Below are 47,609 nucleotides of genomic sequence, written 5' to 3' on the forward strand. Positions count from 1 at the left end.
GGGCCCTCGTACTGGATGTACTTGGGTCGGGGCCCGGTGCGGCGAGAGTGCGTGCATGCCGTCGCGCGGCAGACGGGAGTTTGACGACAGGGCCTAGACGCTGAGTGAGATCGCAGCGCCCACACCACCCAGGCCCAGGGCGACGGCGGCCTCCGCCCAGCCGCCCCTGCCCCAGCGGAAGAAGCGGTCAGCGGCCAGCCGGCCGGGGCCGATGGCAGCGACGGCCAGGGCGGCGACAGCGATCGCCACGTTGTACTCCACACCTCCGTCCGTGTCCCATGGGCCGTGGGCGGCGGTGACCGTCACCATCGCGTTGATCATGACGCCGATCAGGGCGGCAGCCGCGAGCGGCGTCAGCAGCCCCAGGGCCAGACCGAGACCGCCGAGCAGCTCCGACAAGCCCCCGATCACCGCGAACAGCTTTCCCGGGCGATAGCCCAGAGCCTCGAAGGCCTTGCCGGTCGCGGTCAGACCACCACCTCCGAAGAGGCCGAAGACTTTCTGAGCGCCGTGAGCGGCCATGAACAGGCCAAAGGCCAGCCGGAGGAGGAGCAGGCCACAGTCGGCTGCGGTCACCATCGGCCCGGCGGCTGCCGCGGTGGGCGCCGTGGCGGTGGAGTGCGCTGCCGATCGCGTGGAACGAGGAGAACGGTTCAGGATGCGTTTGATCAACATGACAATGATCCGGTTGGAGCGCCGAAACGGGCGTTTCCCCCAGCTCGGTCCGCTGCCGAGCAACCGATGACGGGTGGGTGCGCGCGCCGCACGGCATCACAGCGCACGCACGCCTCACAAGCGATCCTTGTGGTGCGGGCCGCGTTGTGCATCCGGGAGGCCCGGCGCTGGGGTGGGTACGGCGAGACGTTCCGGTGGGTTGAGAGTGCGGGGTGTGCCCGTACGACGGCGCGCCCGGCCTCCGAGCAGGACTCCTCGTGCCGTCTCGTGCCCGGTGGTGATCACAGCGCGGTCGACGCCACCGGTCGAACGGCTACCGCCGACGTCTGAAGAGGTCGTGGCGCTCGTGGCGGGTCAAGCCCGGCCGAGCGTGGCCTCTTCTTCAGCCTGGAGACTGCCGCTGCGCTGGTAGAAAAAGGCCCCCTGTCCGAGGACCAGCAGAACGTTCGCGCAGGCCAGGGCGAGCCACAGGGCGGTCAGGCCGCCGAGGGTCGAGACAGGGACGGCGGCCAGGGCCAGCAGGCCGTAGCAGACGGCGAAGACGGCCAGGCTGGGCACGGTGTTCCTGATCGCGATGAGCCCGAAGCCGAACACCGCCTGCAACGCGTCTGTGACCGTCACCAAGAGCAGCAGGGGCAGCAGCGGCAGTACCTGATGCCGGGCCACGGGATCACGCGTGAAGAGGGAGAGCACCGGTCCGCGCAGCACCGTTACGACGCATCCGAGCAGGAGCACCGCACAGAGGGCTGCGACGACCGCGGCGCGCATTCCGGCGCGCAGGCCGCGTACGTCTCCTGCCTTCAGGTAGGGCGCCATCAGGGGGATGGTCGCCTGGCCGATGGCGACGGCCGCCGTGAACATGAGGTTGACCAGGGACACGGCGATGCTGTGGGCGGCGGCGCTCACGGTGCCCACCCGCGCCGCAGCCACGGACAGCACACCGAGGACGGCGAACTTGATCAGTACGGTAGCGGCGAGCGGTACGCCGACACCGGCCAGCTTCAGCACTGCGCGGGCGCTCGGGCGGCTGAGGGCGAGCCGTCGGCCGGCCAGGACGGTGGACCGGCGCAACCCCCGGTGCGCGCGACCACCGCGCTGATCAGGCTGGAGACGAGCATGGCGACTCCCGCGCCCGGCAGCCCCAGCCCGGGGAGCGGGCCGACGCCGTTGACCAGGGTCACGGACAGCAGCACGGCTGCCGCGGTTCCGGTCATGCCGGCCCGCATCACCAGCCGGGAACGGCCGAGGCCGACAAGCGTGGACGTGGCGGAGTTGCCGACGGCTGCCACCAGGGCACTCGCCGCCAGCAGAAGGGGGAACTCGCCGAGCGCCGACAGCGTGGCCTGCGGGACGCCGAAGACTAGGCCGATCAGCGGTACGGCGCAGACGATCGCCGCGCCCAGCAGCCCGGTGACGATGCCGAGCCACATGCCGTCGCGCACCACCGGCAGGAGGCCGTCGGGATCGTCGTCGTGGGCGGCCACGAAGGGCATCACCCCGCGCATGGCGCCGGCGACGGTCGCGGTGACCGGGGTGTACACGGCCATGGTGAGGGCGAATGCGGCCAGGGACGCGGTGGCGTGCCGACCGAGTACGGCCGTGTCCACCAGGCCGCCCGCGGAGGAAGCGATCATGGTCAGGTAGAGAGGCAGGGCCGCAGTGGCGGTACGCCGGACCAACTCCCGGGCGGCAGCGCGGGGGCGCGAGGCGGTCTCCTGGGTCACGCCCATGCCGCCCCCTGCCGTACGGTCCCCGGCCCGGCCGCACGTCCTGGCCCGGCGGTCACCTCTCGCTCTTCGAGCAGCGCGAGCCGGGCGCCCCGGGAACTCTCGACGTGCAGCTTGCCGTGCCTCACGGAAAGCAGCGTGGTGCCTGCCGAGGTCGGGCCGGTCCATGGGGACACCGGTTCACGACCTCCCAGCGGATCGTTTTCGGTTCTCGCGCGGCTCGCCCCGGTGCCTGCGGATTTTGGCCTGCCGGCCGCGGCGGCCGAGGAACGCCACGTCCCCCCAGGGCAGCAGTCGCGTCCGGTACCCGCTGCGGTACTGCCGCCCTCCGTCGGCCGACACGGCGGAGTGTGCCTGGGTGGAACCCTGGTCGTCCAGGTGGTCAGTCGCTGCGCACGGCACGCACAAGCCCCGCGGCGAATCTTTCGCGCCCCCCGCAGGCGCCGGCCCCAGTGTCTCCTCGGCCGCTAGCTCACCCACGCCCTTGACCCCTGGCCTCCCGAGGCGGGAACGGATCGCGCTGCGGGGTTGCTCGAGGAACGCGACGCCGATCAGGGTGATCAGGCCGCCGAAGAGCTGAGCGGTCTCCGGCTCTTCACCGAGCCACACATAGGCCACGATCAAAGCGGTCACCGGCACGAGGTACAGCGCCGCCGTGGCAGCGGTGACGGTGAGCCGCGCCACGGCATAGCCCCAGACGACGAATCCGGCGGCCGACGGCAGAAGGCCGAGGTAGACAGCGGCCAGGGTGGCGTCGGCCGGCGCCTCGAGGAGGGCATGTACGGTGGAGGGAGCCAGCGGGAGCAGCAGCGCCGTGCCTACCCACATCGCGTAGAGGGTGACCTCCAAGCCACTGTAGCGGCGCAGCAGAGGCTTGATGGCGAAGTGGTACACGGCCTGGGCCACCGCGGCCGCGAGCACCGTCCAGGCCGCTGCCGTGTAACTGGCCTCACCGGTGCTTGTCGCGATGACGGCCGTTCCGGCGAGCGCGACGAGTGAGCCGACGATCCCGGCCGGGGTCAGCCGCTCGCCGAGAAGGACCGCGGCCAGCAGTGCGCTGATCGCGGGCACGGCCGCGACGATCAGCGCCGCGGTACCAGCCGGCACGTGCAACTCGCCCCAATTGAGCAGCAACTGATAGGCACTCATTCCAGACGCGCCCACTGCGAGTATCCGAGGGAGGTCCCGACGGGCGGGAGGGCGCACTTTCACCCAGGGAAGCAGGGCTGCGAGCGCGGCGGAGGCCACCACCAGACGCAGCAAGGAGAGCTGAGTCGGCCCATAGCCCTCCAGGGCAACCCGTATGGCGGGGAAGGCGCTGGCCCACAACCCCACAGTCGCGGCGAGGGCGGACAAGGTTCGATTGAGCTGCACCCAGCCGACTCTGCCGCCTAACATTCAGAAGGTCCAGTTATGGTTTCTTTCCTGAAGCGGTAGGTAGCCTTCTTGTTGGATGTACGCCGCCTCCGGCTGCTCGCCGAGTTCGCCGCACACGGCACCGTCGCGGGCGCCGCGAACGCTTTGCACCTCACGGGTCCAGCTGTGTCACAGCAGTTGGCGGTTTTGGAAAAGGAGGCCGGTGTCCAGCTGCTGGTCAAGCGCGGCCGCAGACTTGAGCTCACCACCGCGGGGCGGCGACTCCTCGACCACGCGCATGTCGTCCTGGGCAACCTCGCTGCGGCCGAGTCCGACCTCGCCGCCCTGCGGCGAGGTGAGCGCACCAAGGTGCGTATCGCGGCTTTCTCCACTGCGGCGCGCGTCCTCCTCCCCCGGCTCTGGCCCGATCCGCACCTGGCTTCGGCCTACGACGCGCCCCTTGTCCACCTCGTCGAGCACGAACCGCATGCTGCCGAGAAGGCCCTGCGCCGGCACGAGGTCGACATCGCCGTCACCCACACGTACAGCCTGTTGCCCCGTCCACTGCCGCCGGGCTGTGAACAACGCCCTTTGTTCGAAGAGCCCGTTCACCTTCTCCTGCACGCAGCGGACGCGGCCCGCCACGGCCTGGATGCGGGAGCGCCCGTCGATCCAAGACTCCTCGCCGAAGACCGGTGGTTGCTGCCGGGGCCCGAGACCGCCTGTCACGAGATGACGCAACGCATCTGCGGGGCGGCCGGCTTCGTCCCCCAGGCGGTTGCCGTGGCGAACGACTTCTCCGTACTGACCGCTCTGGTGGCGCGGCGTGCGGGCGTCGCCCTCATCCCCTGGCTGGCCCTGCCGTCCCCCTCCTCGGACCTCAGCGTTCACCCGCTGACGCCCTCGGTCCATCGCCGCGTCCAGGCTGTCCACCACCTGGGAACGGGCCGACGGCCCGAGATCAGCTACGTGCTGGACGCCTTGTGCGTCGCTGCTGCCGGAATGGGTGTCACGTCAGCGGGTGCGGCAACTAAGCCTTCTGCTGGACCAGTTACTCAGTACTGACCCGGCACTTGAGGCTGGAGCGGGGGGCTCGGCTGGGCCCTGGGCTGGCTATGCTGTCGATCATGACCAGGGGTGTGACCACTGAACTCGCCGTCCTTGACGCCTCGGAGCTGACTGACGATCCAGAGTTGGAGGTTCGGTTTGCGGCATCGGCCCACCAGATCATGGCGGATCTGGTCAGTGGAGGTGCCGCGCTGGGCTGGGTCGAACCACCCTCGCGGGATGAGGTGGGGGACCTTCTCGGCCAGGTCGTCTCCGCGGTGCGGGCCGGAGATGCGGCCCTGCGTGCCGCTTATCTCGACGGTCAGCTGGTCGGGTGGGGCTACTGGCTGCGCTACGCCCGACCGACTCATCGGCCACATGCCGATCTGGAGAAGATCGCGGTGGATGCGGCTGTTCATGGTCGTGGTGTCGGACGGGCACTGGCCACGGCCTTGATCGCTGACGCCCGGGAGGCGGGTATCGAGGTCCTTACCCTGGACGCCCGCGGCGACAACATCAACGCCCTGTACCTTTACCGGTCGCTGGGCTTCACCGAATACGGCCGTCTGCCCGACTTCGTCGCCGTCGGCGAACGCCGCTACGACAAGGTCTTCTACATGCTGGACTTCCGCCGGCAAGGCTGACCAGTGCCACGCACGAAGCCCGGCGGCAACCTGCCGGCGCTTCGCGATCTTTCACTTTCACAGCCCGGATCTCGCCCGCACCGCACGCGGCGACGGCCTCGGCCGGGTTATGGACGGTCGACTCCGACGCGCCGAAGCACGGTGGCAGGGCCCGCCAAGCGCAGCCGCTGACCAGCAGATAGATGATCGCGGCGGACACCGCCTCGTCATCGATGTCCGCGACCCCGCCGCCCTGCGGTCACAGCCGCGCAGGCGGCGGGCGGCAGGCCGGCTCGGCGCCGGCACCGGCGCTTCAGGTTCCGGGGTTCGGGGCGTCCGGGGTCCCGGAGGCGGCGCGGCGTTCGGCTTCCGTGCGGCCGCCCCACACGCCGTACCGCTGGTCGGACGCCGCGGCGAAGCCGGCGCACGGAACGCGCACCGGGCAGTACCGGCAGATCTCCCGTGCTCTCTGCTCGCGCCGGCGCCGCGCGGAACCCCGCTCACCGGGCGGTGAGAAGAACACCGAGCTGTCCATGCCCCGGCAGGCGGCCTCGGCCTGCCATTCCCACGTCCGCAGAAGCGGCTTGAGCTGCGTCGTCATCGGCTGGTCCTTCCTTTCGGCTGCGGTCTCATGCGGGGGGGGTCGTGTGGGCGGATGCGTGCGGGGTCAGCTCACCGCGTGGACGGCGTCGCGGATGAGCCGGGTCACAGCCGTGGGCTGCGAGAGAGTGACGGCGTGCGAGGCGCCGTCGATCTCGACCACCCGTGCCCCGGCCCGCGCGGCACCGAAGCGCTCCACATCCGGAGCGATCACCCGGTCCGCGCCGGCCACCAGGGCCCACGAGGGCTTGGTCCGCCACGCGGCGGCAGTGGCCTTCTCCTCGAAGGCCGCCAGGGCCAGCGCTGGTTGACAGGAAGCGAGCACCTCGGCGACCGGGGCGGAGACATCGGCGGCGAACACCGTGGCGAACGCCTCCACGCCGAGGGTGACCTCGACGCCCTCACCGCCACCGGGGACGGGGTAGCTCCACCGCTGGAGGCCGCCCGCCGGTTCGGTGGCCGGGAAACGTCCCTGCAGTTCGCCGAGGCTCTCCCCCTCCTCCAGCACATAGGCGGCGACGTACACCAACGCGACGACGTTGTCGGCGGTGCCCGCCACGGTGATCACTGCGCCGCCGTAGGAATGCCCGACCAGAACGACAGGGCCGTCGATCTGAGCGGCCACCGACGCGATGTGCGCGGCGTCGGCGGCGAGGCCGCGCAGCGGATTCGGCGGAGCGACGACCGGGATGCCGTGGCTGTGCAGCTCGGCGACGACGCCGAACCAGATCGCCGTGTCGGCGAACGCTCCGTGGACCAGGACGACGGTGGGGGTGGGGGGCATGGCGGGGTTCCTTCCCGGTTCACGGGTGTGTCGGCGAGGGGGGCGGGCGCTGGTGTGCCCGGCGGCCTCGACGGCTTCGCATGGGTGGCCTCATGGGCAGTGGTGGGATTCGGGGCTTCGGCGGCGGGAGAGTCCGGCCGGGGGCGTCTGGCGGTGGCAGGTGGGCGGCTCAGGCGTCGGAGGCCGCGGTGGCCTGCCACTCCTTGGGGGTGATGCCGTAGGTCTGCCGGAAGAGGCGGCTGAAGTGGGAGGGGCTGGCGAAGCCCCAGCTGTGGGCCACGGCGGCCACGGTGCGGCGCCGTGCGCGCAGTTCGGCGCGGCAGGCGTCGAGTCTGCGCTGCCGTATCCAGGCGCTCACGGTGGTGCCGCCGGACTGGAAGAGCTTGTGCAGGTAGCGCACCGAGATGTGGTGTGCCCGGGCGATGGACTCGGGCGCGAGGTCCGGGTCCATGAGGTTGTCCTGGATGTGCTGCTGGATCCGCGTCAGCATCTCGTGGGCCCCGGGGGCGGAGCGCCGTCCGCGCGTCTGGAGGACGTCCCCGACGAGGAGGGCCACGAGGTCGGCCGTGTTCAGGGCGAGGCGCCGGCCGCCGGTCAGGCGCTGGTGGAGCGGCGTTCTGGCGAGTGCGGTCAGGAACTGCGAGACCAGCGACGTCAGGCCGCTCCGCCCGCTGAGGTGGGTGTGCGAGACCTCGTACAGGTCGGCCGCCGACGCGTCCAGCAGGCACAAGGGAATACGGAAGAGGGCCAGGTTCTCGCCACGGGAAAGGAGGTCGGGGCAAAAGGCGGCGCCGATGACGATGTCACCGGGCTCCAACCGCAGAAGGGAATCGTGCGGGAAAAGCACCGGTTCGTCGGAGACGTTGACGGCCAGATACAGGTGGTCGTCGTCGCCGGCGGTCGGCCAGGGCAGGTTGATGAAAGGGCCTGAATCATCTCCCGGGGCCGTACCGGACGGCTCGTGTTCGGGGGTTTCGGGCATGGCAGGGGTGATCGACCGGGTCACATCGGGCTCCCGTCGGTTTCTTTTCATGTTCAGTTCTTCAAAGAGGAAGCCGGAAGCCGGATTCAGGCGTTCACGTCGGTGTGATCCACTGGATCCGGCTGCTCGGAGAGGAATGCGCCGACGACGTCGTTGAAGGCCGGCGGATTCTCCAGGAAGGGAAAATGCGAGTTGGCCACCGTGGTCGGGAAGACATGGAGCCGCGCGCCCGGGATCCGCTGGGCGACGAACTGCTGTGACCGCGGGTGGACATGACTGCCGTCGCATCCGATGACCAGCGTCGGCACATCGATGCGGGGCAGCACGTCCCGCCAGTCCTGGGCACAGTGGTCGAAGAGCAGCGGCACCCCCGCGTGCGCCGGGGTGGCTCTGATCTGCTCGGCCACGAAGGAGAGAATCCCGGGGTCGGGGTCGCCGGAGAACATGCCGCGGACGAACTCGTATCGCGCCTGTTCACCGCCCGGACCGGCAAGCTCCGCGCCGAGCGCGACCAGACCGGCCACATCGAAGATGGCACCCGACCGCTGTTGCTCCTCGACCGACATCCACGGCACCGCGGCGACGGCCGCGGGCTGGTCCACGGCGACGAATCGCCGGATACGACCGGTGCCGTACTGGTCGACAAAGCTCCACCACACCGAGGCCCCCATCGACCAGCCCAGGGCGTCGAACCGGTCCAGACCCAAGTGGTCGGCGAGGTCCAGCACATCGGCCGCGAAACGAGCGATGCGATAACCGTGGTACGGCTTGTCGGACACCCCGTGTCCCCGGAAATCCAGGGTGATGACGCGGCGCTCGGGGGAAAGTCCCCGCACCTGGTGACGGAACATCTCCTGCGTCTGTCCCCAGCCGTGCAGCATGACCAGAGGGAATCCCTCTCCCCCGGTGTCCTGGTACGCCAGGCGTACTCCGTCGCTGGTCGTCAGCTGGTCCACGGCCCCCACGTCAGCTCCTCCTCGCACTCCGCCGCCACGACGTGCTCCGCGGCTCCGGGTTACGGCTTTGTTTCACGGGGCCGGCCTCAGGACGGCCCCGCATACGGAAATTCTGTGCCACCCGACACCTCGCGCACCACCGCGCTCCGTAGTGATCGACCGGCGAAATCTTCGTCATTCTGTAGGGGGCTGGTACCGCACCCCGGCGCCGCGTAGTAATCGGCCGGCGCGCATTTCGTCACTCTGTAGGGCGGGCCCGGTTCCGCCCGGCACCGGTGCCGTCCCGCGCTCTCGTGCACGGGGAGGCAGCCCCGTCATACGGCGGGCTGGACGTCGGTCTCCGCCTGCAGCAGCTCAAGGGTGCGCAGGCCCAGGTGCAGAACCAGCCGGTCACCGCCGCTGTCGAGGTCGAGGCCGGTGATCTCCTGGATCTGGCGCAGCCGGTAGTAGAGCGAGGTGCGGTGGATCTGCAGGGCTTCGGCCGTGCGCGGGATGGACCCGGCGTGTTCGAGGAAGCACCGCAGCGTCTCCTCCAGGCGCTGGCCGCCGGGGCTGTCCAGCAGCAGGCGCAGCGGCGTGGGCAGCAGTGACGGGGTCAGGGCGTGCTCGGGTACCTGGAGGAGTACGGCGAGTTCGCCCAGCGATTCCCACGCGCCGACGCCCTTGAGGTGGGGCAGGCGGCGTGCGGCGCGGGCCGCGACCTGGGCCTGGGCGTGCGAGGTCCAGGCGTCGGCCAGACCGTCGTGGGTGCCGCCGATACCGAGTACGGGGGCGGCCGAGGCGTCGAGATAGGTGGTGAGGGCCTCCCGGACTGCTGTGGCCTGGTCCGCCAGTTCCTGTGCGCTCAACGGCCGGGCCGAGACCTGGAGAAGGACCGCGCCGTCCGGGGTGGCGGCCATGACGCCGTCCGCCGAGCGGGTGCGCACGAACCCCTCCAGGGACGCGCGCAGCGCGATCTCCACCTGCCCCGGCGGCTCCACCGAGCGGGAGACCTGGACGACGCTCACCACCGCGTGCGGGGCGTCGGGCAGAACACCTCCGTCCAGGATCTGCCGACGGGCCGCGGCGCGGGCCGCCTCACCGGTGCCGAGGAGGGAGTGCAGTGTCTCGTGGAGATCCAACTCGCTGGCGCTGGCGGCGAGTTGGTCCGCGCGGAGCTGGGAGGTGATCGCCGGCACCGCCGCCGCGACCGTGTCGGTCTCCTCGCGGGTGAGCGTTCCCTCCGGTGCGACGACCATCAGCAGGCCGAGCAGTTCTCCGCGCTCGCGCAGCGGAACGCAGTAGCGGGTGCGCAGCCCCAGATCGTCGCGGCCCTCGATGAAGCCGGGTTTCGGCCAGCCGGCCACACCCTGGTCGAGGACGTAGCGAATGGCGACGTCGTCGGCCCGGCCGCGCAGCAGGCTGCGTATGCGGACCGGGTCCTCGTCGCCGAAGTGCTGGCTGGAGCAGATCAGCCGTACCAGGGGGTCGTCGACGACCACGGACCGTTCCAGCCGTTCCGCGAGTCGCTCGATCAGTTCCTGCAGCGCGTCGCTGCCCACCCGGACTCGCAGTCGCCGCTCGGCCATGGCGTCTCCCTTCCTCCGACTCGGCATTTCTACAAGCCGTGAAAGGGGTGGTTCAAATGTTCAACAGGATGCGGACGGCCTTGCCGGAGGCCTCGGGACCTGCCAGGTCGAGGCGGTACGCCGGAGGTACGGACGCGTCGGCGGCACGCTGAGGCGGGAAGACGCCGGGCGATTTCCTCACAGCGCACCGCCCCTGGTCCCCGAGTGCACAGAAGGGCTGCCGTGCTTGCTGTGAGACGTCCGCCGGCACCCGCCCAAGAGTGCACTCACAGCACAATGCCGGTGCACTCGGAGAACATCGGGACGCGCGCGTCGACGACCCACCGCGCACTGCCGCCCGGAGACGACGCGGACCGGGGACGGCCCGGAACGAACGGGGCGGCCCCGGTCGGCGGTGGGAGTGACGCGCCAGGGGTCAGCAGGTGCGGCCCACGTAGTGGGCGCCCTGGATCTTGGCGGCGGAACCCAGCCAGGTCCTGCCCGGCGCCACGCACCGCTCGTAGTCGGGTGCCAAGGCCACCTCGACCTTGATCACCACGTGGGAGCCGTCGGAGGTGCAGTGGTTGTAGTAGGCGTCGGAGCCGGTCTCGTAGAAGCCGCAGGGATCGGCGGCGGCGGGGGTCGCGGTGGCGGTGCCGGCGCCCAGGAAGGCGAACGCGAGGGCGAGGGAACCGAGGGCACTGGTCAGCTGACGACGGACACGCACGACGAACTCCTCGTGGGGGGTGCGGGAGGGAAGAAGCTGTGCCGCCGGGGCGGCGGGGCCGCCCGGTCGGGCACGCGCCCATGTTCACGGATCCAGGCGGCCCGATGCTCCAGCTGCCTCCCGGTTTCACCCGCCGAATCATTTCCTCGGTAGGCCATCCGGGTCACGCGTCCGGACGCACGCCCGGAACCGCCGTAGGCCGACAGAAGAAGCGACAACTGCCCTCACGCCGCGGGTCGCCGGCCGATCGGGTCCAGTGCCGCCGTCACCGTCTTCTTCAGCGCCTGGGCGTCGGCGCCCGCGCGGGAGCGCAGGTTCACGCCGTAGGCGAGCAGGGTCAGCAGGTCGGCCGCTGCTGCCGGATCGGCCCCTGCGGCGAGCTGCCCCTGGGCCTCGGCCGTGACGAGCGCGGCGTACATCGCGTCCCGCAGCTCCTGGTGGTGCTGGTCGAGGAGGGCGCGGACGCCGGGATCGCCGTTCTCGGCGCCGGCGTGCGCGTTGGAGACCATGCAGCCCCAGCGGGCGTACTCGCCCGAACACCGGGCCTCGATCAGGCCGTCGAAGAAGTCGACCACGGCGGGCAGTCCACGGTCGTCCTGCGCGAGCCGACGGAACATGGGCCGGGAACGCCGCTCGACATAGCGGCGGAGTGCGGCGAGAAACAGCTCCTGCTTGCCGCCGAAGGTGGCGTACAGGCTGGAGCGGTTGAGGCCGGTCGCGGTCACGATGTCCTGGATCCCGGTCGTGGCCGCGCCCTGCTTCCAGAACAGCCGCACCACGGTGTCCAGGGCCGTGTCCGGGTCGAAGTGCTTGATGTCCGCCATGTGCCGCCCCGCCGTCTTGAAGTGACGCTTCGTGGAGTGACACTATCTTGGAACGAGCGTTTCAAGAAACGTGACCGCGCGTCATCCTGCGGCCCGCCATCAGCATCAAGCCGTTCCCGGGAGCAAGGACACATCATGAGCAGCCTCAACACCGAACTACGCGCCTTCTACCAGGCCCGCCGGCAGCAGATCCCCGCCGAGATACGGGAGGTCATGCGGCGGGCCGGCCAGGAGCTGGCCGACTCCGGGCAGGCCGACCGCGCCCTCACCGTCGGCGACCGGGCCCCACGCTTCCGCCTGCCCTCCGCGACCGGGCGGACGGTGGCCCTGGACGACCTGCTCGCCACGGGCCCGGTGGTCCTGACCTTCTACCGCGGCGCCTGGTGCCCGTACTGCAACATCGCCCTCCGCGCCCTGCAGCAGCACCACGCCGAGATCACCGCGCGGGGCGCCCGGCTCGTCGCCGTCTCCCCGCAGATCCCCGACGAGTCCCTCAGCCTCACCGAGAAGCACGGCCTCGCCTTCGACGTCCTCAGCGACATCGGCTCCGACACCGCGAAGCAGTACGGTCTCGCCTTTGACCTCCCCGACGACCTCGCCGCCGTCTACGACAGGCTCGGCTTCGACCTCCAGCGCGTCAACGACGGCCACCCGCGCACCCTGCCGCTGCCGGCGACGTACGTGATCGACCGGGCGGGCACCATCCGCTGGGCCTTCGTGAACAGCGACTACACCAGCCGCGCCGAGCCGGCCGACATCATCGCGGCCCTCGACGCGCTGGACTGACGACCGATGGTGACCACGGGGCGCGAATGGCCGGTCACCGCTTCAGCGCCTAGAAGCGCTGCCGCTTACAAGGGCTTAACTCGCGGGCCAGTAAGGGACTTTCTTGCCGTCACCTCTTGACGGGTCTGGTCCAGACCTTTAGGTTCACCGGCCAACAGCATCTACGCATACGACCAGCATGCACGTACATGAACACCTTCGTTCATGCCCGGCCCTTCCCGGGCCCGGCCGAGAAGGGAGCATCGGATGCAACAGGTGAGATCCGGCGCGGCGCGCGTCCCCATGTGGCTGGCCTTTCTCCTCGCGGCGCTGGTCAGCCTGACAGCGCAGCCACCCGCCCACGCCGCGGCAGCCGCGGAGCCGTTCCGCGTCCTGGCGCTGTACAACGGCACATGGGATGCCGCACACATCAGCTTCGTCCGCGAAGCCAACCAGTGGTTTCCCCAGCAGGCAGCCGCGAACGGCTTCACCTACACCGCCAGCAACAACTGGGATCTCCTCGCGAACGGAGGTGTCAACAACTACCAGGTGGTCCTCTTCCTCGACGACCTGCCGCAGTCCTCCGCCCAACGAGCGGGCTTCGAGAAGTACATGCGCAATGGCGGCGCCTGGATGGGCTTCCACGTCTCGGCCTTCACCACCGACGCGCAGAGCTGGCCGTGGTACCACAACCAGTTCCTGGGCAGCGGGAACTTCCGCTCGAACACCTGGGGGCCGACCACGGCCGTCCTACGCGTGGAGGACCGTACGCACCCCTCGACGCGGAACCTGCCCGCCACCTTCACCTCGTCCGTGAGCGAGTGGTACAGCTGGTCCAACGACCTGCGCCAGAATCCCGACATCAAGATCCTCGCCTCCGTCGACCCCAGCAGCTTCCCGCTCGGCACCGACCCCGACCAGACCTGGTACAGCGGCTACTACCCGATCCTGTGGACGAACACCAAGTACAAGATGCTGTACGCGAACTTCGGCCACAACGCGATGAACTACGACACCAACACGGCCCTGTCGTCCACCTTCGCCAGCGCCACGCAGAACCAGTTCATCCTGGACGGGCTGAAGTGGCTGGGCGGAGCGGCATCGTCCCAGCCGCCCACGGACGGCATCTCCGAGACCGCCTGGTACACGCTGCGCAACGCCGGGAACGGGACGTGTGCCGACGCCCGTGCCGCCGGCACGGCCAACGGGACCGTCATTCAGCAGTACACCTGCAACTCCACCACCGCACAGCAGTTCCAGTTCCGGTCCACCGACAGCGGCTACACACGGATCGCCGCACGCGGCAACCCGCAGCAGGTCATCGACGTCGTCGACCGTTCCACAGCCGACAACGCGCCCTTGCAGCTGTGGTCCTACAGCGGCGGCACCAACCAGCAGTGGCTGCCGGTGAAGGAGGCCACCGGGCGGTACCACTTCACCGCCCGGCACAGCGGAAAGTGCCTGACCGCGTCCGGCACGGCCGCCGACAGCGTCCAGCTCACCCAGCGGACATGTGACGGCTCCGGCGCCCAGAGCTTCCAACTGGCCCCCCAGCCCTGATCACTTGGCCACCCAGCGCCGCCGCCCCGATGCCAGGTCCGCCACCCAGCCCGCGGACACACATCGGGGCGGCAAGGGCATCCGCGCGGCAGCCGACGACGCGGCGTCAGGCTCCCGTCGCCGGCATCGGAGTGGACGCGGTCCGGGACGCGGCCTGTGACATGCCTCGCCACGGCGATGGCGGGCAGTGACCCGGCGAGCAGAGCGGCGCCCGCGCTGAGGTCGGCGTAACCGAGTCGCCCTGGGCCGGCGGACGCGGTGCGGGTCGACACGGCGGACGGCAGCCGGGCGCTGGTCCCGGCGGCCGTCGGCATGGAGCCGCGCCACGCAGAGCGCCGGGACGCGGCGTCGCGGAGCCGTTCCGCGGCCTCGCGCTGTAGATCGGCGCATGGGATGCCTCAGCGTCAGCGAACGCGCCGGCCTCGCCGCCGTCACGGCGGCCCTTCGCCCGCCTGTTCCAGCGGGGCACCCGCCCGAGCTTCTGGCAGTGCCGGCAACGTGCCTGCGTCCCGCGCTCCTTGCGGCACCTGGCCGCGGGCATGCGCATGCCGGTCACGCGGATCGCGACCCCGCTGGGCTACGACAACCCCGCCGCGTACACGGCCGTCTTCGAGAAGCTCCTCGGCCGGCCGCCGACGGCGTTCAGAACACCGGCGTCACGGGTGCCTGATGACTCGCTCACAGCGCCTGACGGATGGCGTGTGCCAAGTCGGCCGCGCTGGTGAGGGCGATACGGGGCTCGTCGACGAGAGCGGTGTCGATGACCGCGGCCAGTCGGCGTGGCAGCGTGGGCAGCCGGTCGCGCACGGGCACGGCCGGCTCGCGCAGGACGACGGCGACGGGATCGGCACCGGGCGGGAAGTCGCGCGGGGGTGAACCGGTGAGCATCCAGTACAGACAGGCCGTCACAGCCCACAGATCGACCTCGGGCAGCGCGTACTTGAAGTCGATGACCTGGCCGCGCGGCATGAAGGCCAGGCTGCCGCCCATCGCACCGGTGAGGGTGTGGCCGGACAGGCCGGCGCTGTCGAACGCCTTGGACAGGCCGAAGTCGGCGACTTTGACGGTCGCGTGGTCCCTGGCCCCGGTGAGCAGGAGGTTCTGCGGTTTGATGTCACGGTGCACCAGTCCCCGGTGCGTCGCCGAGGTCCCGTCGGCAAGCCGTACCGGCACCTCCGCCGCATGCGCGTAGTGCAGTCCGCGGAGCGCCTGAAGGGTCACGCCCACCGCCTGGTCGACGCGCAGTCTGCCACCGGCCCGGGCCACGAGGTCGGCGACACTGCCCAGACGGCAGAACTCGCAGGTGAAGTAGAAGGTGCTGCCGTGCACGCCACCGCCGTGGAAGGCGACGACGTGGGGGTGGCGCAGGGCGCGCGTACAGGCGAACTCGCGCAGGAAGCCGTCGCGGGCGGAGGGGTCGACGGCGCGGTGGGCCAACAGGGTCTTGAGGGCGAGGAGTTCGCCGGTCTCCTCGTTCCGGGCGAGGTGGACGACGCCCTGGCCGCCGCGGCCGAGTTCCTGGAGCAGCCGGTAGCCGCGGATGCCGGTGAGTTCCGGCTCTCCGGCCTCGGCCGCGTCGAGCAGCGTGTGCGTCGCGTCGACGGGGTCCCTCGCGTCAGCGTGCTCGGTCGAGGGCTCCTCCGCCTGGACGGAGACGCGCAGTACCGCGCCGCCGACGCGGATCTCGTCGCCGTCGGCCAGGTCCCGCCCGGCCGGTCCTGGCGCCAGCCGTTCGCCGTTGACGTAGGTGCCGTTGCGGCTGCCGAGGTCCCGCACCCGCAGGTGCGGCGGATTGACGTCGAGCAGGCAGTGGTGGCGGGAGGCTTTCGTCTCGGTGCGGGCCAGCCGGATCCGGCACTCGCTCGCCCGGCCGACCAGGCAGGTGGTGCGGTGGGTGAAGACGTACGCCGCGGCCTCGGGCGCGCCGCGAGGGGTCACGGTGACGGAGGACGGCATGTCACCAGCTGTAGTCCCAGTCGAGTTCCCAGCAGCGCACCGAGTCGACCCCGGCTGCCAGCAGGCGGCGGCCGTCGGCGCTGAGGGCCAGGCCGTGGACCTGGCCCTGGTGTCCTGCCAGGACGCGCAGCCGCCGCCCCTGGTCCAGGTCCCACACGTGTACCTCCTGGTGTGCGAGGCCGGTCAGGGCGAACCGGCCGTCGGAGGTGAGCGTGAGGGTGAAGATCAGGCCGGGGTCGCGGATGTCCTGGAGCACGCGGCCCGTGACCGGGTCGAGGACGACCAGGGTGTTGAATCCGGCGATCACCGCGCGCCGGCCGTCCGCGGAGGTCACCAGCGCGTTGATGCCGTAGTGGCCGTCCACCGTGTGGATCCGGCGCCCGGTCGCGGCGTCGTAGGAGTGCACGCTGGAGTGGCCGTACTCCAGCAGGGTCCGGCCGTCCGGGGTGAAACGCAGGCCGGCTCGGTCCGGGCGCCCGGTGTGCCGCCACAGACGCTTCCCCGAGGCCAGGTCCCACCCGCAGAGTTCGTCCTGGTCGTAGCGGCGCTCCCGGTCCTCTTCGGCGCCGGCGCATGCGTTCGACGCCCCGTACCGGCCGTCGGGGCTGATCGCGACCGAACCCACCGGCGCCTGGTGGGCGCGGAATCCGAAGGAGGGCTTCGCGTGGTCGTGGCGTCTCGCCACGTCCTCGATGTCCCAGCGGCACAGATGTCCGCTGTCGTCGCCGGTCAGCAGCCATGCGCTGTCACCGGCCAATGCCACGGCCACGATCCCGTCGTGCGGCAGCGTGACGGTCCTGTCGTCCCGCAGGTCGAGCAGGGCGGCCTCCCCCAGGCCGTGGACGACGGCTCGGGTGCCGTCGCCGGTCATCAGAAGGGCCGTTCCGGCTGTGGCCGTTGAGGCGATCACGCGGTACTGCCGTGCATGGGCGGCGTCGCACAGCAGGTACCTGTCCCCGTGCAGCGCGGCGAGGAACAGACTCGTGTCCCCGACGAACGCCAATGCCGAAGGGTGGGCGACGCGCCCGGTGAAGTCGAACGTCTGCCAGGCACCGAGCAGTCCCGTACGGCGTCCGTGCCGGCCCAGCGCGTTCCACGCGTGCAGCAGGTCGGGATGCCGTGCGTGGCCGGGCACCGCCCGCGCGGTGCGCAGACACGCGGCCGACTCCGCGTGGCGGCCTTCGACCGCGAGCCGTTCGGCCTCGCGCATCGCCGCCCGGAACCGCCCTGCGTGATCGGACAGTTCACCGGCGGCCCGGGGCCGGGCGTAAGCCCACGGTGCACGGTAGCCCGGGACCGGAAGGGGTTGCACCCTGATCTGCCCGCTGCCTCTCAGCGGCAGTACGGCGTAGCGGCCGTCGGCGCTCACCGCCAGCTGGTGCACGTACCGTGCTCCGCCGTCGTCGAGCGTGCGCAGGCAGCGACCGGTCGCCGTCTGCACCACCCGGAGCGGGCTGTCGCCCCCGACGACGGCCTGGGAGCCGTCGGGCGTGAGGGCGAGCGCCGTGACATCGGTCAGGGTGTGGGGCACCTGGGCCGCGATCCGGCCCGTCCGCACGTCCCACAGCACCATCGGCCCGCCCCACACCTGCACGGCGTACCGCGCACCCGGGGCCACGGCGGCTCTTCTCACGAAGCCGCCCCAGGCCGAGTGGAGGGGATTGGTCCGCGTCTCGGTGAGGACTGCCCCGCACACGCCTGTGGTGACGTCCCACAGGCGGATCTTGTCGTCCCGCAGGTCGCCGGCCGTCAGCGCGACGGCGCCGTCGTCGCTGAGCTCCAGCACGGTCATCCGCTCCACCTGGCTCCGGACCGGCCCCAGGAGTCCCCCCGTGCGCAGGTGCCAGAACCAGAGGGCGCCGTCCGTGTGAACGGTGGCGCCGACCGACCCGTCACCGCTGAGCGCGACCGCCGTGACGCCCGGGGCGACGGGGCCCTGCGGCAGGGGGAGCCGCTCACCGTGAGCGAGGTCCCACGCCTCCGGCGGGCCCTGCTCGCGGCCGACCAGGCCGATGTGTCCCTCGGCGTCCATGGCGGTCGCCACGACGCCCGGACCCTCGGACGTCAGCTCCCGCACGCAGCGGCCGCTCGCCGTGTCCCACAGCCGCAGGCTGCCTTGGTGGTCGCCGGACAGCACCAGGCCCCCGTCGGCCGTCACCGCCACGGCGCGCACGCCGGCCTCGTGGCCGGCGAGGACCACCGGGCGCCTGCCCGGATCGCGTGTCAACTCCGCCAGCGCACCCGCGGTCTCGGCCGGATCCGTTTCCCCCGGGGCTGCCGGGCGGAGCAGTTCGGCTGCGCGCTCACGGTCGTCGCGCTCAAGGTGGACCGAACCGATCAGCCGCGTGCCCAGAGCGTCGTCCCCACCGGTCTCACGGGCGGATTCCAGCTCGGCGATGAGGTCGAGATCGGTCTTCTGCGCGGTACGCCACCGGTGCAGGCCGAAGTTGTAGGTCGCGATCAGATGGTGGGGTTCCGCCGTCATCGCCTCCCGCCACCGTGCCTCGGCCTCCTCGGTGCGCCCGAGGTCGAGCAGGGACAGCGCCTGGTTGGAGAGCCCGTCCGCCAGCAGGGCCGCCGCCTCCGGAGCTCGTCGCGGGAACGGTGTGCCGGTGAGGTCGCCGTACACGTCGCACAGGACGCCGGCGGCTTCGTCCAGCCGAGCCGGCCGAGCCGTCGCGTCGGTCATGAAGCACTGGCGCAGCAGTCCCACGACCGCCGGCGGCATGGGTGGCACGCGGGGGTCGGACGGGCCGGCGTCCAGCAGCGCTTCGAGTACCTCGGCGGCGGCTTGGCCGTACCGGGTGGGACGGCGGCCGGTGAACATCTCCAGCACGGTCAGCGCCCATGACCACACGTCTGTCGCGGGGGTCAGCCGGATCTCCCGGTGTCCGGCCGCGGCGAGCGCCTGCTCGGGGGAGCAGTAGGCCGGTGTCATGCCTCCGAAGGTGACGGCGGACGCGGCGGCGGGCGCCCCGTCGGTGTCCGCCGGGCGGGCTCCGGCCAGCCCGAAGTCGGTGACCTTGGCGGTTCCGTCGGGTTCGAGCATGATGTTGGCGGGCTTGACGTCCTGGTGGACCAGGCCGGTGTCGTGGGCGTGTTGAAGGCCCCACGCAGTCTGGACGGCGACGTCCAGCACTCGCGCGAGGGCAGCCTGCGGGCCGCCCTCGTAGAGGCTGCGGCCGGTGACCGCCTCGGCGAGGCTGCCGCCGTCGACCCACTCGGCGAACACACGGGGCAGACCGTCGACCGTGCGGACGTACGCGCAGTTGACGGTGTGCGGGTGCAGGCCCAGGCCCACCCAGGTGCCGGCTTCGGCCTCGAACCGGCGCCGGCCCGCCTCGGAGGCGACCAGCTCCGGGCGGGGCGTCTTGACCGCGAGGTCCACGTTCCAGCCGCGGTGCCGGACGCGGTGGACCACCCCCATGCCGCCGCCGCGCACGTCGTCGAGTACCTCGTACAGACCGAGGACCACCTCGCCGGGCCGCCAGGTACCGAGGGCCATCGTCGTGCCGTCAGTCGGCCAGGGCCACGTACAGGGGGCTGCCGAGCAGGACCCGCATGCCGGGACGGGCGTCGAGTTCGGGGTAGGGGCTGGGGCCGGCCAGCAGCCGCCGGGCGACGAACTCCACGTGCTGCCGGGGGCCACGCAGCAGCCGCCCGGCGGTGTGCACCCAGGCCAGGGACGACTGCTCGGCAGGCATCTCGACGCTGTCGGCGGCGAACGCCGAGGCCAGACCGGCCAGGAGCGCCGGCACCGAGGACGGTGCGAACTCCTGGGCCTGCGGGGCGCTCGCGCCGAGCACATGGCTGCTGGCGCCGCCGAGGCCGAGGACCGTCTGCTCGGTCCGGCCGCCGAAGTACACCAGCGACCCGCCGTTCTCGCCGTGCAGCGGCCCCCACTGCATGGGCAGGCTGCCGCGGAAGTACGGTCCCGGGTCGTCCACCGATCCGGTCTGCCCGGTCTCCTCCAGGTGGCGCAGGACACGCTCCAGCTTGGCCGTCCGGTCCGGCGCGGGTGCTTCGACGCTGCGCCTGACGTTGAACAGCTTGACGCTCACGCCGGCTTCGGTGGTGCTCCTGCGGCCGAAAGCGGGGTCGATCTGGGAGAGCAGCATGTCGACCTTGGAGTCGCTGATGTACAGGTAGTACCGCACCGTCACCCCCCGAGGCTATCGCGCCTCCGCCTTCCGGGTCCCGGGTTTCCGCCCAGGAGGCCCAGGAGTCGACATGGGTGTCGCCGGACGCCTCGGAGAAAAGGCACTCTCCGAAGGGCAGCAACCCGTGTGTTCTGCGTGGTTCATGGCGGCGTCGGACGGCGTCGTCCAGCCCGACGCCACCGTGGGCGAGATCCCCGGCGTGCTCCGGTCGCCGGCTTCGGTGCCGATGACGCGCCGCCGGTGCTGATGGGGCGCGGCGGCGGCACGCTGGGCACGGCGGACGGCCGCGTACCGCGCATACCGGGCGAGGATGGCTGGTGCGCCGGGAAGCCCGGTCGTCGTCCGCTACGACGCCCACCTGTCGGAACGCGCCGTACCGGAGTGGCGGGGCGGCCCTGGACGCCCTCCGGGGGCTCCCGGAGATCGGTGCCGAGGGGCCGGTCGGCCACTTCGGGCGGAACATGGGCACCGCGGCCGGGATCCCGTCGACGGCGATCGAGCCGAGGACCACCGCCGTGGTCTTCGGTCGGCACTGGTCCGACCGCTTGGCTGTTTCGACAGACCACCGTTCCGGCCGAGTTCGTGCTGCGGTGGGACGACGAGCACCGCGGCCGTGGCGCGTGGTCAGGTCGGCGGCGGGCTCGGCGCGACGCGTGACCGTGTCTCCCGTCCGCTCCAACTCCCGTTCCCGGCACGGCGCGAGGCACGTCCAGCCCGCGAGTAGGATGATCGAACACATGGCCTGAACCGCTCACCCGCGCAACGGAGCTGCTATGACGACCGACTCCCCGCCGGCCCTGGAGATCGACACCAGCAAGGCGCATCCCGCGCGGGTCTACGACTGGCTGCTGGGCGGCAAGGACAACTATCCGGTCGACGAGGCCGTGGGAGAGCGGCTGCCGGCCGAGGCGCGAGACGCGGCGCGGCAGAACCGTCAGTTCATGCGCCGAGCGGCCGCCTGGCTCGCCGGGCAGGGAATCGACCAGTTCCTGGACATCGGTACGGGCATCCCCACCCAGCCCAATCTCCACCAGATCGTCCAGGAGATCGTGCCGGCGGCGAAGGTCGTCTACACCGACAACGACCCGATCGTCCTGCGCCACGCCGAGGCGCTGCTGATCAGCAGCGACGAAGGTGTCACCGACTACATCCAGGCCGATGTGCGGGAGCCGGACTCCATCGTCCGGCACGCCCGCCGGGTCCTGGACTTCGACCGGCCGATCGCGCTGTCGCTGATCGCGCTGATGCACTTCGTCACCGACGAGCAGGACGCCCACGGAATCGTCCGCAACCTGGTCGCCACGCTGCCTTCGGGCAGTTACCTGGTGCTGTCGCACGCCGCGTCCGACCTCTATCCGGAACTCGCCGCGCAGGTCACCGCCGAGTACGCCAAGGGCGGCATCCGGCTCGGTTTCCGGTCGCGTCCGGAGGTGGAGCGCTTCTTCGACGGCCTGGATCTCGTGCCGCCGGGCCTGGTGACCGCCACCGAATGGGGCGTGTCGGGTACGGACACGGTGCCGGAGGGGAGCGGGATCTACGCGGCGGTGGCCCGCATTCCGTAACTCCGGTTCACGTCCGGCGGCGGTGCGCCACCCCACCGCGTCGATTTGCCTTCGAGTGGGCTCCAGCCCCCACACTGATCGCGACGAGAAGGCCGGCATCCGTGCCACGGCAGAACGGCGGCAGCAGATGGCAACGACGAGCGGGGCGGGGCATCCCCTGCCCTACGACACCTATCGTGAGGCGATCGAGCGGGAGACCCGTCGGTTCGCCGAGGCGGTGCGGGGTGCCGACCCGTCGAGCGCCGTGCCCTGCTGCCCCGACTGGACGCTGGCCGACCTCACCCGGCACGTGGGGACGTTGCAGCGCTGGTTCGGCACGCTGTTGACCCAGCGCGTGCAGGAGCCTCCGCGCAGCCGTGACATGGAACTGGGGCTGCCGGACGACCCGCACGCGTATGCCGACTGGGTGGCGGCCGGGGTGCCCGAGGTGGCGGCCGTACTGCGGGACACCGATCCGGACGCGGCGATGTGGGCGTGGGGGGAGGACCAGCACGCGCGGTTCTGGGCGCGCCGGATGCTCTGCGAGACGCTGGTGCACCGGGTGGACGCGGAGCGCGCCGTCGGCCGGGAGCCGGACCTCGACCCCGTACTGGCGGCGGACGGCGTGGACGAGTTCCTCGTCAACCTGCCCTACGCGGGGCTCTTCGCCCCCGGTGTGACGAAGCTGCGCGGCGACGGCGAGATCCTCGCATTCCGGTGCGCCGGCCCCGGTGGCGCGGCGGGCGAGGAGTGGCGGGTGCGGCTGGACGCGGACGGCTTCCGGCTGTCGCCGCCGGCCGGCGGCGGCGCCGGGCCCGAGCCGGAGACGGTGGCGGTGCGCGGGGAGGCGGCGGATCTCCTGCTGCTGCTCTACGGTCGGCGGTCGTACCAGGAACCCGTCTTCGACGTCTCGGGAGACGTCACGGTCCTCGATCGCTGGTTCGCGCACACGGCCTTCTGATCCGGTGGCGGCCCGGGGCGCCGCGTGCCGTGCTCATCCGGGCGGTGGCGTAGGCGGTACGGCCGGTTCGTCGGCCGGGAGGCGGACGGCGAGCGCCGCGATGTCGTCCTGCAGACGGTCGCCGCTGTAGGCCAGCAGGTCGTGGTGGAGCCGTTCCAGCAGCTCCCGGGGCGGCAGCGAGCACCAGGAACGCAGGCGCTGGAGCAGGGGGTAGAAGGAGCCGGCCGCGTCCCGCGTCTCCGTGATGCCGTCCGTGTACAGCAGGAGCTGGTCACCGGGCCGGAAGGAGTAGGCGTCGACGTGGTACGGCTCCCCCAGCAGCACCCCGAGGTTCAGCGGCGGCGCCGACCGTCCCCTGTCGAGTTCGCACACCTCGCCGGAGCGGATGCGGATCGGTGGTGGATGGCCGCAGTTGACGACGCGGACCAGCGGCTCCCCGAGGGGGATCTCGGCGAAGACGGCGGTGACGAAGCGTTCGCCCACCTCGCTGCCGCCCAGCAGCACAGCCCTGCGGTTCATGCTCGTCTCCACCCGGTCGGCCAGGGCGGGCAGGGCGGGCTCGTCGTGTGCCGCCTCGCGGAACGCGCCGAGCAGGGCCGCGGCGGTCTCCACCGCGAGCAGCCCCTTGCCCCGGACGTCGCCGATGAGCAGCCGGACGCCGTACCGGGTGGGGACGGCCTCGTACAGGTCGCCGCCGACGCGTGCCTCCGCGGCGGCGGACCGGTAGAGGCTGTCCAGGTGCAGGCTGCCGATCCGGTGCGGAACCGGTCGGAGCAGGACCCGCTGGGCGATGTCGGCCACGAAGCGTACGTCGGCCAGCGTGCGCTCACGGCGGACGCGGTGCGCGGCCAGGATCATGCCGAGGACGCCGACCAGGCCGGTGCAGATGTAGGCGGCCACGTAGTGGCGGTCCCACAGGTAGCCGACCTCGCGGCCCGCGCAGCACGGGGTACCGGCCAGCACCCCTTCCAGGACGACGGCGAACACGGTGGCGGCGCCGACGACGACCGGGCCGTGGGCGAAGGCGGCCACGAGCGGCAGAGCGATCAGCACGAAGCTGACCGGCCACTCCACGGGCGTCGCGGGTTCCAGCAGCAGAAGGACGGCGACGTACAGGACCGGTAGCCATCGCATCCATGCGGGAGGGTCCGGCAACCGCGTCCGCGCACCTGCTCCGCCCTCCGACTCCCGACCGGTATGTCCAGGCTTCGGCATACGTGGTCTTCGCACACGGACTCCTGTCACAGGAACTCGACAAGACTTCCAGCCTCGTGTGCGGCGCCACGGCGCGCCGGTGATTGCTCCACTCAACGGCATGTTCCGTCCCCACTCACCGCAGGACCACGGTGCCGCCGGCGGCCCGGGGCGGAAGCACTGCCAGGCGAGACGATCGCCGACGTACCGGACCGCGCCGGCGGGTCGGGGCCGTGCGGGCCTGCGGTGCGTGCGGGTGACGGTGACCAGCCGCCGGAGGCGGACACTCGCCCTCGGCCGCACCGACCCGGACGGTTCCGTCGCCGTGCTGCGACAGCGGGCGGGCGGACGCGCCCGGCCCCTCGATCCCCCTCACCCATCGGCGGCCACACCGGTCGCCGATCGCGCAGGCGCAGTGCTAGAAAAGGGAGATGAGCGGACGTTCCCGCTGGCCATGGGCGAGCGCGGCGCCGCCGCCCGGCGCACGGGGGTCATCCGAGCCGTCCCGTGGCCGCAGGCTCTGGCCGCCGCGCAGACGGCGTCTTTCGCCGTCCCTGAGCGTTCGCACGCTCGCCGCGCAGGTCTTTCTGCTGCAGGCGCTGATCATGCTGATGCTGGTCGCGGCGGGTGCCGCCGCCCTGTTGGTGCAGGGCCGGTACGACGCCCAGCGCACCGCCGAGGACCGTTCCCTGGCCGTGGCGGAGGCGTTCGCGCACGCGCCCGGAACGGCGCTCGCGCTGAGGTCGCCGGATCCGGCGGCCCGGTTGCAGGCGGCGACGGAGCAGGTACAGAAGGGTTCCCGCGTCGACTTCGTCAGCGTCCTCGACCGGCACGGGATCCGGATCACCGACTCCGACCCCACCCTGATCGGCACGAACGCCCAGGGGGTCGGCCGGGCCGCCATGGGCGAGACGTTCACCGAGACGTTCCACGGCTCGCCGTCCGACGCCGTGCGGGCGGTCGTACCGGTGACGGACCCCAGCAGGCGCGTGGTCGGCATCGTCACCGCCGGGATCCAGTACGGCAACGTGGGCCAGGTGCTGAACCAGCAGCTGCCGATGCTGCTCGGCATGGCGGCGGGGACGCTGCTGCTGGCGACCGGGGGCGCGGCGCTGGTCAGCCGCCGGCTGCTGCGGCAGACCCACGGTCTCGGGCCGGCCGAGATGACCCGGATGTACGAGCACCACGACGCCGTGCTGCACGCGGTGCGCGAGGGGGTCCTGATCGTCGGCGGCGACGGGTGCGTCGTGCTCGCCAACGACGAGGCGTGCCGGCTGCTGGACCTGCCCGGGGACACCGACCAGCGGCATGTGCGGGAACTGGGGCTGGGACCGGGTCTGGCAGGGTTGCTGCTGTCGGGTGAGACCGCGTCCGACGAGGTCGTACCGGCCGGGGACCGGCTGCTGGCGGTGAACACCCGGCCCACCGCGCCGTACGGCGGCGCTCAGGGGCTGGTCGCCACGTTCCGTGACACCACGGAGCTGAGGGCGCTGTCCGGGCAGGCCGAGGTGGCGCGGAGCCGCCTGTCGTTCCTGTACGAGGCGGGCGTGCGGATCGGCACCACACTCGACGTACGGCGTACGGCGGAGGAGCTGTCCGAGGTGGCGGTTCCCCGCATGGCCGACTTCGTCACCGTGGAACTCCTCGACTCGGTGCTGCGCGGCGAGGAGCCCACGAGCGCGGTCCGCGAGATGCGCCGTACCGCGCTGCGGGCCTCGCAGGGCGGACATCCCTTGCAGGCGGTGGGCGAGGTGATCCGGTTCCTGGTGGCCGACACGCCGATGGCGGCGGCGCTGCGGCGGGGCAAGGCCGTCCTGGTCCAGGATCTGCGCTCCGCCGCGGACTGGCGGGCGCAGGACCCCGAGGGGGCGCGTCGGGCGCTGGACTACGGCATCCACTCGCTGATCACGGTGCCGCTCCGGGCGCGCGGGGTGGTCCTCGGCATGGTCAACTTCTGGCGTGGTGCGGGCTCCCCCCGGTTCGAGGAGGAGGACGTCGCCGTGGCCGAGGAACTGGTCGCCCGGGCCGCCGTCGCGATCGACAACGCGCGCCGGTACTCCCGCGAGCACGCGCTGGCCGTGACGCTGCAGCGCAATCTGCTGCCGCTGGGCCTGCCGGACCAGGGCGCGCTGGAGGTCGCCTCACGCTATCTGCCGGCGGAGTCCGGCGTGGGCGGCGACTGGTTCGACGTCATCCCGCTGCCCGGTTTCCGGGTGGCGCTGGTCGTCGGGGACATCGTGGGACACGGGCTCCAGGCAGCGGTCACCATGGGACGGCTGCGCACGGCCGTGCTGAACTTCTCCTCGCTGGACCTGGCCCCGGACGAACTGCTCGGGCACCTCGACGAGATGGTCACCCGGCTGGACACCCAGACCGCGACCGCCGCCGACGACGACCGGGTACCGCTCACCGGTGCCACCTGCCTCTACGCCATCTACGACCCGGTCGGCGGACACTGCACGCTCTCCCGCGCCGGGCACCTCGCGCCCGCCGTGGTGGATCCGCAGGGCAGGGTGTCCTTCCCCGACCTTCCGCTGTCGCCGCCTCTGGGGGTGGGCGGTCATCCCTTCGAGGCCGGCGAGCTGGAGCTGCCCGAGGGCAGCCGTCTCGTCCTGTTCACCGACGGGCTGATCGAGAACCGCGGACGGGACATCGACGAGGGCCTGGCGCTGCTGGCCTCGGCCATCGCCGACGCGGACCGGACGCCGGAGGAGACCTGCCGCGCCCTCGTGGAGACGATGCTGCCCGGGCATCCCAGTGACGACGTGGCGCTGCTGGTCGCCCGGACCCGGCTGCTCGACCCCGCGTCCGTCGCGACCTGGGACGTCCCGTTCGACGTGGAGGCCGTGCCCCGGGTACGCGGCGAGGTGAGCCGGCGGCTCGCCGACTGGGGGCTGGAGGAGGCGGCGTTCGGCACCGAGCTGATCCTCAGCGAACTCCTGACCAACGCGATCCGCTACGGCGCTCCGCCCGTACGGGTGAGGCTGCTGCTGGGCCGCACCCTGGTGTGCGAGGTGGCGGACGGCAGCAACACCTCACCCCGGCTGCGGCGCGCGGCCACCACCGACGAAGGGGGCCGCGGTCTGTTCCTGGTCTCCCAGTTCGCCGACATGTGGGGTACGCGCTACGCGGCGCGGGGCAAGGTCATCTGGGCGGAGCAGAGGCTGGAGGGCGCCCCGGAACCGGATCCTTCCGCCCTCCTGGACGTCCTGGGCATCTGACGTCACGGCCCGGCACCGGGGCGGGTCAGGACAGCCAGTCCTCGTAGCGGGTGGGGGCCAGCCGGGCGTGCGGGTCGGTGAGCACGTCCCCCTTGACGACGGCGAACATGCCGGCGGTCGGATCGGTGACGACGCTGCGGTGGTCGCCCTTGCGGGACAGGGTCATGCGGCCCAGCTCGTCCAGGGTGAAGATCTCGGGGCCGGCGATGTTGCGCGTGCCGTTCAGCGGGGCGCCCACGGCGACCTCCGCCACCGCGTCGGCCACGTCCTTGGCGGCGATCGGCTGGATCGGCGTGGCGGGCAGCCGGACGGTGTCGCCGTCGGTGGTCCAGGACAGGACGTCGTCCATGAACTCCATGAACTGCGTGGCCCGGACGATCGAGTACGGGACGGGTCCCGCCGCGAGGATGTTCTCCTGGAGCACCTTGGCCCGGTAGTAGTCCAGCTCCGGCACCCGGTCCACGCCGACGATCGAGAGGATGACGATGTGGCCGACGCCACCCTTGCGGGCCGCGGCCAGGAGGTTGTCCATCGAGGTCCGGAAGAACGCCAGGGAGGCCGCGTCGAAGGTCGGGGAGTTCGTCGCGTTGACCACCACATCGGCTCCCGCCACGGCCGCGTCCAGCCCCTGGCCGCTGATGACGTCGACCCCGGTGGAGTGCGAGTGCGGCACCGCCTCGTGCCCCGCGGCGTTCAGATTCTTCACGACCTGCGAGCCGATCAGCCCGGTACCGCCGATGACTGCGACCTTCATGACACACCTTTCGTCGGGCTTACCGGAAATATGGCATATGTACTGCCGTGGGGCGCGGGGTGGGAGAGCGAGCGGGACAGGGGGTGACCGGTGACGACGCCCGCCCGGCAGCCCGTTCGAAACTTTCTGTGTGCCCGCCGGCGCCGGGCCCGTAATATCGGTGATCTCTTGGGGGGGTGGTCATGGGCAAGCGGCGCCCTGGCTCGCCGACGCTGGAGGAGGTGGCCGCTCACGCCGGAGTGGGCCGGGGTACGGTCTCCCGCGTCGTCAACAACGCGGCCGGTGTGAAGGAGTCGACACGCCGGGCCGTGCAGCAGGCCATCGAGGAGCTGGGCTACGTGCCCAATCTCGCGGCCCGTTCACTCGCCGGGCGACGGGCCGACGCCGTCGCGCTCGTCATGACGGAGCCGGACTGGCGGAAGTTCGCGGAGCCCTTCTTCTCCGAGATCGTCCGTTCGCTCGGCGACGCCCTGACCGACACCGGGATGCAGCTGCTGCTGACCCTGGTCCGCTCGGACACCGAGCGGGAGCGCTTCCTGGAGTACGCCCGCGGCGGCCGGGTCGACGGGGTGCTGGTGATGTCCGTGCACGCCGGCGATCCGCTGCCCGACATGCTCGCCGAGGCCCGGCTGCCGACCGTCCTGCTGGGCCGCCGCTCGGCCGACGAGCACGTCAGTTACGTCGACGCGGACAACGTCGGCGGCGCCCGCGGCGCGGTCACCCATCTGCTGGACAAGGGCCGGCGGACGATCGCCACGATCACCGGGCCGCTCGACATGTACGTCACCCGGTGCCGCCTGCGCGGCTACCACGAGGCCCTGGCCCAGGCCGGGCTGGACGCCCCGCCGTCCTGGGTCGCGGAGGGCGATTTCACCGCGGAGAGCGGCCGGCGCGCCATGGCCCGGCTGATCGAGCGGCACCCGGAGATCGACGGCGTGCTCGCCGCCTCGGACACCACGGCCGCCGGCGCCCTTGAGGCGCTGCGCGCGGCGGGACGCCGGGTGCCGGAGGACGTCGCCGTCATCGGGTTCGACGACTTTCCGCTGGCCGAGCGGACCGAGCCGCGGCTGACCACCGTACGGCAGCCGCTGGAGGAGATCGGGCGGGCCATGGTGCGGCTGCTCCTGGAGGAGCTGGAGGAGTCGTCGGTGGCGTGGCGGCATGTGGTGCTCCGTACGGAGCTGGTGGTGCGCGAGTCGGCGTAGCGGTGCGGCGCGGCCGGGCCTGAGTTCGGGAGCGCTCCCAGGCGACGGCAGTCGCACCAACCCGACCGCCTCGACCTGTGGTTTCGAGACGTCTTCGACCCTCACCGCGCACGAAGCCTTGTCAGGGACATGAACTCTCCCTACAGTCCCTGCCCAACGGAGGGAATGGGAGCGCTCCCAACCACCTGCGCCCGGGAGCGCTCCCGAACTCCCCTCACCGTCATGGAGAGGACCCGCATGCGACCGCACAAGCACCCTGTCCGTGGAGCACGCGGCCTGCTGGGCGCACTGCTCACCGCGCTCGCCGCCCTGACCGCGCTGCTCACCGTCGCCCCCGCGGCCCAGGCCGACACCACGATCTGCGAACAGTACGGCTCGACGACGATCCAGGGCCGCTACGTCGTCCAGAACAACCGCTGGGGCACCGGCGAGACCCAGTGCATCGGCGTCACGGACTCCGGCTTCCGCGTCACCCAGGCCGACGGCTCGGTACCGACGAACGGCGCCCCGAAGTCCTACCCGTCCGTCTACAACGGCTGTCACTACACCAACTGCTCGCCCGGAACGAACCTTCCGGCCCGGCTCGGCACCATCTCCCGCGCGCCCACCAGCATTTCCTACAGCTATGTGAGCAACGCGGTCTACGACGCCGCGTACGACATCTGGCTCGACCCCACGCCCCGCACCGACGGCGTCAACAAGACCGAGATCATGGTGTGGTTCAACAAGGTGGGCCCCATCCAGCCGGTGGGTTCCCAGGTCGGCACCGCGACCGTCGCCGGGCGTCAGTGGCAGGTGTGGTCCGGCAACAACGGCTCCAACGACGTGCTGTCCTTCGTGGCGCCGTCGGCGATCACCAGCTGGAGCTTCGACGTCATGGACTTCGTCCGGCAGGCCGTGTCCCGCGGGCTCGCGCAGGACAGCTGGTACCTGACCAGCGTGCAGGCGGGCTTCGAACCCTGGCAGAACGGCGCCGGCCTGGCCGTGACCTCGTTCTCCTCCACGGTCGACACCGGCAGCGGCGACCCGGGCGGTCCCGGGAGCCCGGCGGCCTGCAAGGTGGCGTACGGGACGAACGTCTGGCAGGGCGGCTTCACCGCCGAGGTCACCGTCACCAACACCGGCTCCTCCCCCGTCAGCGGCTGGCAGCTGGCCTTCACCCTGCCCGCGGGGCAGCGGATCAGCAGTGCCTGGGGCGCCACCGTGACGCCGTCCTCGGGGGCGGTCACGGCGAGCGGGCTCGCCTACAACGCGCAGATCGCGCCCGGCGGTCAGGTGACCTTCGGGTTCCAGGGCAGCTACGGCGGCACGTTCGCCAAGCCCGCCGGATTCAGCCTGAACGGGGCCGCCTGCACCACCGCGTGACCCGCGCACCCGGCGCACCGCCCGCGTGACACACCCACCCGCTCCGGGACCCGCCCGTCCCGCACCCGCCGATCGGGCGGGTCCCGGCTCCACCCCGGCGCCGCCCCACGCCCGGCCCCGCCCCGCTCCCGGACCGCTCCAGGAAAGGCCCGCCTCGCATGAGCCTCCCGCTCGCCCGCCGCCGCCCGGTGACGGCTCTGGCGCCATGCCGACGCCCGCGTCCTGGCTGCCCGGCACGGAGGGCGCCGGACTGGGACCTGGGCGGCTCCCGCGTCACCAGCCTCTGGAACGGCTCCCTGACCACGGCCGGCGGCCGGGCCACCGTCCGCGACGCCGCCTTCAACGGCTCCCTGCGGCCCGGTGCCACCACCTCGTTCGGCTTCACCGCCGACGGCCCCGCACTGCGCCGGGAGCTGAGTGCGCCCGTCGGCCGCACCTGCCTCGTACCACCCGCAGCCCCGCACGAGGAGGACGCATGACACACCCCGCCCACCGGACGCCCGCGCACCGGCCGGGACCGGGGCGCCGACGGCACCGGGCGGCCTCGCTGGGCGCGACGTTCGCCACCCTGGCGCTGGGCCTGACCGGCCGGCTCACCGCGCAGCCCGCCGTCGAGACCCCCACCCACGACCCGTTCGCCGGCCACAGCCACGGCACCGGCGTGACGCACACCGACGCCCCGGCGATCGCGGCGTACTCCGCTACGACGCCCGCCCGGGGTTTACCGCCCGTCTGATCCGAATCGAAAGGAGCTGAACGTGGCTCGACGCAACAGACTGATGTCGGTGGCAGCGGCTCTGTCGACGCTGCTGGCGGCACTGGCCCTGACCCTCCTGGGGCAGACCAGCGCACAGGCGCACGGGGTGGCGATGCTGCCCGGATCCCGCACCTACCTGTGCTACCTGGACGCGCACACGACGACCGGCGGGCTGGACCCGACCAACCCGGCGTGCCGGGACGCGCTGGCGAAGAGCGGTGCGACGGCACTGTACAACTGGTTCGCCGTGCTCGACTCCAACGCCGGTGGCCGGGGCGCGGGTTATGTCCCGGACGGCACCCTGTGCAGCGCGGGTGACCGGTCGCCGTACGACTTCCGCGCCTACAACGCGGCCCGCTCGGACTGGCCGCGGACCCATCTGACCAGCGGCGCGACGATCCAGGCGCAGTACAGCAACTGGGCGGCGCACCCGGGTGACTTCCGGGTCTACGTCACCAGGCAGGGCTGGTCGCCCACCTCGGCCCTGCGCTGGGCCGACCTGGAGCTGATCCAGACGGTCACCAATCCGCCGCAGCAGGGGTCGCCGGGCACCGACGGCGGCCACTACTCCTGGGACCTGAAGCTGCCCGCCGGGCGGTCCGGTGACGCCCTGCTGTTCATCCAGTGGGTCCGCTCCGACAGCCAGGAGAACTTCTTCTCCTGCTCGGACATCGTCTTCGACGGCGGCCACGGCGAGGTCACGGGCATCCGCTCCTCCGGCGGCACGCCGACGCCCACGCCGGCCCCCACGGATCCGCACACCGGTTCCTGCATGGCCACGTACTCCGTGGTGAACTCCTGGAGCGGTGGCTTCCAGGCCTCCGTCGAGGTCATGAACCACGGCACGGCGCCGCTCGACGGGTGGGCCGTGGCCTGGCGGCCCGGGGCGGGCACCAAGATCAGCAGCTTGTGGAACGGCACGCTGTCCACCGGTACCGACGGCACGGTCACGGTCCGCAACGTGGACCACAACCGGGTCGTGCCCGCCGACGGCAGTGTCACCTTCGGTTTCACCGCGGCATCGACCGGCGACAACGTCCCCGCCGGTTCCCTCGGCTGCGTCACGTCACAAGGCACCACCTGACGCGTACGGCCTCCGCCTCCCCGGCCGGTTCCGGGGAGGCGGTGGGCATCCGCAGCACGTACGGGCGGCACAGCGCGCGTCAGCCGGTTCACCGCCGCCCCGGGAGAAACGACTGGCGAACTCCGGCCCGGCCGGACGAACATGGCACGCATGAGTGAGCAACCCGCACGCTGGAGCCAGGCAACCGTCCACCCCGACATGTGGGTCGACCCCGCAGACGACCCCCGGCACAGCGAAGGAGCCGGTCCGGAGGGGGAGCTCGCGACGCTGGAGGACTTCCTGACGGGGTACCGCACGACCCTGCGGATGAAGTGCGAGGGCCTGGACCCGGAGCAGCTGGCCCGCCGGTCGGTTCCGCCGTCGACCATGTCGCTGCTGGGCCTGCTGCGCCACCTCGCCGAGGTGGAGCGGGACTGGCGCGGCTGGATCAGCGACGGTGATCCGCTGCCGAAGCTGTACGGCGAGCCCGACGGGGACTTCAACGGTGCCGTCGCCGAGCAGGCCGTGATCGAGGCCGCGTATGCCGATCTGGCGCGCGAACAGGCCGCGACCGACGCCGCGCTGGCCGAGCACCCGGACCTGGGTGAGCGGCTGGGGAAGGACAGGATCGCGGTGCGCGAGCTGCTGGTGCACCGGATCGAGGAGTACGCCCGTCACTGCGGACACGCCGATCTGCTGCGTGAGTGCGTCGACGGCCGGGTGGGCCAGTGACCGGGGCCGTCCTCGCCCGGCGAGGTCCCGCGGGGCGTGCGGCGTGACGGCTTCGGTGCCGAGCGAGCCGACGCACGGCTTCCCCTTCCCCGTGCGCCCCGCCAGGGGCCCGGCTCAGGAGGTGTCCGCCGTGGTCTTCGCCGGCACGTTCCACGGGACGGCGTACGTGATGCGTGTCAGGTCGGTCATGAGGGCGTTCAGCCATGCCACCGTCGCGTAGTACCGGCGGGGGGCACCGGGCGGCTCGGCGGTGAGACCGGGGAGGACCGGATCGATCAGCGGTGTCGCCGCGACGGGGGTGTCGTCTCCCGGGTCCAGCGCCGCCGAGACCAGCAGCATCCGGCCCGCCACCCGCTCCCCCAGCATGCCGGCCGACTGGGCCGCCGCCGGACTCAGCGGGGTGAGCGGCGGCTCCAGCAGCCGTGCCGATCCCCACAGGGTGTGATGCCCGGCGATCAGCGTCGCCTGCCAGTCCACGGCGGGCGGCGGTACCCGGCGCCCGGCGCCTCCGAAGGGCGGCGTCGGCTCGCTCTGGACCTGCGCGTACGCGGACTCGGTGAGAGCGATGGCACGTTGCAGGCACCGGTGGTGGGGCACCCTGGACAGCGGGGGCGACACCGTGCCGCACGCCACCGAGGCACTGGTGGCCACGACGATCTCCGCGGCCCTGCGCAGCAGTTCCGCCGCCGTGCGGCGCAGCTCCGCGTGGCCGCCCCGGGGCCAGGCCAGCACGCCGAAGACCGCGCCGATCGCACTGCCGATGAGCACGTTCAGCACGCGGACCTCCGCCAGCCGCCAGGTCGGCGGTGCCAGCTGCGCGAAGACCAGCGCGACGAGCACGGTGAACAATCCCTGCGCCCACCCCATGCCCCTGACCGGCCCCACCGTGAAGCCGAGCAGCATCCACAGTGGCAGCAGGACGGCGTACACGGTGGTGTCGGAGCCCACGAGGATCAGGAGACCGGCGCTCAGCAGGGCCCCGGCCAGCGTGCCGACGAGCGCCAGGCGGATGGTGCTCCAGGTGCCGCCCATGGTGGTGCGGGTCAGGGTGAGCGTCGCCAGCATCGCCCAGAAGCCGTGCGGCAGCGTGTCCACCCCGGCCACGAGCCGGGCCGCCGTCAGGGCCAGGGCGATGCGCACCGCGTTCTGGAAGAACACCGACCGGCGGCCGGCGTGACCGCGCAGCCGGTGCCACCACAGGACGGGGGCCCAGGTGGTGGCGTACCAGAACCGGCCGGGCTGCAGTTCCACCGAGGCGTGCCGGCCCCGCACCGCCAGATCGGCCGCCGCTCCCATGGCCAGCGCCGCGTCGGCGATCTCCAGCACGGCGGCGTGGCAGCGCAGCACGGCGGGCGGGAGGCAGGCGTCGGCCGGGGTGGTGGGAGGGCCCGCGGACAGGGCGGACAGCTCCGCGCGTGCCGCGGTCAGCTCCTTCTGCTGTGCCACGGGGGACGTCCCGGCCCGTAGACAGCTCGTGGTCGCCGTGGCCATGCGCGTCACCGCCCCGAGTACGGCGGTCACCTCGGGTGCCGTGCCCCGCTCCGGCAGGGCGGGCAGCCCGGCCAGTCTGCCGAGCAGGGTGCGGGTGGCCAGGCCGGTGTGGGCGAGGGCGCGAGCGCGTACGTCGGGCCCCGCCGGCCGCTCCGCCTCGGGCACGTTGAGCGGTCGCAGCGACTGGCTCGCCTCCTGGGCCGCCAGGATGTCGGTGCCGGACAGGGCACCGCGGTGTGCCGCGAGCTTCGCCGCGCACCGTTCGGCGACCACCGCCGCCCGGGCGGCCCGCTCCCGGTACGACAGGGGAGCGGGTTCCCGGAAGAGCAGCGTCTCGGCCGCGACGAACAGGACCAGCCCGGTCGTCGTACCGATCAGCCGGTCGCCGAGGGAGCCCGGGTCGTACGGCGGGAAGGAGGGGAGGATGTAGAGGAGTTGGAGGCCCGGCGCCGCGCCCGCCGGGCGGGGTCCGCCGACGGCGGCGAAGGCCAGCGTGAAGCCGACCACCAGCATGCCGAGGACCGCGCTCCAGGTCCGCACCGACAGATAGGTGCCGGCGGCCACCAGCACCCAGCACACCGGGAGCAGGCGCGCCATCACCGCCGCGCGCTGCTGCCCGGTACCGGGGATCCTGGCCAGTCCGCCCAGCGCGACGACGGTGAACAGCGCGTAGGTCGCCGCCACGGGCCGGTCGAAGCCGTAGCGGAAGGCGTAGAAGCCGACCGCGGCCACGAGTGTCACGCGCAGCGCACGGCGGCCGGAGGCGGCGTAGGCCGCCGGGAGCCGGGCACCTCGCTCACCCCACACCCCTACAGAATCACCCACCGTGGGGCATCCGGCACCTCGCCGCGGGGTGGGTGCCGGCCACCAGGGCGGCGCGCTCCCGGTGGGCGGGCAGAGCAGGGCGGACGATCTCCCGCGTCCGTTCGTCCCAGGCGTCGGGCAGATGGTCGAGCGTGGCCTCGCCGGTGACGGCGTCCGTCGTCAGTTGCACCCGCTCAGCGGCACCCGAGCCCCGGACCTCGGCAGGTCCGCCCGGACGGCCATGTGGCCCGGGTGGGCACGGAGAGCCACGACGTCGCCTGGGCAGCCGCCGGAACAGCGGCACAGGGGGCCGAAAAAACAAAGGCAAGGAGTCACCCGCTCCTTGCCACTTTCAACTTATAGCGCACCGGGGGGCTTGCGGCAAGGCCCCCGGTGTACCGCAGAATTGCCGACCGAGGCCAGGAAGCTGCGGAAATAGGTGATTCACGAAGTGCGTGTGCTTTTGTCAACGTATGGGTCGCGTGGGGACGTCGAACTCCTGACGGGACCCGCGGCGCGGTTGCGGGGACTCGGCGCGGAGGTGCCGTGGGCGGCAGCCGAGCCCGGCGACCCGAACCTCTCGAACTGATCCGGCGACCTGAGCCCAGAGCGGCCACCCAGCCTCACAACGGAGCCCCTGACGTGAAACTTCCGCTGCCCACCCGTGTCTTCGACCTCCCCGACCGCCTCGCCGCGAAGGCCGACCCGGCGCTGATCGCCGACGACGAGCGGCACTTCGCGGCCATCGCGGAGTGTCTTGAGGAGTCGATCGCCGAACTCTCCGACCGTCTCGACGCCGAGCGCAGGGCCCCGGGCGGCAAGGGCCGGCATGCGATGGACCGGGATGCCGAGATCCACCGGCTGACCGGTCGCCTGCGCACCCTGCGCCGGTACGGACTGGACCTGTGCCTCGGACGCATGGTCGGCGCGGACGGCGAGGAGCCCGTCCACGTCGGCCGGCTGGGGCTCACGGACAGCGCGGGCCGCCGGCTGCTGGTCGACTGGCGGTCCCCCGCGGCCGAGCCGTTCTTCGGGGCCACCCACGCCAACCCGATGGGTCTGGTGAGCCGCCGCAGGTACCGCTGGACCGATGGCCGGATCACCGACTACTGGGACGAGGTGTTCACCCCGGACGGGCTGGTGGGGCACGCCGCGCTGGACGACCAGTCCGCGTTCGTCGCCAGTCTGGGCGCCAGCCGGTCGCCGCGGATGCGGGACGTGCTCGGCACCATCCAGGCCGACCAGGACGCCGTCATCCGGGCGGGTTCGCGCGGCGCTCTCGTCGTGGACGGCGGTCCGGGTACGGGGAAGACCGTCGTCGCCCTGCACCGCTCCGCCTACCTCCTGCACTCCGACCCGAGGCTGGGTCACCGCCGGGGCGGCGTCCTGTTCGTCGGTCCGCACCGGCCGTACCTGGCCTACGTCGCCGACGTCCTGCCCGGCCTCGGCGAGGAGGGCGTGCAGACCTGCACTCTGCGGGACCTGGTCGCCGAGGGCGCCGGGGCCGTGGCCGAGGCCGATCCGGAGGTGGCCCGGCTGAAGGCGTCCGCGGACATGGTGAGGGCGATCGAGAAGGCCGTCAGGTTCTACGAGGAGCCGCCGGCCGAGGGGATGACGGTCACCACGCACTGGTCCGACATCCGGCTGGGCGCCGACGACTGGGCCGTGGCGTTCGACGCGGCGGAACCCGGTACTCCGCACAACGAGGCGCGCGAGCAGGTGTGGGAGGAACTGCTCACGATCCTGGTGGACAAGCACGACGGTGACGTCTCGCCCGAACTGCTGCGCAGGTCGCTGCGGCGGAACAGGGACCTGCTCACGGCCTTCGGCCGCGCGTGGCCGCTGCTGGAGGCGGCCGACCTCGTCGGAGACCTGTGGTCGGTACCGGCCTATCTGCGGATGTGCGCACCGTGGCTCAGCCGCGAGGAGGTGCGGCTGTTGCAGCGCGCGGAGGCCCAGGCCTGGACGGTGTCCGACCTGCCGCTCCTGGACGCGGCCCGGCAGCGGCTCGGCGACCCGGAGGCGGCCCGGCGACAGCGCCGCCACGCCGCCGCAGTCGCCGCCGAACGCGAGCGCATGGACAGGGTCGTCGACACCCTGCTGGAAGCCCACACGTATGACGACGGCGAAGGGGTGCTGGTCATGTTGCACGGGCAGGACATGCGGAACTCCCTGGTCGACGACAGCGTCCTGCCCGCCGCCGATCCCGACCTGCTCGCCGGGCCCTTCGCGCACATCGTCGTGGACGAGGCGCAGGAACTGACCGACGCGGAGTGGCAGATGCTGCTCCTGCGGTGCCCGTCCCGGAGCTTCACCATCGTCGGGGACCGCGCCCAGGCCCGGCACGGGTTCACGGAGTCGTGGCAGGAGCGGCTCGCCCGGGTCGGGTTCGACCGGATCCGCCTGGCGTCCCTGACCGTCAACTACCGGACGCCGGAGGAGATCATGGCGGAGGCCGAGCCGGTCATCCGGGCGGTGCTGCCGGACGCCAACGTGCCGACGTCCATCCGCAGCAGTGGCCTCCCCGTCGTCCACGGCTCGGTCTCAAAGCTGCGCACGGTCCTCGACACCTGGCTCACCGCACACGCCGACGGGATCGCCTGCGTCATCGGCGATCCCGCCTTCCGGCCGGCCGCCCGCGTCCGCTCCCTGACGCCGGAACTGTCGAAGGGACTCGAATTCGACCTGGTCGTCCTCGTCGACCCGGAGAAGTTCGGCGAGGGTGTCGAAGGAGCGGTCGACCACTATGTCGCGATGACCCGGGCGACCCGGCAACTGGTCGTGCTGACGAGCCCCTGACTCAAGGGGCCGCACAGAGGGGTCGGTTCGGGCAGCTCGGTACGCCGCGGTTCGATGAGGTACGGGACCTCGCCGACCCGGCCGAACGAGGCGGCGGCGGCCCGCTGCGCGGCCGGTACCTCCTGAGCCCGAAGGCCCGTCGCGGCGGGCGAGCCGTCATCATCACCAGGATTCCGGGTAGGGCCGTCGGTATGGCTCCGTGCGCTGATGTCCCGCCGTTCCGGGAAGGTCTCCCGCCGTCGGTGGGGAGTGCCCGTGGGTGAGGCGGTGGCGCTGGCCTCCGCGCTCTGCTTCGGCGTGACCCACTTCCTGAACGGGCTCGTCTCACGCAGGCGCGACGGCGTCAGGGCTTCAGGGCTCCCCCGGGGGCGGTCGTACGGAAGCGGGCCCGGTAGACCGTCGGTGAGATGCCCAGTGCGTTCTGGAAGGCCCGCCGCATGGCCTCCGCCGAGCCGAAGCCGGCGCGCGCCGCGACGGTGTCGACGGGCTCGCCGCTCGCTTCCAGGAGGGCCTGGGCCGCTTCGAGCCGGATCGAGTCGGCGTAGCGCCCGACCGTCATGCCGGTGTGCGCCCGGAAGAGCCGGCTCAGGTGACGCACGCTCACGCCGGCCCTGCGCGCCAGAGCGGTCTGGTCATGGCCCGCGCTCGGATCCGCGCCGACGAAGTCCATGACCTGCCGGACGACGGGGTGCGTGGACTCGCGCAGGGTCAGGCGCGCGCTGAACTGGGACTGACCACCCGGGCGCGCCATGAAGACCACCAGCTCTCGCGCGACCTCGCGGGCCACGTCAGGGCCGTGGTCCTCCTCGACCAGGGCCAGGGCGAGATCGATGCCCGAGGTCACTCCGGCCGAGGTGACGACGTTGCCGTCACGGACGAACAGGGCGTCCGTCTCCACTGTCACGCCGGGATAGGCGAGCGCCAGTTCCCGGGCCAGTCGCCAGTGCGTGGCGGCCCGCCGCCCGTCGAGCAACCCGGCTTCGGCCAGCATGAAGGCGCCGGCGCACACCGAGGTGACGCGGCGGGCCCGCCCGGCCAGTGCCGCCGTCCCGGCCACCAGCGCCGGGTCGGCGACAGCCTCCCGCCAGTCCCGCCGGCCCGGGACCACGAGCGTTCCCAGTTGCGCCGGCAGCTCCTCCCGACCGTCGACGACGTCCAGCCGTACCTGGGCGGAGGTGGTCACGGGTCCTCCGGCGGCGGACACGATCCGCACGTCGTACCGCGCCCCGTAGGCGTTCGCGGTCGTGAAGACCTCCGCGGGTCCGGCCACGTCCAGCAGCTGGACACCGGGGAAGGTCAGTACGGCCACGACATGCCGTCGGCACGCGGCGTTCACTCCGGCCACGGCGATTCGAGGATGGTCCGCACGAAGTCACCTCGCTCGAATCCTGGCACGTAGTGCTCCAGGACGTCGGCCTTGACGTTGCCGAACGTGGTCTCGGGCTTGGCGCGGACGCCCTCGGTGAAGGCGTGGAGGATCTGCCGCTTGAAGTCGGGGCGGGGGTGCAGTGCGACGACGGCCGCGCGGTCGGCGGGGGCGATGTCGTCGTATCCGATGCCCAGCACGTCGTACTCGACACCGGCGGTGACCAGCGCCACCTCGGGCTCCATGAACTCCGGGACGCCGGGCGTGGTGTGCAGGGCTATCGCCGTCCACACCCGGCGGATGCTGTCCTCGGGCACGTCGTGGTCCCGCAGGAACAGCCGGGCCGCGTCCGCCCCGTCGACCTCGAAGCGCCGGCCGCTGCCGTGGAAGCGCGCACCGAGGCCGAGGTCGTGGAACATGGCGCCGATGTACAGCAGTTCAGGGTCGAAGCCGATGTCGCGCCGGCGGCCCTGCAGCGCGCCGAACAGGTAGACACGGCGCGAGTGGTGGTAGATCAGATCGCTCGTCTCGTCCCGCACGAGCTGGGTCGCCTCCCGGGCGAGCTTGGTGTCGGGCACGGTGACTCCGCCGGCCACAGACTCGTCAGCCATCTTTGCACCTCGTGTTTGCCAGTCGTATGCGCGCAACGGCGCTGTGACCTCAGTGTCGTCCCGCGGGTGCGGGCGGCACCATGTCCGTAGAGACAGGCAACCCACAGATCCGGACATCCCCCGCCGTGGCCGGCCGGGCAGGCGCCGCGTGGCCGCCGGCCACGGGGTCACGGTGACGGTGGAGCACGCCATGGAGTACCCGGGCTCGGTCGTCGGCCCCTCGGAGGCTGCTCCTTCGTCCTGGACCGGGTGCCGGGCGCGATGCTCTTCCCCGGCGCCTGCCGAGGTCCTGGGCGACGGCGCCCTGCTCCTGGCCTCCCTGGCCGAGGGGCGGCCGGACGCGGCCGGCTGACCGGAGCCGGGCGCGCGCCGGCGCGGCTCCGGGTGTGGCTCAGAACGCGTCCTCGCGGGCACCCGGTCGATGCAGGCCGGCAACACGGCGTCGAGGACCTTCCCCCCTGCCGCTGCGCCGCCGGCTCACGCTCGCCGCGACAGGTCGATCGCCCGGTGGACGTCCTCGGGCCGGAGCACACGCAGGATGCCTTCGAGGAGGTAGTAGTCGGCGTAGGGCAGCGAGACCTCGATGCCGTCCTCGGCCGGGCGGTTGCGGGTGCAGCGGGCCACGACCGCGTCGGCGCGGGCCGAGTTCCTCGTCAGACAGGTGTCCGCGAGCGCGGTGAGCAGCCGCAGTGCCACCTCGCGGTAGGTGTGTCTGCCCGTCGCCGCGTGCAGGTCGAGCAGGCCGCACGCCATGATGGCGCCGGCGGAGGCGTCCTTGATGTCGTGCGGCTGCTGCGGCGCGCGGTAGTCCCACACCGGCACGTGGTCCGGGGTCAGCGCTCCGATGGCGAAGTCGGCGAGTTTGCGCGCGGTGTCCCGGAACTCCTTGTGACCGGTCCGCCGGTACATCGTGGTGAAGCCGTAGATGCCCCAGGCCTGTCCGCGCGACCAGCAGGAGGTGGGGCTGTAGCCCTGCACCGTGTTGGGACCGACCGGGGCGCCGGTGTCCGGGTCGAAGTCGAACACGTGCGGGGTGGATCCGTCGGGGCGGGGGAAGACGCGCTGCGCGGTCCTCGCGTGCTCGACGGCGATGTCCAGGTAGGTGTCGTCGCCGGTCTGCCGGCTCGCGAACGCCAGCAGATCGAGGTTCATCATGGTGTCCATGATGACGCGGCCCGCGTTGGCGCGATCCGCCAGCGCGCCCCAGGCCCGGATGAACTTCCCGCGCGGGTTGTACCGCTGGATCAGGGAGTCGGCCGCCCGTATCGCGCCCGTCCGCCATTCGTCGTCGCCGGTCAGACGCCAGGCGGTGACCCAGGACGGGTAGAAGAGGAAACCGAGGTCGTGCGTGCTCGTGTCGTACTGCCGGGGGGCCAGGTTCCGGGCCGACTCGACCGCCCACGCGCGGAAGGCGTCGTCCTCGCTGTACAGCCAGGCCATCCACAGCGTTCCGGGCCAGAAGCCGCCCACCCAGTCCCCGTTGCGCGAGTACGTCCACTTCTCGAACTTGGTCCCGACCGGGAAGCCTGTCGCACCGGGCGCGACGGTGCGGACCTTCTCCACGGCGTAGTCCGCCGCCGCGCGCAGTGTCCGCAGGGTCGCTCCTGACGGCTGCCGGTCCTCCGCGGTGTCGGCCGCGGCCGGCACCGCGGAGGTCCCCGCAGCCGCCGCACCGGCCGCCGTGGCCAGCAACGCACGCCGGGAAACGCTCATGCTCGCCCTCCAACTCCACTGTGGTCTAGGAAAGTTGGCTGAGCTTTGCACACCGGCCTTGACCGTGTACACCCATGTGTGCGGAGTTCATCAGTATGAACACGAGCGCGGGGAAGCAGATCCCTCCGGACGCCCGTTCAGGACGGATCGCCGGGGACCATGCCCAGTTGCCGCATCTGCGCGAGGACGTCGACGACGCCCCAGATCTCGGCGACGCGGTCGTCCGCGAACCGGAGGATGAAGATCTCGTTGTACCTGACGGGCTTCCCGGTGGCCGGGAGGCCCCGGTACTCCCCGTGGTGCGTACCGGTGACCGTGTTCCGGAAGACGACCTTGTCTCCCTCGGCGATCTCGTCCTCGATCTCGACACGCAGGTCGGGGAACGCGCGCAGAAGCACCTCCCACACGCGTTTGAGGGCCTGCGCCCCCGTCGTCCCCATCGGCACCGGCGCGTGGAACAGCAGGTCCGGCGCGACGATCTCGTCGATCGTCTTCGAGACGGTCTCCAGGTCACCGGTGTGGACGGCGTCCTGCAGGCGGCGGAACGTCGCTTTGTTACGTGCTTCCTGGGCTGTCGCCATGGGGTGGCTCCTCGGGTCGGCGCGAGTCGTCGGGCTGGTGCTCGCTTCTGTGCCCTCTACGACGGGACAGCCCTCCGGTATGTGACATGGCCGCCGGACACGGGCGACCCCCGGCGTGCCCCGGCGGACCGTCCGGCCGGAAACCCGGTGACCGGCGTCGAAGCCCGCCGGCAGCCGGGAACGCGGTCGAAGGCCGGGCCGCCCCCTGCTAGTTTGCGGCCGTGGATCTCTTCTCACGCTCGTGGACGGCCTTGCGCACGGCGGTCGCCGGCCTCCCCGACGAGGACTTCGCGCGGCCGTCCGGCTGCACCGGCTGGCTCGTCCGTGACCTGGCGTGCCACCTGGTCATCGATGCCCAGGACGTGCTGATCACCCTGGTGACGCCGACCACGGCGGAGCCGACCCACGATGCGGTGACGTACTGGAACGTCACCGGCACCCCGCCGGCCGGCGACGATCCGCTGGACGCGCTGACCGTCCGGCTGGCCGCCGCGTACGAGGAGCCACGGCTGCTGAAGTTCCACCTCGACGACGTCGGTTCGGCGGCCGGGCGCGCGGCCGAACTGGCCGACCCGGAGCAGCGGGTGCGTACGCAGGACATGGTCCTCACCGTGGGCGACTACCTCTGCGCGTACGTCCTGGAGTGGACCCTGCACCACCTGGACCTGATCGCGCACCTCCCGGGCGCGGCGGAACCCCCCGGCGCGTGCCTCGCACGGTCACGCGCCGTGCTGGAGGAGATCGCCGGCGCGCCCTTCCCCCCGTCGTGGTCCGACCAGGACGTCCTGCGGATCGGAACGGGACGCCGGCTCCCGACCGCCACCGAGCGCACCGAGCTCGGCCCACTGACCAGGAAACTGCCCCTGGTCCTCGGGTGAGCACGCGGCGCAGGGCTCATCCGGCCTGCACCTGTCCGCAGGGCGGGTAGAACGGGGTCGGGCCCGCGCGGGGCAGCGGTGACGGGGGGTCGTAACCGCGGCCGGGGTGTCCGCCGTGCAGGTGCGGGTGTCGGGTGACAGGCCCGTGTGCGGATCGCCGAGGCGGGCCTGTGTCTCGTAGATGCCGTCGCCGGAGAGTTCGGCCACGCGGGGCCACTCCTACGTCATCGGCGGCGACAGCAACGGCGAGGCCTTTCACGAACCCGACGCCGTCGCAGGGCAGTTGTCCAACAAGTCCTGCGAGAACCGCGACAGCTACAACATGCTCAAGCTGACCCGGCTGCCGCACTCTGGCCCATGCACTCGTGGAGGTGACGGACCGTCGGAAACGGCTCGTGCAAGAGGCCACGGTGCGGGTGCGGTTCGAGGTGTCGGGCGCGGGGGCTCGCCGGGGTCGCCAACGGCACCCCGCACAACCTGGACAGTTTCCGGCAGCCGCGCCGCCACACCTGGCACGGCCGGGCCCTGGCCGTCCTCCGCCCGGCCAAGCGGCAGGGCCACGACACCCTTGTCGCGCGGGCGCCCGGGCTGCGCCCGGCCAGGCTCACCCTGCCGGTGACGTCGGCGTGACGGCCCGCCTGTGCGACCGGGCTCGCGCCTGCCCTCACCGGCGGTATGCTGGCGCGCCCGGTAGCGGCCCGGAGCGGGTGGTCGGTCAGCCGCTGCCGCCTCGCCAACGGTGAAAACGGGTTGACCCACCCGTATCATCCAGGTGTCGCACCGTCAGGAGCGGAGGAAATGATGCCGGAAAGCGCCGGGCCCGTCACCGAATTGACTTCTCAGTACGTCAGCCAGGTGACCAACGACCTCGAACACAACCTCAAGGAGCAGGAACGCATCACGGCTGAAATCGCCGTCCTGCAGGAGCAGTTGGCCACCCTGCAGCACGACCACGGCATCCTGCTCAACATGCAGCAGGCACTCGGCCTCGCCGCACCGGCCGGGCGGGCGGTCGTACCCGCCCCGCGCAAGAAGAGCGGCGCCCCGCGCCGCGCCGACGACAAGAAGCCCGCGGCGAAGAAGCCGGCGGCCAAGAAGGCGGTGACGAAGAAGGCGGCGACGAAGGCGGTGACGAAGAGGGCGACCGCCGGGGAACCTGCGGCCAAGAAGGCGTCACCGTCCGAGCCCGCTCAGCCCACCCTGATCGAACTCGTCCGCCGGCACCTGGCGGAGCAGAAGGAGCCGCGTTCCGCCGCGGAGGTCAGCGAGGCCCTGGTCCAGGCGTATCCCGAGCGCGGGATCCAGACCAAGGTCGTCCGCACCACGCTGGAGAACCTCGTGGCGAGGAACGGCGCCCAGCGCACCAAGCAGGGCACGTCCGTCTTCTACGTCGTGCCGGGCGAATCGACGCGGGAGACGGCGGAGGGCACCGAGACGGGCGCGTGACCGCCGCCACGCCGAGCGGCCCGCGGCGGCGCTCGGCCTCGATGCGGTGGGCGGCGATGCGGCCGATGTCCGTGAGACCCGCGTCCTCGGCCGGCTCGACGACCCGGCCGTGGGACGCAGGGTGGCCATCACCGCGGGGTCGGGCCGGCGGAGCCGAAGCTGGCGAAGTAGGCCGCGGCCATGTCCTCGTCGGCGTGACCCTGCGCGGCGGCGCGCTCCATGCGCTCGGCGCTCGCGGCGGCCACGTCGAGGCGCACGCCGTACTCTTCACCCGCTTGGACGATGAGCCGGGCGTCCTTGGCGGCCGTGGCCACCGCGAACTGGGCGGGGGTCAACTGCTCTTCGAGGATGAGCTTCGACTTCGCCCGCAGGTACCCCATGTCCAGCGGGCCGCCCTCGATCGCGTCGAAGAAGTTCTGCGGGTCCACGTCGAGCGCCCGGGCCAGGGCCAGCACCTCGCCGGCCGCGCTGGTGATCGCGAGAACCCAGCTGTTGGCGACGAGCTTCAGACGGCTCGCGGTACCGGCCGCGCCGTCCTCGCCGGTCCACACGGTACGGGACCCGACCGCGTCGAACACCGGAGCCACGGCCGCGCGGTGCTCGCTCGGGCCCGCGGCGAGGACGAGGAGCTGGCCGGCCTCGGCGGGCTGACGGGTGCCCAGCACCGGCGCGTCGAAGAAGACGAGGTCGTGCTCGCGGGCGAAGTCGGCCAGGTCACGGATGGCCTCGATACCGGCGGTGGTGGACTGCACCCACGCGGCGCCGGAGCGCAGCGCGGGGGCGGCCTCGCGCATGACGTCGAGGGTGGCCGGGCCGTCGTGGAGCATGGTCAGGACGACGTCGGCGCCCTCGACGGCCTCGGCGGGCGTGCCGGCGACGTGCGCGCCGTCGGCGGCGAGCGGTTCGGCCTTGGCGCGGGTGCGGTTCCAGGCGCGGACGGCGTGTCCGGCCCGCGCGAGGTTGCGGGCCATCGCGGCACCCATGATGCCGGTGCCCAGGACACTCACGGTGAGCTTGTCGCTCATGACGTCAACTCCCTGAGGATTATGCGGTTCTGGCGGCGTGGACCAGGCCGTCCAGCCATGCCTGATCGCCGTTCAGCATCGGGTTCGGCGTCTGCCGGGCCAGTTCGGCGGCGGACCGGCCGATCTGCGTCTCCTGGGTGAGGATACGGGCCCGGCCGCCAGGGAGATCTTCCACCAGCCAGGCGTGCAGCACGTCGAGCCGCTCCTCCGGCGTGCCGTCCTGCCGGGCCGTCCAGGACAGCCGGCCCGGGACGCCCTCGGCCGGCGCCTGGCCACCACCTGGGCGTCCAGGGGCGGGGCCGGGCTGCCCCTCGCCCTGGCCTGTGTGGCCGCCCGCGCCGCCCCACGCCCGCACTTCCCGCTGGCGGCCGTGGCCGCCGAACTGCGCGAGGCCGGCGGCAGTCTCGACGCGTTCACCCGGCCCGGCACCCCCGTGGACGTCGTTCACCGTCTTTTCCTGGTCCACCCGGGCCGTGTCGCCCGCCGCCGCCCGGCTGTTCCGGCTGCTCGCCCTGCGCTCGGCGTGCCGTACCCGGAGGCCGACACGCTGACCCGCATGGGCGACACCCACCTGGCCACCGGTGACCGGGAGGGCGCGCGGGCCGCCTGGGAACAGGCCCTCGCCCTGCTCACCCGGCTCGGACATCCGGACGCGGAACGGGTCCGGGAACGGCTCGCCGGGCGGGAGGAGCGGACCGATGCGGGACGACGGCGCACCGGGGCCGGGGCGCGCAATGACGTGCCCGCCGGACCGGACGGCTCTCTAGGGTGGGAGGGTGACGACTCAGGTGATCCTTCTCAACGGTGGTTCCAGCGCGGGAAAGTCCGGGATCGCGCGCTGCCTGCAAACCGTACTGCCCGACCCCTGGCTGGTGTTCGGCATCGACTCGCTGGTCGACGCGCTGCCCCCGGAACTCCAGGGAACGGACGGCGGGATCGAGTTCGCGGAGGACGGCGGGGTGCGGGTCGGGGCGGATTTCCGGGCGCTGGAGGCGGCTTGGATGGAGGGAGTCGCGGCGACGGCTCGCGCGGGCGCCAGGATCGTCGTGGACGACGTCTTCCTCGGCGGAGCGGCCTCCCAGGAGCGGTGGCGGAAGGCCCTCGCCGGACTGGACGTGCTGTGGGTGGGCGTGCGGTGCGACGCCGAGGTCGCCGCGGCACGGGAGATCGCCCGGGGAGACCGGACCCAGGGCATGGCGGCGGCCCAGGCAGACCTGGTGCACCACGGGGTGTCGTACGACCTGGAGGTGGACACCACCCACACCGAGTCCCTCATGTGCGCGAGGGGCATCGCGGCCCGCGTCCGCTGACCGGCGGACGTGTCGGAGGCGCTGGAGTCGGAGGCCGGTGCGGCCGGCTGCCGTCGGCTCTGGCACTCGTCGCCGCACGCGCCGCGAGCCGCAGGGACTTCCCGCTGGCCGCCCTGGCCGCCGGCCTCGCCGAAGACGCGGAGCCTCACGACGCGGAGCCTCACGACGCAGCGCCTTGAGGCGCACAGCCCGGAGACACGGAGTCCCCGGGTCGCTACGGCGAGACGTGGGTTCTGGGCCTTCGGCCGGGGGTCCGCGCGCACCGCGTCCCGAGTGCGGCGGCGGGGGAATCCGTGCACTGTGGGTATACCGGCGGTGCGCTGAGGGGCGAATGCCCCGAGACCAGCGGTTCTACCGTGGCGGAACCCCCTGGAACGCGAGGAGACAGCCATGTCCGATGCCGTATCCCCGGTGACCCCGGTGCTGGAGCCCGCCGCGGCCGAGTTCGCTGCGGCGACCGCCAACCCGCCGTACCTGTTCGACCTGCCCCCCGCCGAGGGCCG

General features: G+C 72.2%; 45 protein-coding genes and 4 pseudogenes. 23 read left to right on the forward strand and 26 right to left on the reverse strand.

The genetic code is table 11. The features are described 5' to 3' along the window. Nucleotides 1-93: 93 nt before the first annotated feature. The 5 genes from AB0L21_RS35775 to AB0L21_RS35795 all read right to left on the reverse strand — a co-directional run bounded on the left by AB0L21_RS35775 (nucleotide 94) and on the right by AB0L21_RS35795 (nucleotide 3,800). Complete coding sequence (locus AB0L21_RS35775; protein ID WP_365703801.1) at nucleotides 94-579, reverse strand: DoxX family membrane protein; 486 nt, start codon at nucleotides 577-579, stop codon at nucleotides 94-96. Nucleotides 580-1,029: 450 nt separating this feature from the next. Beyond that, nucleotides 1,030-1,683 carry an MATE family efflux transporter gene (locus tag AB0L21_RS35780; RefSeq protein WP_365788347.1) on the reverse strand — a complete coding sequence of 218 codons (654 nt, stop codon included), beginning with the start codon at nucleotides 1,681-1,683 and terminating at the stop codon, nucleotides 1,030-1,032. Further along, nucleotides 1,677-2,405, reverse strand: coding sequence for an MATE family efflux transporter (locus AB0L21_RS35785; RefSeq protein ID WP_365788348.1), 729 nt, complete (start codon nucleotides 2,403-2,405; stop codon nucleotides 1,677-1,679). The genes AB0L21_RS35780 and AB0L21_RS35785 overlap by 7 nt, the downstream gene beginning before the upstream one ends. Further along, entirely contained in the window at nucleotides 2,396-2,530 is a 135-nt protein-coding gene (locus AB0L21_RS35790; protein WP_365788349.1) for a hypothetical protein, read from the reverse strand. The genes AB0L21_RS35785 and AB0L21_RS35790 overlap by 10 nt, the downstream gene beginning before the upstream one ends. A gap of 52 nt (nucleotides 2,531-2,582) precedes the next feature. Further along, nucleotides 2,583-3,800, reverse strand: coding sequence for an EamA family transporter (locus AB0L21_RS35795; protein ID WP_365788350.1), 1,218 nt, complete (start codon nucleotides 3,798-3,800; stop codon nucleotides 2,583-2,585). 51 nt (nucleotides 3,801-3,851) lie between these two features. Between AB0L21_RS35795 and AB0L21_RS35800 the strand changes: the two genes are divergently transcribed. Further along, nucleotides 3,852-4,823, forward strand: coding sequence for a LysR family transcriptional regulator (locus AB0L21_RS35800; protein ID WP_365788351.1), 972 nt, complete (start codon nucleotides 3,852-3,854; stop codon nucleotides 4,821-4,823). Between the two features lie 62 nt (nucleotides 4,824-4,885). Further along, a complete protein-coding gene (locus AB0L21_RS35805) occupies nucleotides 4,886-5,449 on the forward strand; it encodes an N-acetyltransferase (protein ID WP_365788352.1) in 564 nt (187 codons plus the stop codon). Here AB0L21_RS35805 and AB0L21_RS35810 read toward each other — a convergent pair. From AB0L21_RS35810 to AB0L21_RS35845, 8 genes and pseudogenes are all read right to left on the reverse strand, one after another. Then, a pseudogene (locus tag AB0L21_RS35810) lies at nucleotides 5,355-5,711 on the reverse strand (transposase); the annotation flags it as partial. The gene AB0L21_RS35805 and the pseudogene AB0L21_RS35810 overlap by 95 nt on opposite strands. 30 nt (nucleotides 5,712-5,741) lie before the next feature. Then, a complete protein-coding gene (locus tag AB0L21_RS35815; protein WP_365703718.1) occupies nucleotides 5,742-6,029 on the reverse strand; it encodes a WhiB family transcriptional regulator in 288 nt (95 codons plus the stop codon). A 66-nt stretch (nucleotides 6,030-6,095) separates the two neighbouring features. After that, nucleotides 6,096-6,812, reverse strand: coding sequence for an alpha/beta hydrolase (locus AB0L21_RS35820; protein ID WP_365788353.1), 717 nt, complete (start codon nucleotides 6,810-6,812; stop codon nucleotides 6,096-6,098). Between the two features lie 169 nt (nucleotides 6,813-6,981). Next, the gene (locus AB0L21_RS35825; RefSeq protein WP_365788354.1) at nucleotides 6,982-7,794 is read right to left on the reverse strand and encodes a helix-turn-helix domain-containing protein; all 813 of its coding nucleotides are present in this window, start codon (nucleotides 7,792-7,794) and stop codon (nucleotides 6,982-6,984) included. An 86-nt stretch (nucleotides 7,795-7,880) separates the two neighbouring features. Further along, a complete protein-coding gene (locus tag AB0L21_RS35830; RefSeq protein ID WP_365788355.1) occupies nucleotides 7,881-8,750 on the reverse strand; it encodes an alpha/beta hydrolase in 870 nt (289 codons plus the stop codon). 314 nt (nucleotides 8,751-9,064) lie between these two features. Beyond that, nucleotides 9,065-10,318, reverse strand: a complete 1,254-nt coding sequence (locus tag AB0L21_RS35835) for a helix-turn-helix domain-containing protein (RefSeq protein ID WP_365788356.1) — start codon at nucleotides 10,316-10,318, stop codon at nucleotides 9,065-9,067. A gap of 415 nt (nucleotides 10,319-10,733) precedes the next feature. Next, on the reverse strand, nucleotides 10,734-11,024 hold the full coding sequence (locus AB0L21_RS35840; protein ID WP_365788357.1) for a DUF6355 family natural product biosynthesis protein: 291 nt from the start codon (nucleotides 11,022-11,024) through the stop codon (nucleotides 10,734-10,736). A gap of 224 nt (nucleotides 11,025-11,248) precedes the next feature. Then, the gene (locus AB0L21_RS35845) at nucleotides 11,249-11,848 is read right to left on the reverse strand and encodes a TetR/AcrR family transcriptional regulator (protein WP_365703730.1); all 600 of its coding nucleotides are present in this window, start codon (nucleotides 11,846-11,848) and stop codon (nucleotides 11,249-11,251) included. Between the two features lie 135 nt (nucleotides 11,849-11,983). Here AB0L21_RS35845 and AB0L21_RS35850 point away from each other — a divergent pair, with 135 nt between their 5' ends. The 3 genes from AB0L21_RS35850 to AB0L21_RS35860 all read left to right on the forward strand — a co-directional run bounded on the left by AB0L21_RS35850 (nucleotide 11,984) and on the right by AB0L21_RS35860 (nucleotide 14,898). Further along, nucleotides 11,984-12,634, forward strand: coding sequence for a peroxiredoxin-like family protein (locus AB0L21_RS35850; RefSeq protein WP_365788358.1), 651 nt, complete (start codon nucleotides 11,984-11,986; stop codon nucleotides 12,632-12,634). Nucleotides 12,635-12,880: 246 nt separating this feature from the next. After that, on the forward strand, nucleotides 12,881-14,173 hold the full coding sequence (locus AB0L21_RS35855; RefSeq protein ID WP_365788359.1) for a ThuA domain-containing protein: 1,293 nt from the start codon (nucleotides 12,881-12,883) through the stop codon (nucleotides 14,171-14,173). Nucleotides 14,174-14,553: 380 nt separating this feature from the next. Then, a complete protein-coding gene (locus AB0L21_RS35860) occupies nucleotides 14,554-14,898 on the forward strand; it encodes a helix-turn-helix domain-containing protein (RefSeq protein WP_365788381.1) in 345 nt (114 codons plus the stop codon). On the opposite strand, the gene AB0L21_RS35865 is transcribed toward AB0L21_RS35860, so the two are convergent. The 3 genes from AB0L21_RS35865 to AB0L21_RS35875 are packed head-to-tail and all read right to left on the reverse strand — an operon-like array spanning nucleotide 14,852 to nucleotide 20,292. Then, nucleotides 14,852-16,129, reverse strand: a complete 1,278-nt coding sequence (locus tag AB0L21_RS35865; RefSeq protein WP_365703736.1) for a protein kinase — start codon at nucleotides 16,127-16,129, stop codon at nucleotides 14,852-14,854. The genes AB0L21_RS35860 and AB0L21_RS35865 overlap by 47 nt on opposite strands. A 1-nt stretch (nucleotide 16,130) precedes the next feature. Continuing rightward, the gene (locus tag AB0L21_RS35870) at nucleotides 16,131-19,634 is read right to left on the reverse strand and encodes a serine/threonine-protein kinase (protein WP_365788360.1); all 3,504 of its coding nucleotides are present in this window, start codon (nucleotides 19,632-19,634) and stop codon (nucleotides 16,131-16,133) included. A gap of 10 nt (nucleotides 19,635-19,644) precedes the next feature. Next, nucleotides 19,645-20,292, reverse strand: coding sequence for an SAVMC3_10250 family protein (locus tag AB0L21_RS35875; RefSeq protein ID WP_365788361.1), 648 nt, complete (start codon nucleotides 20,290-20,292; stop codon nucleotides 19,645-19,647). A 67-nt stretch (nucleotides 20,293-20,359) separates the two neighbouring features. On the opposite strand from AB0L21_RS35875, the gene AB0L21_RS35880 reads away from it, so the two are divergent. From AB0L21_RS35880 to AB0L21_RS35890, 3 genes are all read left to right on the forward strand, one after another. Continuing rightward, entirely contained in the window at nucleotides 20,360-20,536 is a 177-nt protein-coding gene (locus AB0L21_RS35880) for a hypothetical protein (protein ID WP_365788362.1), read from the forward strand. A 526-nt stretch (nucleotides 20,537-21,062) separates the two neighbouring features. Beyond that, nucleotides 21,063-21,851, forward strand: a complete 789-nt coding sequence (locus tag AB0L21_RS35885) for an SAM-dependent methyltransferase (protein WP_365703742.1) — start codon at nucleotides 21,063-21,065, stop codon at nucleotides 21,849-21,851. Nucleotides 21,852-21,978: 127 nt separating this feature from the next. Next, the gene (locus tag AB0L21_RS35890) at nucleotides 21,979-22,791 is read left to right on the forward strand and encodes a maleylpyruvate isomerase family mycothiol-dependent enzyme (RefSeq protein WP_365788363.1); all 813 of its coding nucleotides are present in this window, start codon (nucleotides 21,979-21,981) and stop codon (nucleotides 22,789-22,791) included. 33 nt (nucleotides 22,792-22,824) lie between these two features. On the opposite strand, the gene AB0L21_RS35895 is transcribed toward AB0L21_RS35890, so the two are convergent. After that, entirely contained in the window at nucleotides 22,825-23,925 is a 1,101-nt protein-coding gene (locus AB0L21_RS35895) for a PP2C family protein-serine/threonine phosphatase (RefSeq protein WP_365703746.1), read from the reverse strand. A 665-nt stretch (nucleotides 23,926-24,590) separates the two neighbouring features. Between AB0L21_RS35895 and AB0L21_RS35900 the strand changes: the two genes are divergently transcribed. Beyond that, on the forward strand, nucleotides 24,591-27,206 hold the full coding sequence (locus tag AB0L21_RS35900) for a SpoIIE family protein phosphatase (protein WP_365788364.1): 2,616 nt from the start codon (nucleotides 24,591-24,593) through the stop codon (nucleotides 27,204-27,206). 25 nt (nucleotides 27,207-27,231) lie between these two features. Here the strand turns inward: AB0L21_RS35900 and AB0L21_RS35905 are convergent, their stop codons facing one another. Further along, nucleotides 27,232-27,960, reverse strand: a complete 729-nt coding sequence (locus AB0L21_RS35905) for an SDR family oxidoreductase (RefSeq protein ID WP_365788365.1) — start codon at nucleotides 27,958-27,960, stop codon at nucleotides 27,232-27,234. A 182-nt stretch (nucleotides 27,961-28,142) separates the two neighbouring features. Between AB0L21_RS35905 and AB0L21_RS35910 the strand changes: the two genes are divergently transcribed. From AB0L21_RS35910 to AB0L21_RS35935, 6 genes are all read left to right on the forward strand, one after another. Further along, complete coding sequence (locus tag AB0L21_RS35910; RefSeq protein WP_365788366.1) at nucleotides 28,143-29,165, forward strand: LacI family DNA-binding transcriptional regulator; 1,023 nt, start codon at nucleotides 28,143-28,145, stop codon at nucleotides 29,163-29,165. 237 nt (nucleotides 29,166-29,402) lie between these two features. Next, on the forward strand, nucleotides 29,403-30,530 hold the full coding sequence (locus AB0L21_RS35915; RefSeq protein ID WP_365788367.1) for a cellulose binding domain-containing protein: 1,128 nt from the start codon (nucleotides 29,403-29,405) through the stop codon (nucleotides 30,528-30,530). Nucleotides 30,531-30,688: 158 nt separating this feature from the next. Then, a complete protein-coding gene (locus tag AB0L21_RS35920; protein WP_365788368.1) occupies nucleotides 30,689-31,009 on the forward strand; it encodes a cellulose binding domain-containing protein in 321 nt (106 codons plus the stop codon). Beyond that, nucleotides 31,006-31,266 (forward strand): hypothetical protein, encoded by a 261-nt coding sequence (locus AB0L21_RS35925; protein WP_365703756.1) that lies wholly within the window; start codon nucleotides 31,006-31,008, stop codon nucleotides 31,264-31,266. Before AB0L21_RS35920 ends, AB0L21_RS35925 begins: the two co-directional genes overlap by 4 nt. Nucleotides 31,267-31,288: 22 nt before the next feature. Next, the gene (locus tag AB0L21_RS35930; RefSeq protein ID WP_365788369.1) at nucleotides 31,289-32,371 is read left to right on the forward strand and encodes a lytic polysaccharide monooxygenase; all 1,083 of its coding nucleotides are present in this window, start codon (nucleotides 31,289-31,291) and stop codon (nucleotides 32,369-32,371) included. A gap of 141 nt (nucleotides 32,372-32,512) precedes the next feature. Beyond that, nucleotides 32,513-33,082, forward strand: coding sequence for a DinB family protein (locus tag AB0L21_RS35935; protein WP_365788370.1), 570 nt, complete (start codon nucleotides 32,513-32,515; stop codon nucleotides 33,080-33,082). 114 nt (nucleotides 33,083-33,196) lie between these two features. On the opposite strand, the gene AB0L21_RS35940 is transcribed toward AB0L21_RS35935, so the two are convergent. After that, the gene (locus AB0L21_RS35940; protein WP_365788371.1) at nucleotides 33,197-35,398 is read right to left on the reverse strand and encodes an FUSC family protein; all 2,202 of its coding nucleotides are present in this window, start codon (nucleotides 35,396-35,398) and stop codon (nucleotides 33,197-33,199) included. After that, the gene (locus AB0L21_RS35945) at nucleotides 35,391-35,567 is read right to left on the reverse strand and encodes a hypothetical protein (protein ID WP_365703764.1); all 177 of its coding nucleotides are present in this window, start codon (nucleotides 35,565-35,567) and stop codon (nucleotides 35,391-35,393) included. The genes AB0L21_RS35940 and AB0L21_RS35945 overlap by 8 nt, the downstream gene beginning before the upstream one ends. A gap of 452 nt (nucleotides 35,568-36,019) precedes the next feature. Between AB0L21_RS35945 and helR the strand changes: the two genes are divergently transcribed. Next, nucleotides 36,020-38,176, forward strand: coding sequence for an RNA polymerase recycling motor ATPase HelR (gene helR / locus AB0L21_RS35950; protein ID WP_365788372.1), 2,157 nt, complete (start codon nucleotides 36,020-36,022; stop codon nucleotides 38,174-38,176). Nucleotides 38,177-38,519: 343 nt separating this feature from the next. On the opposite strand, the gene AB0L21_RS35955 is transcribed toward helR, so the two are convergent. After that, nucleotides 38,520-39,485, reverse strand: coding sequence for a GlxA family transcriptional regulator (locus tag AB0L21_RS35955; protein WP_365788382.1), 966 nt, complete (start codon nucleotides 39,483-39,485; stop codon nucleotides 38,520-38,522). A gap of 23 nt (nucleotides 39,486-39,508) precedes the next feature. Next, nucleotides 39,509-40,153, reverse strand: a complete 645-nt coding sequence (locus AB0L21_RS35960; RefSeq protein WP_365788373.1) for an HD domain-containing protein — start codon at nucleotides 40,151-40,153, stop codon at nucleotides 39,509-39,511. Between the two features lie 148 nt (nucleotides 40,154-40,301). On the opposite strand from AB0L21_RS35960, the gene AB0L21_RS35965 reads away from it, so the two are divergent. After that, the gene (locus AB0L21_RS35965) at nucleotides 40,302-40,505 is read left to right on the forward strand and encodes a hypothetical protein (protein ID WP_365788374.1); all 204 of its coding nucleotides are present in this window, start codon (nucleotides 40,302-40,304) and stop codon (nucleotides 40,503-40,505) included. Nucleotides 40,506-40,630: 125 nt separating this feature from the next. On the opposite strand, the gene AB0L21_RS35970 is transcribed toward AB0L21_RS35965, so the two are convergent. Both AB0L21_RS35970 and AB0L21_RS35975 read right to left on the reverse strand, forming a co-directional pair. Continuing rightward, on the reverse strand, nucleotides 40,631-41,866 hold the full coding sequence (locus AB0L21_RS35970; RefSeq protein WP_365788375.1) for a glycoside hydrolase family 88 protein: 1,236 nt from the start codon (nucleotides 41,864-41,866) through the stop codon (nucleotides 40,631-40,633). Nucleotides 41,867-42,003: 137 nt separating this feature from the next. Beyond that, the gene (locus tag AB0L21_RS35975) at nucleotides 42,004-42,447 is read right to left on the reverse strand and encodes an ester cyclase (RefSeq protein WP_365788376.1); all 444 of its coding nucleotides are present in this window, start codon (nucleotides 42,445-42,447) and stop codon (nucleotides 42,004-42,006) included. A gap of 221 nt (nucleotides 42,448-42,668) precedes the next feature. Between AB0L21_RS35975 and AB0L21_RS35980 the strand changes: the two genes are divergently transcribed. From AB0L21_RS35980 to AB0L21_RS35995, 4 genes and pseudogenes are all read left to right on the forward strand, one after another. Continuing rightward, nucleotides 42,669-43,325: a maleylpyruvate isomerase N-terminal domain-containing protein gene (locus tag AB0L21_RS35980; RefSeq protein WP_365788377.1), complete on the forward strand. Its 657-nt coding sequence runs from the start codon at nucleotides 42,669-42,671 to the stop codon at nucleotides 43,323-43,325. A 181-nt stretch (nucleotides 43,326-43,506) separates the two neighbouring features. Further along, nucleotides 43,507-43,653, forward strand: a pseudogene (locus AB0L21_RS35985) (beta-L-arabinofuranosidase domain-containing protein); the annotation flags it as partial. A gap of 128 nt (nucleotides 43,654-43,781) precedes the next feature. Further along, a pseudogene (locus AB0L21_RS35990) lies at nucleotides 43,782-43,955 on the forward strand (hypothetical protein); the annotation flags it as partial. A 168-nt stretch (nucleotides 43,956-44,123) separates the two neighbouring features. Next, a complete protein-coding gene (locus AB0L21_RS35995; protein WP_365788378.1) occupies nucleotides 44,124-44,771 on the forward strand; it encodes a hypothetical protein in 648 nt (215 codons plus the stop codon). Between the two features lie 128 nt (nucleotides 44,772-44,899). Here the strand turns inward: AB0L21_RS35995 and AB0L21_RS36000 are convergent, their stop codons facing one another. Next, nucleotides 44,900-45,796, reverse strand: a complete 897-nt coding sequence (locus AB0L21_RS36000) for an NAD(P)-dependent oxidoreductase (RefSeq protein ID WP_365703779.1) — start codon at nucleotides 45,794-45,796, stop codon at nucleotides 44,900-44,902. Between the two features lie 19 nt (nucleotides 45,797-45,815). Next, nucleotides 45,816-46,442, reverse strand: coding sequence for a hypothetical protein (locus AB0L21_RS36005; RefSeq protein WP_365788379.1), 627 nt, complete (start codon nucleotides 46,440-46,442; stop codon nucleotides 45,816-45,818). Between the two features lie 130 nt (nucleotides 46,443-46,572). On the opposite strand from AB0L21_RS36005, the gene cpt reads away from it, so the two are divergent. Both cpt and AB0L21_RS36015 read left to right on the forward strand, forming a co-directional pair. Next, a complete protein-coding gene (cpt, locus tag AB0L21_RS36010; RefSeq protein WP_365788380.1) occupies nucleotides 46,573-47,106 on the forward strand; it encodes a chloramphenicol phosphotransferase CPT in 534 nt (177 codons plus the stop codon). Nucleotides 47,107-47,496: 390 nt separating this feature from the next. Then, a pseudogene (locus tag AB0L21_RS36015) lies at nucleotides 47,497-47,609 on the forward strand (esterase); the annotation flags it as partial.

Origin of the sequence: Streptomyces sp. NPDC052721, assembly GCF_040678315.1 — a bacterium.
GTDB lineage: Bacteria > Actinomycetota > Actinomycetes > Streptomycetales > Streptomycetaceae > Streptomyces.

Coding starts and splice junctions, on each gene's coding strand:
- AB0L21_RS35795 (WP_365788350.1), bottom strand. CDS start 3,800: ATGTTAGGCGGCAGAGTCGGCTGGGTGCAGCTCAATCGAACCTTGTCC.
- AB0L21_RS35960 (WP_365788373.1), bottom strand. CDS start 40,153: ATGGCTGACGAGTCTGTGGCCGGCGGAGTCACCGTGCCCGACACCAAG.
- AB0L21_RS35815 (WP_365703718.1), bottom strand. CDS start 6,029: ATGACGACGCAGCTCAAGCCGCTTCTGCGGACGTGGGAATGGCAGGCC.
- AB0L21_RS35865 (WP_365703736.1), bottom strand. CDS start 16,129: ATGCCGTCCTCCGTCACCGTGACCCCTCGCGGCGCGCCCGAGGCCGCG.
- AB0L21_RS35905 (WP_365788365.1), bottom strand. CDS start 27,960: ATGAAGGTCGCAGTCATCGGCGGTACCGGGCTGATCGGCTCGCAGGTC.
- AB0L21_RS35870 (WP_365788360.1), bottom strand. CDS start 19,634: ATGGCCCTCGGTACCTGGCGGCCCGGCGAGGTGGTCCTCGGTCTGTAC.
- AB0L21_RS35880 (WP_365788362.1), top strand. CDS start 20,360: ATGGGTGTCGCCGGACGCCTCGGAGAAAAGGCACTCTCCGAAGGGCAG.
- AB0L21_RS35805 (WP_365788352.1), top strand. CDS start 4,886: ATGACCAGGGGTGTGACCACTGAACTCGCCGTCCTTGACGCCTCGGAG.
- AB0L21_RS35915 (WP_365788367.1), top strand. CDS start 29,403: ATGCGACCGCACAAGCACCCTGTCCGTGGAGCACGCGGCCTGCTGGGC.
- AB0L21_RS35935 (WP_365788370.1), top strand. CDS start 32,513: ATGGCACGCATGAGTGAGCAACCCGCACGCTGGAGCCAGGCAACCGTC.
- AB0L21_RS35855 (WP_365788359.1), top strand. CDS start 12,881: ATGCAACAGGTGAGATCCGGCGCGGCGCGCGTCCCCATGTGGCTGGCC.
- AB0L21_RS36000 (WP_365703779.1), bottom strand. CDS start 45,796: ATGAGCGACAAGCTCACCGTGAGTGTCCTGGGCACCGGCATCATGGGT.
- AB0L21_RS35850 (WP_365788358.1), top strand. CDS start 11,984: ATGAGCAGCCTCAACACCGAACTACGCGCCTTCTACCAGGCCCGCCGG.
- AB0L21_RS35885 (WP_365703742.1), top strand. CDS start 21,063: ATGACGACCGACTCCCCGCCGGCCCTGGAGATCGACACCAGCAAGGCG.
- AB0L21_RS35920 (WP_365788368.1), top strand. CDS start 30,689: ATGAGCCTCCCGCTCGCCCGCCGCCGCCCGGTGACGGCTCTGGCGCCA.
- AB0L21_RS35820 (WP_365788353.1), bottom strand. CDS start 6,812: ATGCCCCCCACCCCCACCGTCGTCCTGGTCCACGGAGCGTTCGCCGAC.
- AB0L21_RS35895 (WP_365703746.1), bottom strand. CDS start 23,925: ATGCGATGGCTACCGGTCCTGTACGTCGCCGTCCTTCTGCTGCTGGAA.
- AB0L21_RS35775 (WP_365703801.1), bottom strand. CDS start 579: ATGGTGACCGCAGCCGACTGTGGCCTGCTCCTCCTCCGGCTGGCCTTT.
- AB0L21_RS35845 (WP_365703730.1), bottom strand. CDS start 11,848: ATGGCGGACATCAAGCACTTCGACCCGGACACGGCCCTGGACACCGTG.
- AB0L21_RS35925 (WP_365703756.1), top strand. CDS start 31,006: ATGACACACCCCGCCCACCGGACGCCCGCGCACCGGCCGGGACCGGGG.
- AB0L21_RS35970 (WP_365788375.1), bottom strand. CDS start 41,866: ATGAGCGTTTCCCGGCGTGCGTTGCTGGCCACGGCGGCCGGTGCGGCG.
- AB0L21_RS35835 (WP_365788356.1), bottom strand. CDS start 10,318: ATGGCCGAGCGGCGACTGCGAGTCCGGGTGGGCAGCGACGCGCTGCAG.
- AB0L21_RS35825 (WP_365788354.1), bottom strand. CDS start 7,794: ATGCCCGAAACCCCCGAACACGAGCCGTCCGGTACGGCCCCGGGAGAT.
- AB0L21_RS35910 (WP_365788366.1), top strand. CDS start 28,143: ATGGGCAAGCGGCGCCCTGGCTCGCCGACGCTGGAGGAGGTGGCCGCT.
- AB0L21_RS35890 (WP_365788363.1), top strand. CDS start 21,979: ATGGCAACGACGAGCGGGGCGGGGCATCCCCTGCCCTACGACACCTAT.
- AB0L21_RS36005 (WP_365788379.1), bottom strand. CDS start 46,442: ATGTCCGAGCCGGGTGAGCAGGGCGAGGGCCTGTTCCCAGGCGGCCCG.
- AB0L21_RS35995 (WP_365788378.1), top strand. CDS start 44,124: ATGATGCCGGAAAGCGCCGGGCCCGTCACCGAATTGACTTCTCAGTAC.
- AB0L21_RS35785 (WP_365788348.1), bottom strand. CDS start 2,405: ATGGGCGTGACCCAGGAGACCGCCTCGCGCCCCCGCGCTGCCGCCCGG.
- AB0L21_RS35975 (WP_365788376.1), bottom strand. CDS start 42,447: ATGGCGACAGCCCAGGAAGCACGTAACAAAGCGACGTTCCGCCGCCTG.
- AB0L21_RS35900 (WP_365788364.1), top strand. CDS start 24,591: ATGCTGATGCTGGTCGCGGCGGGTGCCGCCGCCCTGTTGGTGCAGGGC.